Raw genomic sequence first — 54,689 nt, 5'->3', positions numbered from 1 at the left:
GACAAGAGTACCGCCGTCCGTAGGTAACACAACGCAATATGTTAATACCAGGAACCCGGTATGTTATGATTTTGGCGAGTTATCATTTAGTGGAAGTGCGGAAAGTGCACCAACACTACAAAACCAGATGTTTGCAAGGTCAGTAAATATAACGATACCATATACAACATCGGATATAGGGACATTAAGTGAAGATGGGCTTAGAATTTACTACTGGAGTGGAACAGATTGGGATTTAGTTACAGGAGCACAGACAGTAGATAAAGTAAACAACACGGTAACAGCAACCGTAAGACACTTTTCAACATATCGTATATTGGGTAGTTATGTATCTGCAGATTTAAGTAATATAAAAATCTATCCGAATCCATATAATCCGGCTACAGCGGTCCTGGGTAAATTAAAGGTGACAAACCTGCCATTAAATAGTATAATGAAATTGTATAGTGTGACAGGCGAGATAATCCGTGAACTCAAAGAAGTAGATTATGGTAATTTTGGCTGGCTCGAGTGGGATGCTAAGAATGACAAAGGAGACAAAGTAGGCAAAGGAATATATATTTACCAAATAGAAGATGTTACCGGTAGAAAGATAACAGGAAAAATAGGTCTGATAAAATAAGAGAAGCGTTATAGAGTTATAGAGTTCGTAGAGTTTATAGAGTTAAAACCCTAAAACCCTAAAACCCTATAACAGAATTTAATGGGAGGTTGTATTAATGAAGCAGAAAAGTTTTTTAAAGGTAGCAGTCCTAATAACCGTTGTCATCGGTTTTTTTGCAAATGTTTCTTGTGCGGCAGTGATGTATGATGCTTTTGTGGAAAATTCTATGTTAAGTGTATTCCGGGACAAAGAATTTACCGGTAAAACTAAAACCATAGAACTATATACAGCGAAAGACGAGTATGAGCCTGCGCAAATCATCATAATACCAAAAGGCAAAGAAGACCTGAAAGGTATAAAGATTGAATTTTCGGACCTCAATGGTAAATTATCCGATAACACTCCTATTAAAATAAGTAAGACTAATTTCGAGTATCACAATACCGCATATGTAATTTTGGAGAACGAGAATTGGTTTTTTAAAGATCTCAGTGGAGGACAAAGGCAGGAATTTATAAAAGCACGCCACCTTAAATCCATAGATGAACTTCTCGGATTACGTCCTGACCCGTTAAAATTAGACAAAGTATTTGATGCACACACTAACAATAACAATACAGTCTGGCTTACTTTTTATGTACCCAAAGAAGCTGTAGCAGGAACATATACAGGGACAGTTTCTATAATTCCAAAGAATGGCAAACGGACAGATGTAAAGGTTTCCTTAACAGTATGGGATTTTGTTTTACTAAAAGAATGTCCTTTAGGACTGCTTCAATGGGGTGACAATACAGCTGCTGCTAAAACTGTAGGAATACCTGAGTATGAATACATAAAAATGAAAGCAAAACATATGGTTAAACTTCACCGTGGGAATTCATATTTACCATGGAATCCGCCGACTGAAGGTTCTTATGATGATTTTGATAAAAAAACAGAAGAACTTATGCAGCTTGGTATGAACAAATTCTGGATTTTCGTAGATATGAGGTTTTTTTATCCTGCAGGACCTCTTCGTATTAAGAACAACGATGACCGTATGGGACCGGAACGGCAGGCAGTTCTTAAAAAAACATACAATCATTTGAAAGAGAAAGGCTGGTTGGATAATTTCATGTTAGTTACCTGGGACGAGCCCGACTTTCTAAAAGCAGGCGTTCTTGAAAAATGGCAGCAATCACAAAAGGAAATAATAGATGCCGGATTCACAAATTTTGAATCAGAATTTACCGGTCGTGCTTTAGGATGTCTTAACCAAATGATAGGCTATGCCGGCATATGGGTTCCTCATCTTAGCCTGTGGGAAGGTGAGATAACCGACTTTATGTTGGCCAGAAAAAAAGCTGGAGACAGAATTGGCTGGTATTGGGGCGCCACATTAGCTGCCCCCGGTTACATACAGCACCATCTTTTGATAGAACAAAGAAATATCTACTGGCTTGCATATAAATATCAAATTGATTTATTTCCTTTTTTTGATTATGACATGGGTTTTAGAGAACCAATAAACAAAATGTGGAAAAATAATGAAGAAGCATATCCAAGCTCAAGAAATTATCTTTATCCTAATCCTGCCCTTGATAAAAACAATCCGTTTTTTAGTTCAATCCGTGAAGAAGTAATGCGTGAAGGCAGGGAAGATTATTGTTACCTGTATATGCTGGGACAATTAGTTGATAAATATAAAAAAGAAGGAAACACGCAACTGGCAAAAGAAGGAGAAGACGTTATTACTAAAAGCATAAATATGGTTGCCCGGAATATGACAGATTATTCCACGACCCCTTCTGATATATATCAGGCAAAAAAAATGGTAGCCGAAGCTATTTTAAAACTTTCAAACAAAAAGTAATTTTGTTTTCTATAATAAGGTGTTTGTAGTCGCAGAGCTTGCTCTGCTGAATTAGGATTTGTAGCGGTGAGATTCTTGTCCGCCAAAGCATTAGTGGTGGGGCGGGCAATGTCAGAAGTCAGACATAATGTAGTTGCAGACCCTTGGTCTGCCGATTTTGTGTAGTGGTTATCTATTCAAATGTAGCTGCAGAGCTTGCTCTGCTTACGTTAAGAATTATATAGTAAAGAACCCCGCTTTTCAGCAGGGTTCTTTATTTTTTATCCCTTCGTCTATATCATCTTCTCAATGCCGGATTAGTGTAATTTTACCCATTGACATTTTTAACTGTTTGATATATCATATCGGAAAGGACACAGATTATGAATAACAAACATCCTTTAAATATAATAAAAATAGCAAAACAGTTATTAGAACATCCTTCGGTCCCGTTTAAGGAAGACGGAATTCGTAATCATATTCTTGAATTTTGCCAAGAGAGGAACGTTCCTGTTTCTGTTGATAATTTTGGAAACGTTTTAGCCGAGTATGGTAAACAATTTGAAAAAAATCTACCATTATGTTTTAGCGCCCATATGGACCATCCCGGTTTTATTATAGAAAAATACCTAGGTCGGGGCAAAGCGTCAGCTATCACCTTTGGCGATTTTCCCTGTGACCCTCTCAAGCCTGCTAATGTCCGCATATTCGGCAAACGGACACAGACAGTCGGTAAAATTATTAAAGTTATTCGTAATCCTAAACAACATATTACACGTATTGTACTTTCCGTTAAAAGTGAGGTTGCAAATTCCGATTTCGGTTTGTGGGATTTTCCGCCTTGTAGAACCGAAGGTGGGCTGCTTCATTCACGCGGTTGTGATGATTTGGTAGGTTGTGCAGCTATGCTGACAATGATAGACCAGCTTGTCCAAAGAAAAATACGACACCGTGTAATGTGCGTCTTCACCGTCGCTGAAGAAGCGGGTCTTCACGGAGCCAACTATTTGTGCATGAATAGAACTATACCGTCCCAAGCTACGGTGATATCGCTTGAAACCAGTAAAGCATTACCTGTTGCACCAATTCACGGCGGTGTGATTATCCGTGTCGGGGACAAACAAAGCATTTTCCATCCGGGAATAACCGCTTTTCTGGTTTACGTTGCTCAACAGCTTAAGTTGGAAAAGTCATCATTTAAATATAACCGGAAATTAATGGATGGTGGTACATGTGAAGGGACTGCATATCAGGACTTATATAAAACCGGTGCTTTATGTATCCCGCTTGGAAACTATCATAATCGCAACAACGAGAAAAACCGGATTGATGAAGAATATGTCGCTATAGACGACTTGGAAAATATGGTAAGATTATTAGTGGAAGTTGTTATAAACTCAAAAGAAATCAAACATTTCACAAAAAAGAACAAATCTCAATATCAACCCCACAAAGGACTGTTAGGTGAAATACATATTGAAAAAACAGGTTCTGAACGCATACTTGGTTTTTAATTATACATATTTATCTTAAGGGAATATTTTATGAAAACACCTGAGTTACACGGGAATTTTGATAACGGTTGTTGTAAAGTTATTAACTGGGAAAGTGAAAATAAGGTCCGTTGTCAACCGGATACACCTGAAGGAACAAGCGGAAATATCTGGTTTTATTGGCATGCATGTTTGTTAAATGCCAAAGGGAAAAACATACAAATTATTTTAGAGTGGACTAAGAATGAAGATAAAGAAAGCCCTTATGCAAGAAACCATAATTTTACAGAAGTTATTGAAAGAGTTATTTTTAAAAGTAGTGACGGACTGAATTGGGAGAACCTGGATACAGTGCATGTAGTTGGACAGGAAGTTCACATTGATGTACAACCGGAATCCGACAAGCTTTTTTTGGCTACCGATATACCATATACCCCGTCTAATTTGAATGACCTGATAAAAACAGTAGAAAACAGCGGTACAAAAATAGAAGTTGTTGGTACCAGCCGGGATAAAAGAAATATTTATGGTTTTATAATTAAGCCGAAAGAAAAATATATTGGTACTATATATTTACAAGCTCTTCAGCATAATCAGGAGACAAGCGGACCGAGGGTTTTAGATGCATTGACTCGTTATCTCATTGGTACACCTGAAGGTAAATTACTTCAAAAATATTTATGCTGGCGTATTGTTCCGGTAGTGGATATTGACGGATTATTTAACATAAAAAGGACCTCGTCCATCAACCCGAACAGAGATTGGAAAGCGTTTGAATTGCCTGAAACCAGTGCAATAAGAGATTGGTTGCTTTTAGCCAAGAAGAATGGTGAAAGGTTTGAAATGATTTTAGATTTACATATGGGCTGGGCTTCAAAAAAAGGTTCCGCTGCTTCGCTGACAAGATTTTCTAAAACAGCAGTTTCTGATGAGTATTATAAAAAGCAAATCGAATTTGGTGAATATCTTTTCAAGCATACCGATTGGGTTGATAACAGCTGGTGGGAACTAAAGATTCCGGATGGATGGTTTAATACATGGGTAAAAGATATTCTTGGTAGCCTAACACATTGTATTGAAATATCACGTTTTCAAACTTTCATTCGCAGTAAAAACCAATGGGAGAATATTAAACAAAGTCATTCAGAAAAATTTGGGATGCAATTAGCTCAAGCTATTGGTACGTTTTTTAATCCTGGTTTGTAAGCTAACCGAATACGGCATTTTAACTATCAGAAACACAGAGTTGACAACCCCAGACGGATTTAATAAAATGACAACACAAATGGACCTGAAAATATATCTAAAAAAGAAAAAAAAAATAATAGACAACGCTCTTAAAAAATATTTTTCCGAAAGCAAAGAAACACCGCCGATTATAAATACTGCAATGAAATACAGTATTTTTGCCGGTGGGAAACGGCTCAGACCCGTATTATGTCTTGCTGCCGGTGAAATTTGCGGTGGTTCCGTGAAAGATATTTTACCGACTGCCTGTGCAATTGAAATGATTCATACCTATTCGCTTATTCACGATGATTTACCGGCTATGGACGATGACGATTACCGCAGGGGCAAATTAACTTCTCACAAAAAATATGGTGAAGCAATAGCCATACTTGCCGGTGACGGACTTTTAACAAAAGCGTTCGAAATTATTCACCCGTTAGTTGTAAAAGAAGTAGCAGTAGCCGCAGGAACAAAAGGCATGGTAGGCGGACAAGTAGCGGATATAGAAATGGGGATGTCCGATGTCCGAAGTCCGAGGTCTAAAGTAAAAGGGTCTAAATCCGAAATATTAGTTAGATACATTCACGAGCATAAGACGGCGAAGATGATAGAAGTATCGCTTAAAGTCGGGGCGATTTTATCGAATGCCTCACAGGAAAAAGTCAAGGCGCTTTCAGATTACGGCAGAAAAATCGGGCTTGCTTTCCAGGTAGTTGACGATATTTTAGATATTACCGGTAATAAGAAAAAACTGGGCAAGAAAGGTTCAGATATAAAAAACAAGAAATTAACTTACCCGTCAATTTACGGAATAGAGAAATCAAAAGAAAAAGCAATCATGTTAATTGAAAGTGCCAAGAAAGATTTAAATATATTAGGTAAAAAAGCAACCATTCTTAAAGAATTAGCAGACTACATAGTCCAAAGAGAATATTAATTTAACCCCCTCACCTCTTTCCTCTCCCCACAGGGTAGAGGATGAAAAGTGAGATTTCCTCTTCCCACAGGAGAGAAGATGAAAAGTGCTATTTCTTCTCCCCATAGGGGAGAAGATGAAAGATGAGGGGGGACTATAATATTTTAGCAGTCAGGAGTAATATAAACAAATGTCCAAAATCCTTGATAAAATCAATAATCCTGTTGACTTAAGGTCACTAAAAAAAGAACTTTTACCCGACCTTGCCAAAGATATACGTGAACATATTATTTCAACTGTTTCACAAACCGGCGGTCATTTAGCGCCATCGTTAGGTACAGTAGAACTTACAATAGCTCTTCATTATGTTTATAATACACCAAAAGACAAAATTGTCTGGGATGTCGGTCACCAGGCATATGCACATAAAATCATTACCGGACGCCGCGATAACTTTTCAACTCTTCGCCAGCTAAACGGCATATCCGGTTTCCCCAAAATTGCAGAATCTGAATATGACGCATTTGGTACAGGTCATTCTTCCACATCCATATCTGCTGCTTTGGGCTTAGCTGCTGCCCGTGATTTAAAAAATGAAGATTACAAAGTTGTCGCTGTGGTTGGTGATGGAGCTATGACCGGCGGGCTTGCGTACGAAGGGCTTTTAAATACCGGGCATTTGGGAACGGACATGCTGGTAATTCTTAATGATAATGAAATGTTCATTTCTCACCGGGTAGGTGCACTTGCCGCATATTTAACTAAACTATTAACAGGCGGGCTTTACAGCAGGTTCCATAAAAGAGTTTCAAAGTTTTTATCACGAATTCATTTTTGGGGTTCGCAGATAATGCGTGTCGCCAAAAGATTTCGCGTATTGCTTTTCCCCGGAATGTTATTTGAAGAAATGGGTTTTGCATATTTGGGTCCTGTTCAGGGACACGACCTCGATAAAATGATAGAAATACTTTCAAAAGTAAAAAACCTGAAAGGTCCCGTGCTTTTACACGTCATTACGAAAAAAGGAAAAGGATATTCACCTGCTGAAAATAATCCCACAAAATTCCACGGAATAGGAAAATACGATGTAATAACGGGTGACCCGGTATCTGAATCAAAATATCCGAGTTATACAAAGATTTTTTCACAGACACTTATAAAACTTGCAAAAGAAGATGAAAAGATAGTCGCTATTACCGCCGCTATGGTTGACGGGACAGGACTTGTAGATTTCCAGAAAGAATTCCCTAAAAGATTTTTTGATGTAGGGATAGCTGAAGGACACGCGGTGACATTTGCTGCAGGTCTCGCAGCTGCAGGTTACAAACCTGTGGTCGCGATATATTCTACATTTTTTCAAAGGGCTATAGATGAAATAATTCACGATGTTTGCCTGCAGAAATTACCGGTTATTCTTGCAATAGACAGGGCAGGTATTGTAGGCGAAGACGGCGCAACTCACCAGGGTGCTTTTGACTTGACATTTTTAAGGATGATTCCGAACATAGTAATAATGTCGCCCTCCAACGAAAATGAACTTCAAAATATGCTTAAAACAGCGGTAATGTTAAATCAGCCGGTTGCAATCCGGTATCCGCGCGGTGAAGGTGTTGGTGTTAAACTTGACGATGTACCAAAAGTTTTACCTATTGGAAAAGCGGAAGTAATTACTGAAGGAAAAGATATTTTTATATTTGCCGTAGGGAATATGGTTAATGTTGCTGTTGAAGCTGCTCAAAAACTTTCTGCCGGAGGGATTTCCTGCGGCGTAGTAAATTCCCGTTTTATAAAACCCATAGATGCAGAACTTTTTAAAAGTATTTCACAAAGAGTTAAAAAAATAGTAACCATTGAGGAAAATGTTATTTCCGGTGGCTTTGGCAGTGCCGTTTGTGAACTATTAAGTGATGGTAATATAAAGATTCAGACAATAGGTCTTCCTGACAAGTTTGTTGAACACGGTAAACAAAGTGAAATCAGGGAAAAATATGGACTTACTGCAAATACAATCTACGAAAATGTTAAACAATGGTTAAAAAAAACCGCATAGATATTTTAATTTTCCAAAAAGCACTTACCTCATCTCTCAGTAAAGCTACCGCATTAGTGATGGAAGGCAAAGTAAGCATTAAAGATAAAATAATCACAAAACCCGGTTTTTTAGTTTCAGAAGATTCGGAAATACTAATCAAAGAATCTGACAAATATGTTTCCCGCGGTGGATTAAAGCTGGAAGAAGCGTTAGAAAAGTTTGCAATTAACGTTCAAGATAAAATATGTATTGATATCGGTGCGTCTACCGGCGGGTTTACTGATTGCCTGTTACAAAAAGGTGCAAAAAAAGTTTATTGTATCGATGTCGGGTACGGTATTCTGGATTTCAAACTCCGTAATGACCCGCGTGTTATTGTTTTTGAAAAAACCAACATAAGATATTTTGGAAAACGCGAATTATCGCAAAGTATCCTGTCATTGCGAGCCCGCCACGATTCATCGGCGGGCGAAGCAATCTCGTCTTATAGTAATATTGAATCGCATTTACCTGATTTAGCGGTTGTTGATGTTTCCTTCATTTCACTTGAAAAGGTTTTACCTAAAGTAAAAGAACTTGTGAAAACAGGTGGCGAAATAATCGCGCTAGTAAAACCCCAGTTCGAAGCCCCGCGCGGGTCAACAAAAAAAGGCGTTGTAGAAGATGAATCAGTCCGCACTCAAACTATTGAAAAAATAAAAGAATTTGCTAAAACTATCGGTCTAAAATATCTCAACGAGACATCTTCCCCGATAAAAGGACCCAAAGGCAACCTTGAACACCTTTTGTATTTTGAAAACGCTTAAAAAATATTTTCTGATATCACTACAATGGAGTTTTATCAAACATGGATTCTATAAGTATTTTAAATGATGTTCTTGGTCCGATAATGAGAGGTCCGTCCAGTTCTCATACTGCCGGACCTTATCATATTTCGGTTATAGCCCGTAACTTATTGAATGAAGAACCCGTTTCCGTAACATTTAGATTCGACCCTCAGGGCTCCTTTGCAAATGTCTACGAACAGCAAGGCTCTGACCTTGGTTTCATTGCCGGAATCGTGGGTATAGAAATGACTAACACAGATTTTACAAATGTAAAAGAATTAGCCAATAAAAAAGGTATTAAGTATGAATTTATTATTAAAACAATACCGGAAGCAAATCATCCCAATACAGTAGTAATCAATCTTACGGGCAAATCCGGTAAAAAACTTGCAATAACAGCTCAATCCATAGGTGGAGGTTCTGTTATTATTACCCACATTGAACAATGTCCCGTTAAAATTACAGGACAGTTTTATAATCTCGTGCTTGTTATTTCAAATAACCATGCTGAGGAAGCAAAGAAAATAATAGATTCTGATGGTTTATCAATTGATACCGAAGTGTTGCAATATAATAAATGTACCGTATTGCAAAGCAATAGAACTGCACCGGTAAATAATTCATTAAAGGAAAAACTAAAATCAATACCGGGATTTGTCAATTTTTGGGAGACTGCACCAATATTTTTTGTAAAGAAAGGAAAACCGTTATTTTATTCTGCCCAGGAAATAGCGGTATATGCAGAAAAAACAGGATTGTCTTTAGGCAAGATTGGTTTGGAGTACGAAGCGAATTTATTAGGACTTAAACCGGATGAAGTTATAGCCGAAGTGTTAAGGCGATTTTCTGTCATGCGTTCATCAATTGAGCAAGGGCTGCAGGGAAAAGCGAAACCCAGGCTTTTTGAACCTTTTGCAAAAGAAATATTTGATAAAGAATCCGCGGGTCGTTTGCGTTTCGGGGGATATACTACAAGAGCTGCAGCCAGGGCTTTGGCTGTAATGCACGTAAGTGCATCTTCCGGAATTATTTGTGCCGCTCCCACGGCAGGCTCGGCAGGTGTACTCCCTGCTGTTGTTGTAACCTTGGACGAGATTTTAAAACTTAGCCAGGAAAAAATCGCTTTGACATTACTGGCTGCGTCTACAATCGGAGTCATTGTCGCCACGCGCGCGACTTTTGCTGCTGAGCAGGCAGGATGCCAGGTGGAAATCGGGACTGCGGGCGCCATGGCTGCAGCTTCCGCTATTGAAGCAGCGGACGGCAACGTTAATATGGCGTTAGATGCCGCATCAGTATGTTTCCAAAATACAATGGGATTAATTTGCGACCCGGTTAAAGGTTTTGCCGAAATACCGTGTCATAGCAGGAATGCAGTAGCTGCTTCAAATGCATTTGTTGTCGCAGATTTAATTATGGGAGGATATAAAAATCTAATCCCTCTGGATGAAACTATTGATGCTTTATTCCAAGTTGGAAAAATGATGCCAAGAGAGCATAGATGCACAGCCCTTGGCGGACTATCAATTACGCCCTCCGCCCAATGTTTAAAGTTTTCCAAATAATGGGGGACTATGATGTAATTAAAAATCCTCAATAGGTGTTAAATATATGCTGTGTCGCAATGTCATTGCGAGCGATAGCGAAGCAATCTCATAAAATGTAGTCCATCTAAGATGGGATTGCCACAAGCCAATAAATTGGCTCTCGCTCGCCTCGCTGCGAAGCGGGCAATGACAAACCATGGATTGCGACACAGTCTGGGAAACGGGAATCTATGAATATGTAAAGATTTTTTTATTGTATTTTTTTTTAAATTTTGTAAAATTACCTTATGTTCAAAAAATTAAACGAAACAATATCTGTTATTTTTGAGAAAGACCCGGCAGCAAAGAATATTATCGAGGTTTTAATTTGCTATCCGGGGCTGCATGCTGTATTGACGCATAACGTAGCCCATTGGTTTTACAATCATAGTAGATTTACTATTGCAAGAATAATTTCCGAAGTTTCCAGGCACTTTACCGGTATTGAAATCCACCCGGGCGCCAAAATAGGCAAAAGATTTTTTATTGACCACGGTATGGGTGTTGTTATTGGTGAAACTACCGAAATCGGTGATAATGTTCTTATTTATCAGGGTGTTGTTTTGGGTGGTACATCATTACAAAAAGGCAAACGGCATCCTACAATAGGGAACGGTGTTACCATAGGTGCCGGTGCCATAGTTTTAGGTCCTATAAAAATCGGGGATAATTCCCGTATTGGTGCAGGTTCGGTTGTTGTATCAGAAATTCCTCCAAATTCTACGGCAGTCGGTATTCCTGCCCGTGTTGGTGTCGGGTTTTCGGTAAAAGATATTGAGATGTTAGAACACGGCAAACTACCCGACCCGATTGCAGATGCTATAAAATTCATAGTAAAAGAACAGGAAAAAATAGAAGAACGGCTGAAAAAAGTTGAATCATTAGAAGGCATTACTGCCGAGCTCGATAAATATGTTGAAAAGAAAAAGAAAGAATTAGAAGAAGAGTTTTGCGGTCCTGAATCTAATGTATGAACCACGGGTTTATAGAAATTTCACGTCAGCAGATGACCTTGTCGGATTTAAAGTTGTTAACGAAGAATCCGACCTTTATATTTTAGCAGACAGCGATTTAACTTCTCAATCTGAAAATTTACTGGCAAAATACCGCGAACAGCTGATTGATTACATAAAAAAATACCCGGAATTTCAATTTACACTTTCGCCATACATTATCCCTTCACAAATTTCCGAAGTTCCTGAAATAGTGAAGATGATGGTCCTTGAAACAGCGAAAGTAGATGTAGGTCCAATGGCTTCGGTTGCCGGTGCAGTTGCAGAGTTTATCGGCAACGAGTTATTAAAGCTTTCTAAAAATGTAATAATTGAAAATGGCGGCGATATTTTTATAAAAACAACAAAGCCGCGAAAAATAGGCATCCATGCAGGAAAGTCCAAGTTGTCCGATAAATTTGCAATTGAGATTTTACCTGAAATGACACCGCTTGGCATTTGCACTTCGTCAGCTACTGTCGGACCTTCGCTGAGCTTTGGAAAAACAGATGCGACCTGCGTTGTCGCAAAATCAGCAACTTTTGCAGATGCCTGTGCCACAGCAATCGGTAACATAGTCAAAGAAAAATCAGACATACAAAAAGCAATCGACTTTGCAAAATCTCTGAAAGATAAAGAATTGTTAGGTGTAGTTATAATTATAGACGACAATATCGGCATCTGGGGAAATCTAAAAATAATAGAGCAGTAAAAATCCCCCACCTCTTTCCTCTCCCCATAGGATAGAGGATGAACGCGTAGGGGTGAGCCTGACTACCGTTAGGCAGGCTTGCTCACCCAATAATTGTGACGTTAATGTAGTAGATTGCCCTTGGCAATCAGCAGTGAAAGACAAAATCCCCCTTTGTTAGAGAAAACCAGAGTTAAATTTTCTTTTACTCATATGGAAGAAAATGAAAATAGATTTTTCTTCTCCCTACAGGGGAGAAGATAAAAGATGAGGGGGGACTTTAATATTAGTACAAGGATTTTATGTTTAAAATTATAGAAAAATCAACACCATCCATTAAAGTAAACAAATTTGTTATAGAGGCGCCTGAAATTGCCAAAAAAGTTCTACCCGGTCAATTCGTTATTTTACGGCTTGATGAAAAAGGTGAAAGAATCCCTATAACAGTTGCAGATAAAGATATTGAAAAAGGCACAATAACGCTTTTTATCCAGGAAGTCGGGAAAACCACAACTAAAATGGGAACACTCAAAAACGGGGACAGTATTCTTGACATTGTCGGTCCTCTCGGTGTTCCTTCTCATATTGAAAATTTTGGTACAGTTTTATGTATCGCCGGCGGTGTCGGTGTTGCGGTTATATATCCAATCGCGAAAGCTCTCAAAGAAAAAGGCAATAAAATAATCAGTATATTAGGCGCCCGCTCAAAAGATTTCATGATTCTTGAAAATGAAATAAAAAAAATCTCAGACGAGTTTTATATTACCACAGATGATGGTTCTTATGTCCAAAAAGGTTTCGTCTCAGATGTTTTAAAAAAATTAATCGCCCAATCACCCGGGAAACCGGTTGCTGATATAGTTTACGCAATCGGACCCGTCCCGATGATGCGGGTTATCTCGGATATAACTAAACAGCACAACTTAAAAACAATAGTCAGTTTAAATCCTATAATGGTTGACGGTACCGGAATGTGCGGTGCCTGCCGGGTTTCAGTAGGCGGCGTCACAAAATTTGCCTGTGTCGAAGGTCCCGATTTTGACGGTCACCTTGTTAACTGGGCGGAACTCGTAAACCGGCTTTGTGTTTTCAAAACAAAAGAAAAAGAATCCCTAGACCACCATTGTAAATTAGATAAATAGATGAAATATAATAGAAATACAATTGAAATACATAGAAATTAAGAAACCTGCCCGCCATCAGGCATATCTGCGTAATCATTTTTTTAATTCTGTGTAATCTGCGTTAAAAACTATGGAAAAGATACCTCGTCAAAAAATGCCGGTTCAAAATCCACAGGAAAGAGTAAAAAATTTCTCTTCTGTAGCCCTTGGTTATTCCGAGGAGCAGGCTATTCTTGAAGCCAAAAGATGTATTCAATGTAAAAATCCGACCTGTGTAAAAGGCTGCCCTGTTGAAATAAATATTCCCGGTTTTATAAAAGAAATTGCAAATAAAAATTTTACCGCAGCAGCAAAAATACTAAAAGACAAAAACAACCTTCCGGCCGTCTGCGGCCGCGTTTGCCCCCAGGAAACCCAATGCGAAATCAAATGCGTCCTATCCAAAAAAAGCGACCCCGTAGCAATAGGCCGCCTGGAAAGATTCATCGCAGATTGGGAAAGAAAGAATAGTCCAATGTCCTTGCCCGCCAAAGATTCAGTGGAGGGCGATGTCCCAAATCTTAAATCCGAAATCTTGAATCTTAGATCCAAAGTCGCTATTCTCGGTTCCGGTCCTGCTGGGCTTACTTGTGCGGCGGATTTAGCGAAACTTGGTTATGAAGTTACTATATTTGAATCGCTCCATACACCGGGCGGCGTATTAATGTACGGCATCCCCGAATTCCGTTTACCTAAAGATATAGTCCATCACGAAATTGATTATATAAAATCGCTTGGTGTTAAAATAAAAACCAATATGCTTGTCGGTAAAATAAAAACAGTAAAAGAACTTTTTGATGAAGGTTATAAAGCGATTTTTATCGGGACAGGTGCGGGATTACCGCAGTTTTTAGGTATCCCCGGTGAAAATCTTAATAAAATCTATTCTGCGAACGAATTTCTTACAAGAGTAAACCTTATGAAAGCGTACAAATTCCCGGAATATGATACACCTGTAAATATCGGTAAAAGAGTTGCCGTTTTCGGCGCCGGTAATGTAGCTATGGATTCCGCGAGAGTTTCCCTGCGTTTGGGTGCAGAAGAAGTGTTTATTGTATACCGCCGTTCAGAAAAGGAAATGCCAGCCCGACTTGAAGAAATAGAAAATGCAAAAGAAGAAGGCGTAAAATTCCACCTGCTTACTGCTCCAATAAAGTTCATTGGTGACGAAAACAATAATGTTATTAAAGTAGAATGTCTGAAAATGGAACTCGGTGAACCGGACGCGTCCGGCAGAAGAAGACCTGTTCCGATAAAAGGCTCAGAATTCACAATAGATGTTGATACCGTAGTTATAGCAATAGGTCAAACCCCAAACCCGCTCCTTCCAAAAACAATATCCGACCTTAAAATCGGTAAACACGGCAATATTATTGTAGATGAAGTAACCGGTGCCACAAACATCCCCGGAATTTACGCCGGCGGAGACATAGCCACAGGTGCAGCCACAGTAATAGACGCCATGGGCGCCGGCAAAAGAGCCGCTAGAGCAATAGATGAGTATGTAAAAAGTAAAAAATAAGGAAAATCGTCCGATGTCCGAAGTCCAATGTCCAATGTCAATGTAGTTGCCGACCTTGGTCGGCTTATGTTATTAATCGTAGCCGCAGCGTCTTACGCTGCTTTTTTTAATGTAGTAGCACGCCCTCGGCGTGCCTATTTTAAATGAAAACCAAACAAATCGATTTTTATTATTTTTCCGGTACCGGCAACACGCTTTTAATCATAAAAAAAATGCGGGATATGTGTAAAATTATGTCCTTTAAACAATATAAAGCTGAATGAATATCCCGAATGGTCACTTAAATGCGAGTATTGTCTAAGATGCGTCTCTTTTTGTTCTGCAAAAGCCATCCCCTGCAGTTTTAATTATAAAGGTAAAACATATCGCGCTGTACAAAAGAGTGAGTTCTTATAATGAACCTCGAAGAAATCCTAAAAAAATTAAAATCATTATATAATCCTGCAAATATTGAAGGCATGGCGAGGTTTGGCAGTACCCCGAAAAACGCTTACGGCATAGCCATTCCTGTTTTACGCGAACTCGCAAAAGAAATAGGAAAAAACCACGAGTTGGCACTACAACTTTGGGATACAGAAATCCACGAAGCGAGAATACTATCTTCTATGATAGACGACCCGGAACAAGTTACAGAACTACAGATGGACACATGGGTCCAAGATTTTGATTCCTGGGATACTTGTGACCAGGTATGCGATAATTTATTCCAGAAAACAAAATTTGCGCATAAAAAAATAGACCGCTGGAGTAAAAGAGAAGAAGAATTCGTAAAACGCTCGGCATTTACTTTGATTGCCTGCCTGGCTGTACACGATAAACAAGCCAACGACCATACTTTCTTGGATTTCTTGCGCATTATAAAACGTGAATCAACCGACGAAAGAAACTTTGTAAAAAAAGCCGTCAACTGGGCATTAAGAAACATAGGCAAAAGAAACATCAAACTTAACCGATTAGCATTAAAAACCGTCCTGGAAATCCAAAAAATAGATTCCAAATCCGCAAAATGGATCGCCGCCGACGCCTTCCGCGAACTAAAAAGCACCGCAGTCCTAAAACGCTTAAAAAGATAAAAAAGTATTTAAATCACCTCTCCATATTATATCTTGACTATCAATAAAATATTTGTAGAATCAATATTAAACATTATTGCATTGTTGCATTTTGAATTTGTTCTGATTATATAAGATTCAAACAATTATCAAGCATTTTAATTTAGTAAAATTACTGTAACTTTTATACCGTTTATGTGGAAATAATAAGGATTTTTAAAAACAATGAATTATGTGCCTTTAGTTTTAGCAATTTTATTAACAATAGCTGCATTGTTTGTTTTTCTTAAAGAACAATCTGCAGAGAAAGAGAAAAAGTCCAAATTATATTCAATTCCTTCTTTTATAGTTGCAATTATTTTAATTTGGGGTAATTTTGGACTCCAAGTTTATAAAGACACTAAACAGCAATCAGAATTAAGAGATTTAAATAATCTACTAAAAAATAATTCAAAAACGATAAATAGTCTTACTAGAAAATTAGATGAAAGTATAGAAAATAATAACAAACTTAATAAGCAGAAAAAAATTGAGTTATTAAAAAATATGAAAAATGAGATAGATGGAAATGTTTTTTATCTAAAGGATGAGTTAATTAATAAAAAAGAAATACTTTCGAGTGATAACTCAGCAGTTATGACCCAATATCGTTTTTCTGTAATAAGTATTGAAAAAAATATTAGTGAAGGAACAGTTGCTGATGAAAGGCTTATGAAATCTCTTCATTCATTATTAAGCATATTTAATATAAATAATAAAATGCTTGAATACTCATGTAACGCAAGTTCAGTTGCTGATAAAAATAATGCTATGAGAATATTCTTTGATCATTTTAGTGATGAAAGAATATCGTGGATTGAAAATATAAGTAAAGAATTAGAAAAGTATATTAAAACAATTGATAAATAGTGGGAGTTCAGGGACGGAGTTGACTTGGTTGACTTGGGCACGAGAAAAATAGAATTCCAGGGACATAATACTTAATTTTTTCTGCAACTTTGACTAAAAACGACAGAAAGAATCGGAAGTGAAATAGTCACTAATATCTTTAAAAAATAAAAAGGAGGTTCATATGAGTACAGGCAAGTTTAAAAACAGTTGGCTTTTGTTTAAGGCTTCGGTATCCATCTTGTTCAAGAACAAGAAACTATTAATTTTCCCAATAGTTATTATTTTTCTCTTAATATCGATAATCGCACTGTATATTACACCAGTTTTACTTCAATCAACCGGCTATGACTACACAAAAATAGAACATTGGAAAACAGTGGGGCAGCGGCTTATAGTCTTAGAACCAGGAACCTCAAAAATTACTCCTTATAATACTAAAACAATATCTAATAGTAAGCAAAGATTAAATCTGACAACTACTGGAACAATATACTTTATTATTCTTTACCTAATAATAATGTTCCTTTCTGTGTATTCAAATGTTGCATTTTACAGTGAAATTATGCATGCACTAAAAGGTGAGAGCGTGAGCATAAGACGAGGTTTAATATTTGCCAGCTCCAAAGTAAAACAGATATTTTTATGGTCGCTATTCGCCGGTCTTGTTGGCTATCTAATCTCATTGCTTGAGCAAAAAGTAGGCTTTGTAGGTAAGATAATAATAAAGTTTATTGGAATTGCATGGAGTGTATCATCGATATTTGTCGCTCCTGCAATAATAGTCAGTGAAGAACCTAATCCAATAAAATTGCTAAAAAACTCTGCAACAATAATAAAGAAGACCTGGGGTGAATCGTTAATTGGCTATCTTGGAGTCAACTTCGCATCACTTCTTATAATATTTGCTCCGTTAATTGTAATTATAGTGTCGATGTTTCTTTTCGTGAAATTGGCTTTATTTTTTATGGGTATCTATTTACTAATAATAATAATTTACGCGTTTCTCACAAACATTATAAGTCAAATATACAAATGTGCTTTATACCTATTTGCATATGAAAATTATATTCCTGTGCCATACACTCAGGAAATGATGTATATGGGATGGCGTAAGAAAAAAGGTTCAGGAAGTTCGACATCGTCTGAAATTTCTAACACTTCAACAATTATATAAATAGTGGAATAAAATTTAGGATTACTTATAGTATTTCGTAGTGAGACAGACGAAGTTGACTTGGAAAAGGGGGACAACGTTGTTAGATAAATAGATAAAGTGAAGGTCGTGTTCTTGTAATTTGCCAACGAGAAACTGAGCGTAAAAGTATACCTCGGTTTTTTTATTCCACCATAAAAAAATAAAGTACTTGACAAAATATGGTTTTAGTGTTATAATAATACCAGATATAACTGAGTATTATGTAGATAATATAATAAAGATTTTAAGGAGGTGATAAAAATAATTTAGAAAATCACGTAAAAGCACAAAGTGCGAAAAAAACGTTATCGCGCTCTAAATCTTAAATCTTATGAAAAAATGAGATGAAGATTCGAAAAATAAAAAGGGGGATAGGGCGATGTATACAAGAGTAGCGGTTACTATACCGCAGAATCTTTTAAACAGATTAGAAAAGGAAAGAAAGGAAGTTCATTTGAACAGGAGCGAATTCTTTAAAAAGGCAATAGAGTCATTTTTAGGAATTGATACATTAGTTAATGAAAAGCAGATTCGTAAATATGAGCCAATATATAAAGCTTTAGCAGAAGAAGATAAGAAATTATCAAAAGAAATGATGAGAATTGCTAAAAAAACAATTCCCAATGATTGACCACTGTGTCGGGAGGAAATGGTATGCAGGAGATGGGACATATTTTACGAGGAGATATTTATTTAGTTGACTTTGGAGAATCAGAAGGACATACAATCAGAAAAAAAAGACCGGTAGTAGTAATACAATACAATTTGGCGAATAGATTAAGCCAGACTGTGATTATTACAGTAATAAGAAGTAATGAAAAAGTAGGACAGTTACCAGTCGGAGTAAAACTTGAAACTGGATTAACTGGACTTGACCATATATCATATGCTGATTTAGGACACATTTATACGGTTGATAAAGAAGAATTATTATCAAAAATTGGAACTGTTCCAAAAGCTGATCTGCAAAAAATGGATGAAGCGATAAAAATAAGCTTAGGTTTAAAATAGAAACTGATATTTAGAAAGATAAGCGTTATGAATACTCAAATAATCGATGAATAGATAAAGTTAAAGTTATGTTCCTGCAATTTGTCTATGAAAAACCGAGTGTAATATTTTACCTCGGTTTTTTTATTCTCATTAGCCAAACGAGGATTAGTAAAGGAAAGGAGAGTCCCGCACAGTTTTGTCACAGGCAAAATTGTGCGGGGTGCACCTTAAAAAAAATAAAGCACTTGACAAGATTCTTGAAATGATATATAATGATATATATAGATATGTTATGATATGTTGAAAGGGGCGAATGAATATGCTGAAGTTTGACAGACATGCAGTTATCTTAAATGAATTATCTGAAAACGGGTCGGTCTCGCTGTCCGGGCTGATGTCAAAGATTTCAAGACCCAGGCTGACTATTCAGAGAGATTTGGTGGAACTGGAAAAGACAGGTAAGCTGAAGAGGGTTCACGGCGGTGCCGTTCTTCTAAATCAAGATTTTGTTTTGAAGGGTATTCCAAAAATTATAAGGGAAAAAGAGAATATAGATGTTAAACGGAAGCTTGCAAAAAAAGCCGCAGAACTTATTTCGGAAAAAGATGTCGTGTGTATTGACGGGAGCACAACCTGCGGTCAGATGGCGCAGTTTATTCCGGATGTACCTATTAATATTGTTACGCCCTCAATCGAGCTTTTTCTGGCTTTGGGCGGCAAAAAAAATCTCATTCCGGTACTGCCCGGGGGAATGCTGAGTAAAAACACTCAGGATTTGGTCGGGAATTTTACAAGCGATATCATCGCCAGGTTTTCGTACTCGCTATGTTTCATCTCTGCGGACGGTTTTGATTTCCGGCGCGGTTCGCTGGAATTGAATTACGAGCAGAGTGCGGTAAAAAAAACCATGATAGAAAATTCAAAAAAAATAATTCTGTTGATTGATTCCACTAAGCTGGAAAACAATAAAGGCGTTTTAACCTGCAAGAACAAAGATATATATAAAATAATTACGGACAGCAGTCCCAAAAAGTGGGCTGATAATCTAAGAAATAAACTGATGCTTGTTTAGGAGGGGCTATGGCGTATCCGGTAATAATGCCCAAACAGGGGCAGAGCGTTGAAATCTGCATTTTGACAAAATGGTTTAAACAAAAAGGCGAAAAGGTTTTTAAGGGAGAGCTATTGTTTTCGTATGAGACGGATAAGGCGACTTTCGAAGAAGAAGCTAATTATGATGGAATTTTACTGGATGTTTTTTTTAATGAAGGAGATGAAGTCCCTGTACTGGAGAAAATTGCCCTGATAGGAAATGAAGGAGAATCTACCGGAGAGTTCAAAAAATCTCTTATACAAAATATTGAAGAAGTCAAAAAGGAAGAGATTAAGGAAGAGATAAAAAAAACAGAGGTTGTTAAGTCTGTAATTAATAAAAATGTCGGAAATGATGCGGAAATTAAAATTTCTCCAAGGGCGAAGAAGCTGGCTGAGCAGCTGGGAGTGAATTATAAAAACATTGTGGGGACAGGGTCAAATTCGAGAATTACCGAACAAGATATTTTTAACATTGCAGGAAACAGTCAAGGGGTAACTAAGCCTGCAAAAGAAACAATGATAGATAAAAATCCGGATGATTCCGGCGATTTTGTAATCAAGGAAATTTCAAATGTCAGAAAAATCATTTCTGTCAAGATGCATCAGTCCTTGCAGAATACCGCCCAGCTAACGCTCCATTCGACTGCGGATGCAAGCAGTATGCTTGCCATTAGGAGCCAAATAAAGAATAACGCCGGCAAAAGCGGCGGTTCAAACATTACTATAAACGACATGGTTTGTTATGCTAGTATGAAAGCGTTAATGAAATATCCCGATATTAACTCGCATTTTCTGGGTGACAAGATAAAATATTTTAACAAGGTTCATTTAGGTTTTGCGGCGGATACTCCCAAGGGGTTGATGGTTCCGACTGTAAGAAATGCGAGCGATATGTCCGCTGCCGGGCTGTCGGCGGAGATTAAAAGACTTTCGGAGTTATGCAGAAGCGGGAAAATAAATCCGGAATTGCTGTCGGGAGCGTCTTTTACCGTAACAAATCTCGGAAAATTCGGGATAGAGATTTTTACACCTATTATCAATCCGCCCCAGGTAGCAATTCTTGGTGTCAATACGATAATTTACCGTTATACTAAGACAGACGATAATAAATTCGGTTTTGTCCCGTATATCGGGCTTTCTCTTACTTTCGACCACAGGGCGGTTGACGGTGCAGGTGCAGCAGCATTCCTGCAGGAAGTAGCACTGCAGATTAAAAACATTGATAATGAACTACCTCAATCCAAGCATCGAAGTTTCAAAGACAACGACAATGTTGCAGCTTAAGAGTTCAGTGAACAGTGTAGTCATGCTGAACGATAGTGTCGTCAGACTTCGCCGAACTCTGGCGAGAAGCATCTCGTCTTTTAGATTCTTCGCTTTCGTCTCAGAATGACACCGTTGTTGCAACCTCGCATCAAGAGGCGAGGAATTTTTTGATTAAATTATAAAAAGGAGTTATTATGCCGAAATCACAGTTCATTGACCCTAAAGCAGTAAGAAAAAAAAGCGAAATAAGATTCAATCCTATTCCGGTTAATCAGTACAACAAGTCTTTAAAAGAAGAAAGCAAAAACTATTTAAAAGAAGATTTAATCAGGATTTACAGGGATATGGCAGTCGTGCGGGAATTTGAAAGTATGCTTAACCAGATAAAGGTTTCCGGTGCGTACAATGGGGTTAGTTATAATCATCCCGGTCCCGCTCATCTTTCAATCGGTCAGGAGGCGAGCTGTGTTGGTATGGCGTACATGCTGGGCACGAATGATTTTATTTTCGGTTCGCACAGAAGTCACGGCGAAATCATAGCAAAAGGTCTTTCAGCAATAGAAAAAATAAAAGAAAAAGAATTAACCGAAATAATGAAAAGTTATTTCGGAGGCGGCTGTCTTAAGGTAGTTGATGACGGAAAACATGAAAGTGTAAAAGATCTAGCTATGGATTTTCTTTTATACGGGATTCTTGCTGAGATATTCGGTAAAGAAAACGGTTTCAACAAAGGACTCGGCGGTTCCATGCACGCTTTTTTTACACCCTTTGGGATTTATCCCAATAACGCGATTGTCGGCGGTTCTGCCGATATTTCAGTCGGTGCCGCATTGTACAAAAAAGTCAATAAGAAACCGGGAATTGTCGTGGTCAATATAGGTGATGCCTCTATGGGATGCGGGTCCGTGTGGGAAGGGCTTTGTTTCGCGAATATGGACCAGTATAAAAAATTATGGGAAGGCGAATACCGTGGCGGGTTGCCGATAATTTTCAATTTTATCAATAACCAGTACGGTATGGGCGGGCAGACGTCTGGCGAAACGATGGGATACGATATTCTTGCAAGAGTAGGCGCCGCTTTTTCTCCGGATAATATGCATGCGGAAAGAGTTGACGGTTATAATCCGCTTGCCGTTATTGACGCGATGAAAAGGAAAATGGAAATTTTGAAAAAAAATGACGGTCCCGTTCTTCTTGATACTTTAACCTACAGGATAAGCGGTCATTCGCCGTCGGACGCATCAACTTACAGGAGCAAAGAGGAGATTGAAGCGTGGGTCGGAGCCGATTCCATAGTTGATTTCGGGAATAAGCTGAAAGAGCAGAAATTGGCGGATGAAAAACAGCTTGAAAAAATAAAAAGCGACATTGCAGGCAGAATCACGAAAATACTTAAATTCACGGCAGATGACAATATTTCACCGAGAATCAGCATAGTAAAAAATCCCGATGCAATCGGCGAATTAATGTTTTCAAACGAGACAATTGAAAAAATGGACGGAAGAAATCCGGAAGTCCTTATGCCGGCGGAAAATAATCCGAGAGTCCAGCAGATTAAGAAGAAATCAAGGTTTGGAATTGAAAATGGGAAGCCGGTATCAAAAGTCAAAGCGTACCAGTATAGGGACGGAATTTTTGAAGCTGTAATGGACAAGTTTTATAAAGACCCTACATTAATCGCATTCGGCGAGGAGAACAGGGATTGGGGAGGTGCGTTTGCGGTATACAGGGGACTGACTGAATCTCTGCCGTATCACAGGCTTTTTAATTCACCGATTTCAGAGGGTGCAATAATCGGCGCAGCCGTAGGATATGCCATGTGCGGAGGAAGAGTTATTACAGAGCTTATGTATTGTGATTTTCTCGGCAGGTGCGGCGATGAAATGTTCAACCAGCTGGCAAAGTGGCAGGCAATGAGCAGTAGAATATTAAAAATGCCGGTAGTTGTCAGAATTTCGATTGGTTCTAAGTATGGAGCCCAACATTCACAGGACTGGACTTCTTTATGCGCCCATATACCCGGGCTGAAAATGGTGTTTCCGGCAACGCCTTACGATGCAAAAGGATTGATGAATTCCGCTCTTAACGGGACAGACCCCGTAATATTTTTTGAAAGCCAGAGATTATATGATATCGGCGAGTATTTCCATAAGGAAGGTGTTCCGGAAGGATATTATGAAGTACCTGTCGGCGAGCCGGACATAAAAAAAGAAGGTAAAGATATAACTATCCTGACTATCGGTGCGACATTATACAAAGCTATTGAGGCGGCAAAAATTTTAGAGGAAAAATATTCTGTTTCTGCGGAAATTATAGATGCGAGAAGCATAGTCCCGTTTAATTATGAGCCGGTGGTCAATTCGGTTAAAAAAACCGGGAAAATTTTACTTTCCAGTGACGCCTGTTCCAGAAATTCTGTTTTAAAGGATATGGCGCAAAATATTTCAGAACTGGCTTTTGATTATCTTGACGCCCCGCCGGTGGTGGTCGGTTCAAAAAATTGGATAACACCTCCGTATGAACTGGAGGAATCGTTTTTTCCTCAGGCGGACTGGATTCTTGACGCTATACACGAAAAAATAATGCCGTTAAAAGGACATACGGTAAAAAATAATTTTACCGGAATTGAACAGATAAGGTTAAATAAACTGGGAGTGTAGGTATTAATGAAAAAACTTGTTTTGTTCGGTGCAGGAAAAATAGGCAGGTCGTTTATCGGACAGCTTTTCAGTTTGTCCGGATACGAAGTCGTTTTTGTCGATGTCGCAGAAAATGTTATAAATGAACTGAATAAGAAGAAAAACTATAATGTCATAATCAAAAGCGAAAAAGAAGAAACGATTAACGTTAAAAATGTCAGAGGAGTACTTGCAGGAAATGCCGAAAAGGTGGCAGATGAAATTCTGGACGCTTCTATAATTGCCACTTCGGTCGGGAACAACGTTCTGCCAAAAATATTTCCCAATATTGCAAAAGGTCTGCTAAAAAGATATGAAAAAAACAAGGACATTAAACTTGACATTATAATTGCCGAAAATATGAGAGATGCTTCAAAATATTTCAGGACCGAACTGAAAAAGTTGCTTCCGGAAAACTATCCATTCGATGATTTAGTCGGGTTGGTAGAGACAAGTATCGGGAAAATGGTGCCGATAATGACTAAGAATGATATGGAAAAAGATATTCTGCAGGTATTCGCGGAACCTTATAATACTCTCATTCTGGACAAAGAAGGTTTTAAAAATCCGATACCTGAAGTCAAAGGGCTGGCGCCTAAAGAAAATATCAAGGCGTGGGTGGACAGAAAATCTTTTATACATAATTTCGGGCACGCGGCGGTTGTATATTCCGGATACCTGCAAAACAGTAAAAACGTATATCTCTGGGAAGTGCTCGAGAATAAAAAAATGTACGATTTGGTAAGAAAAGCGATGGTTTTATCGGCAGAAATACTTTTAAAAGAATACCCGGATGATTTTACAATGGATGATTTAACGGAACATATAGACGATTTACTGCACAGGTTCAGGAATAAAGCGCTTGGCGATACTGTGTACAGGGTCGGGATGGATTTAATAAGAAAATTAGGCGGTGAGGATAGAATAGCCGGAGTGCTGAAGCTGGGATTGAAGCATAATTGCAATGTGGACAAAATTATCGACATACTTGTTTACGCCATGTTTTTCCGTGCTAAAGACGAAAAGGGAGAAATGTTTGCCCGAGATAAAGAATTTGTAACGGCTTATTTTGATAAAGGCGTGGAATATATTCTGGAAAACTTATGCGGTCTTGACCCTGAGAAGAATGCCGGAGTATTTTCCAAATGCAGAATAAAATTTAACGAGACAGCAGATAAAATAAAAAGTTCTATCCAAAAAAGTATGAAAAAATATGAAAAGTAAAACAGTAAATAATTATGAGAATTTCAAAGTAGCTGCAAAGCGATAGCTTTGCTTAAGTTGTTGTATAGGAATTTCAATGTTTGTAGTTGTCGCTAGACCCTTGGCAAGCCTAACTTGAAAGTAGAAAGCAAGAAAGCACCAAAAAAAAATAAACGGAGGTACCATTTTATGATTAGTTCTAACACAAATATTCCGGAAAAAATGAAAGCTTTGGTTATAAGAGGATGCGGTTTCGAAAAACTTTCTATAGAAGAAGTCCCCGTGCCGGAACCAAAGCCATCACAGTTGTTGGCAAGAGTGGATGCGGCAGGTGTTTGTACGTCAATTTTAAAGATAATTGAACAGGCGGACAAACATAAATACTTCAACGGCTGGGACCCGTCAAAATGGCAGACTATTTTAGGTGACGAGGGTTCTGTTACTCTTGTAAAAGTCGGGGACAAACTGAAAGATAAATATAAAGTCGGCAAACGGTACGGGATTCAGCCGGCGGTAGACTGCGCCCCGATAAATTACAGGGAGAGATACAATAACAACGCGCAGAATATGATTAAGACAGCTGTCGGATATACTTTAGGCGGACTGCTTGCCGAATATATTTTAATACAGGAAGAAGTTTTAACTGCGGGATGTTTTATTCCTTTACCGGATGACAATATGCCGTACTTTGCGGTGTCAATGGCGGAGCCGATATCCTGCGTGGTCTCTGCGCAGACACGGCACGTCCACATTTATAAAGACGGTCCGTCCTCTCCGAGAAAAGCGAAGTTGGGCATAAAAGAAGGCGGAGTCTTAATAGTTGTAGGTGCAGGTGGGATGGGGTTGATACACATAGAGTTGGCGATGAGATTTAACCCGCGTGTCATAATAGTCAATGACGTCCTGCAGGAACGTCTGAACTGGATTAATAAAGTCCTAAAACCGAAAGCAGAGAAAAAAAATATTAAACTTATTACAGTTACGCCTGATAAAATAAATGAAGTGCTGGACAAAGAGTCTGGCGGTAAAAAAGCCGACGATATAATTTTAGCAGTTGGAGTTCGACCGGTACAGCAGGAAGCTTTTAGCTGGCTTGGTTTTGGCGGGGTAGTAAATTTATTCGGCGGGCTGAAGAAAGGCGACTCGTTACTAAACATAGATAATATTAAAGTGCATTACGATGAGATTAAAGTTGCCGGTTCATCCGGCGGAGACCCGTATGACTATATAGAAACACTGGAAGCGATTAAAAACGGCGATATAAATGCCGGCAATTATGTCGCAGGCGTGGGCAGTCTGGATAATGCAGTAGACGTGTTGAAAATGATAAGAGACAACAAAATCCAAGGCAAAGCAATATTATATCCTCACATCAAAAATATGAAATTTGAACAAGTAAATAACTGGTCAAAAGAAAAAGAAGAAACTTTGTTAAAAAAGCCGTAAACCGGGCATTAAGAAACATATGCAAAAGAAATATTAATCTTAACAGATTAGCATTAAAAACCGTACTTGAAATCCAAAAAATGGATTCCAAATTAGCAAGATGGATTACCGCCGACGTCTACTGCAAACTAAAAAGCACCGCAGTCCAAAAACGATTAAAAAAATAGACAATTACCTAACATCCCTATACCTTGACTATCCATAAAATATTTGTAAAATCAATATCAAAGACTTTTGCAATAACTGTTACATTTGTATTTCGCTCTGATTTTTCAAGGTTTCAATAAGATTATAATATTGTGAATTTGGTAGTCGCAGGCTTTATGCCTGCGTTCTATTGACGATAAATCAGCGCAACCGTAAAGGTTGCGACTACAAATAATTACTACAACATTGATATACTTTGAAAGTTATTTTTTTACAGTGATTTTGCCAGCTTATCTTCTCAAGTATTGAATAGGATAATAATCTATGGGATTTTTACATAATGATTATAAAACAAGAGTAATATCTGGATTAAGTTCAGTTATAATTTTGGCAATAGGCATAGTTATTGTTGGTGAAATTTACGGATATAAAATATTTTTTAGAAATAAATTATTAGTTATAATCTTTTTTTTAATTAATGCATGCATAAGTATAATATTTTATTTGTTTTTAAAAAAGATATTTTATAATAGAAAAAACGATGAAAGTAGTGAATGACCCCGCTCAAGAGCGGGGCATCAAAGTCAAAACAGTATAAGTTGTTTGCTCTTTGTTGGTCATTGCGAGCGACCAACGGAAGCGAAGCAATCTCTTTTATCGACAAGATTGCTTCGTCGCTATGCTCCTCGCAATGACACCAGTGGACTTTTTAAATGGTTTTATCTTACGTATTTTCTACTTGCCTTCGGCAAGTCAACTTTTCATCTCCGTTCAAAGAACGGAGTATTCAAGTTGAGATTTTTATAAAATGTAAAAGAATCAGGTCTAAGGAAGTTAGGGGACAACGGAGTTTAAATGGTTGACTTATGAATGAAGTTGTAACCAATAACTCCTTGTTTGAAAAGAAATCAACACTTTAAATATATGAAAAACAACAAAATAAAAACAATATTAATTATTCTGATTGTGTTGTCTTATTTAGGGGGATTTTCCGCTTCGTTTTTATTCTATTCGCGGGATAAAAATTTAATTAAATTATTTATGCCATTTTGTATTATTGCAATAAACTGCATTTGTGGTTACATATTATATAAAAAGGTAAAGAATTCTAAAACTGAATGGATGTTATTTGGATTTCTAGTTAACTGGGTTGCTTTATTTTGTTATTGGGTAATTCTACCAGTTTTTAATAACCCAAGAGACCGACAGGAAGTAAAGGAACGGAGGTTAATTTAAAATGCAGATTAAAAATCCGAAATGCGAAGTATATTTTTACGGGAAGAATAAGCCGTCGACTGTTTTTGATTTAAAGGATGTAATATCAATATTGGTCAAAAGTGCTGAAAAGAAAAAAAATGTTGAATTCGTAAAATTACATTGTTATGACGAGCAAAAGCGAAAGATTTCCTGCAGATTAGATTTTGGCAGTATCACTGTTTCCGGAAAGAGCACAAGAAAACGGGGGCGTCCTTAGTTTTATAATTTAAAAGGGCCTTGAATTCTTCGCTTTATAGAAAGAGTAAGAGGAAAATAATCATTTTGAGGTAAATTTACTGGTTTTTCTTCCCAGAACTTAATTATGAATTACAAGTTGTAGTTTAAGTTATTATGAAGAAAAAAATCTTGTAATTGGAGCGATTATTTGTTATAATCATCTCACAATATGAAGCGATTAGCTAAGGTATTCGCTTCATAAGGTGGGAAAGAATATGAAAAAGTATATTTGGGAATCCAAAAACTGGTATAAGTTTGAATTTGACCATAAAGTTATTATGGAGTTGCTTTCCAAAGCGCGTCTTGCGCAAGGAAATCTTCTTGGGAAAGTATCTTCGCTTGATATTCGTCTTGAAACAGAAGCACAGGCGGAAATTCTTGTAGAAGAAGCGGTGCGTACTTCAGAAATAGAAGGGATGAAATTAAACAGGGACGCTGTGCGTTCCTCAGTGGCAGTAAAGTTGGGGTTGCCTCACGGTGTCGGCATAAAAACCGAAAGAAATGCAGATGGGTTAATAGATGTTTTGCTTGATGCAATACGGTTTCATAATAAGCCTTTAACCCTTAAACGACTAAACGGCTGGCAGGCAGCCTTGTTCCCTACCGGCTATTCAGGATTGCATAAAATTCGTGCCGGCGAATTGAGGGGAAATGTTCCGATGCGCGTAGTGTCAGGACCGATTGGCAAGGAAAAAATACATTTTGAAGCACCTCCGCAGTCGCAAATGAAAAATGAAATAGAACTATTTCTTGATTGGTGGAATAATTCGTTAGAGAAAACCGATGGAATTCTTCGTGCGGCGGCTGCGCATTTGCGTTTTGTTACCATCCATCCATATGAAGACGGCAATGGACGGATAGCTCGGGCGATTACCGATATGGCGCTTGCTCAGGATGAAAAGAGTAACATCAGGTTTTACAGTCTTTCGTCTCAGATTATGAAAAGACGGAATGAATACTATACAATACTTGAAAAAGTTCAAAATTGTCGAACAGATATAACAAACTGGTTTGTCTGGTTTTTAGACACTTTTACCAATGCCGTTGAGGATTCACAAAATATAGTTGCCAATGTTTTCAGGAAAGTCGAATTTTGGAAAAAACATGCACGCACAATCTTAAACGAAAGGCAAAGAAAAGTTATAGAAAAATTATTTGAATCAGGCATTGAAGGATTTAAGGGGGGGCTTACCACCAGGAAGTATGTAAGTATCGCGAAAACCAGCAGAGCGACCGCTTTCAGGGAAATGGATGATTTAAAAGAAAAAGGGATTATACGCTATGTCGGAGGCAAAGGTCGCAGTGTTCGTTATGAGATTAATTGGAAAGTATAGACTGCGTAACGTACAAAATGGGAAGAGGATAATGTAGTTGACTTGAATGAACAAACCGATAGTGCTATTTGTTGGATGTTCTTTACCATTTTTTGTCACAAACCTCAAGTGTTGTAATGAATTTATACACATATTTGACTTCCAATTAACAAAGTGTTATAATAAATAAAAGGCAGTAAATAGGGTATATAATAATGAAAAAAAAGTTAATTTTAGATCCTGACAGATTTTTTGAACCGGAACTTAAAACAAAGAAAATTGCCGGGACGTTATACGAATCAGTCAGTGACCTTCCTATTGTTGCCCCGCACGGGCATGTCAATCCTGCACTTTTTGCTGATTCCAATGGTTCTTTTGGAAATCCGGCAGAATTAATCGTAATCCCGGACCATTATCTTTACAGGATGCTTTACTCCCAGGGTATTTCTTTGGAATCTTTAGGTATTGGCAGTAAAGCGGAGTCAGACCCTAAAAAAATATGGAAGATTTTTGCTGAAAATTACTATTTATATAGAGGAACACCTACAGAGATATGGCTGAATTACGAATTTTCAAATGTGTTCGGAATAAAATACAAATTGACAAAAGAAACAGCAATGGAGATTTATGACATAATTGACAAGAAGTTAAAATCCCCTGAATTCTCGCCGAGAAAGATGTTTGATAAATTTAATATTGAAGTACTTTGCACTACGGATGAGGCTTCGGATACTCTGGAAAATCATAAAAAAATAAAAAGTTCCGGCTGGAAAGGCAGAATATTACCTACATTCAGACCCGATTCTGTTGTAAATATAAATACAAAGAATTGGAAGAAAAATATTGAGAAATTAAGCGCTGTTTCGGGTATAAATATTTGTGATTATAAAACATTTATTGAAGCAATCCGGCAGAGAAGACAGTTTTTCAAATCAATGGGAGCTGTTTCAACCGATAGCGGTGTTTTGACGCCATATACCGGGGAATTAAGTAAAGAAGAAGCGAATAAAATATTTACAAATGCTTTAAAAAACAAAGTTAGTAATGAAGATGCAGCAAGGTTTACGGGACATCTTATAATGGAAATGGCAGGTATGAGTATTGAAGACGGGCTGGTAATGCAGATGCATTGCGGTTGTTACAGGAACCACAACCAAAAAGTTTATGAAGAGTTTGGTCCCGATAAAGGATGTGATATTCCGATTCAGATAGAATTTACCAAAAACCTGAAACCGTTGTTGAATAAATACGGAAATAATTCAAAATTAGTACTTGTTGTTTTCACGCTTGATGAAACTAACTATTCGCGGGAACTTGCTCCTTTAGCAGGGCATTATCCCGCTATGAAGCTCGGCGCGCCGTGGTGGTTCCATGATAGTATTAATGGGATGACGAGATACAGGCAGAGCGTGACAGAAACGGCAGGACTTTATAACACTACAGGTTTTGTTGATGATTCAAGGTCTTTCCTTTCAATTCCGGCAAGACACGATTTATCAAGACGTATTGATGCTAACTGGATAGCAGGGCTTGTTGCAAGAAAAATAATTGATATGTCTGATGCGCTTGAAATGATAAAAGACACTGCTTATGGTTTAGCAAAACAAACCTATAAATTATGACACGCTCATGCGGGTCATCCGCCAACGGTTTCTTGCCCGCCAAAGATTCTGTGGTGGGAGTGAGCGGATTTTTCAACAGTTCATTGATTATTTCATTACATTTATATATAGGAATATCAATGTTTGTAGTAGCACGCCCTTGGCGTGCATGATTTGAAAAACAGTGAAAACCTGTTAAATTAAAGGAGGAGTAGAGTTTATGAAAAAATCTGTTTTAGGGGCACAGTTGTATTCGTTAAGGAATTTTATGAAGACACCTCAGGATATAGCAACCTCGTTGAAAAAAGTAAAAGCTATCGGGTATGATACAGTACAAGTATCCGGATTGGGACCGATTGACCCTAAAGAATTGAAAAAAATTGTGGATAACGAGGGTTTAAAAATCACCTGCACGCATTTAAACTACACTCGTATATGCAATGAAACACAGGCAGTTATTGATGAACATCACCTGTGGGACTGCAAATATATCGGGGTTGGTTCAATGCCGGCAGAGTATAGCAATAAAGAAGGTTTTAAAAAATTTGCAAAAGAAGCTTCTGTAGTAGCAAAAAAATTAACTGATAGCGGGTTGGTTTTTATCTATCACAATCACAGTTTTGAATTTGAAAAATATGACGGGCGTACCGGTATGGATATTTTATTTGAAGAAAGCGACCCGAAAGTATTTAATTTCGAAATAGATACTTATTGGGTACAGCACGGCGGCGGTGACCCTGCTGCGTGGATTAAGAAGTTTAAAGGACGAATGCCGATAGTGCATCTTAAAGATTTGGTAATGCGCGGCAGAGAACAGTTAATGAGTGAAATTGGAGAGGGTAATCTTAACTGGCCGTCAATATTAAAAGCTTGCGAGGATGTGGGCGTTAAATGGTATTTAGTAGAACAGGACATTTGTCAACGTGACCCGTTTGAAAGCTTAAAAATCAGTTATAATAATCTTTTAAAAATGGGATTTAAATAAATCAGGGAATTTGGTGTCTAAAAACAGAAAAATATGATTGATATAAAACTTATCAGGGAAAATCCTGAAATTGTAAAAAAATCTCTGGAAAACAGGAATGCAAAATTCAACCTGGACGAAATAATTTCTATTGACAGTAATTATAGAAAAGTTCTTCAAGAAAATGAGGAATTAAAGTCAAAAAGAAATAAAGTTTCTGATGAGATAGGTAAAAATCCGCCCAACAAGGGCGAATTAATAAAAGAGATGCAGGTATTAAAGCAGGAAATAAAAGAAGGCGAAGAAAATGTTAAAAAAATCGAGGTAGAACTTTTTGATAAATTGCTTTATATACCAAATCTTTTAGACGACTCTGTTCCCATCGGGAAATCTGCCGAAGACAATAAGGTTGTTAGAGAATATAGTCCGAAGTCCGAAGTCCGAAGTCCGGGGTCTGAAAACCGGAGAGCAGAGGGAGAGGTACTCGACCACCAGACGATTGGGGAAGGGCTGAAAATACTGGATTTTGAGGCTGCGTCAAAACTTTCAGGGAGCAGGTTTGTTTTGCTTAAAGGCGATGGGGCAAAATTAGAACGGGCGATAATTAATTTCATGCTAGATATTCATGTGTCACGCGGGTATAAAGAGATTTTTCCGCCTTTTATTGTTGATAAAAAATGTCTTGTTGGAACAGGTCAGCTTCCAAAATTTGAAGAGGAACTTTACAAGTGCGGCGATGGCGTATATTTAATTCCTACAGCGGAAGTCCCGCTTACAAATATTCATCGGGACGAGATTCTTTCCGAAGAACAACTTCCGATAAATTATGTCGCTTATACTGCCTGTTTCCGGCAGGAGGCAGGTTCATACGGGAAAGACACGCGCGGATTAATCAGGAACCACCAATTCAATAAAGTTGAACTTGTAAAATATGTTAAACCTGAGGATTCAACGGCAGAACATGAAAAAATGCTTTCTGATGCGGAAGAGATTCTTAAACAGCTCGAACTAACATACAGGGTAGTAGAATTGTGCACTGCTGATTTGGGTTTCTCGTCTTCAAAGACATATGATTTAGAAGTATGGATGCCGGGTGAGAAAAATTGGCGGGAGATTTCTTCAATTTCTAACTGTAAAGATTTCCAGGCAAGACGGCTTAACTGCAAGTTCCGTCGCGATAAAAAACCTGAATTTGTTCATACATTAAACGGTTCCGGTGTTGCTGTGGGAAGAACTTTTGCAGCGATTTTGGAAAATTTCCAGAATAAAGACGGCTCAGTTTCAATTCCTAAAAATCTCATAAAATATTTCGGCAAAGATAAAATAGGCGGATAAGGGAGGCTGATATGGTTGAATATTCCCGTAAAATGGATTGGCAGATAAATAATAATGTTAAAATTGAGCTTGTAAAGAGATGGGTTGATGTCCAGAAACTAAGAATTTGTACAACAAAGGGGAATGTTGAAATAAAAGGGTCTCTTGAATTTACAGGAAGAGCAGCACAGGATTTAGAAGCGGTTGCTGTTATGAATTTGTTAAAAAATTTAGATTTAGCATTGAAAGGAATATCAAATTTGCGGGATGTTAAATGGGACCTTGACTGCTGGAAAAAAGTGGGTTCCCGCTGGCAACCGGCTAAAGTTTCAAAAGAAAAAGAAAAAGAAGAAGAATTGAAACAACAGGCAGGAGGTCAATAAGAATATTAATGATATAGATTCCCGCCCCACATCAGTGTGCGGGATGGTAATCTAACTTATCTTTTTTTTGAAAGGTATTTTTTTAGTTGAGGGTAACTCAGGCAGTTAAGCACATCATCTTTTTCAAGCCAGCCCCGTCGTGCAACAAATACTCCAAATTTCATAAACTCCAGATGCTCGACAGAATGAGAATCTGTTCCGATAAAAAGCTTAGTCCCTTTTTCTTTTGCTTTTCTGCACCAGATATCCGGTAAGTCAAGCCGTTCAGGATGTCCGCTTATTTCAATAGCGACCCCGTAATCTGCAGCGGCACTTATGACCTCTTCAAGGTTTACTGAGTAAGGGTCTCTTTTATTTAACAGCCTGCCGGTCGGGTGCCCGATAATATTTAAATATTTATTTTGGATAGCTTTTGTTATCCGCCCTGTAATTGTTTTTTCATCTTGTTTGAATCCGGTATGGATTGACGCGATTACCAAATCCAGTTCCTTTAATACTTCATCGGGATAATCAAGTGTACCGTCAGAAAGAATATCGACCTCACTTCCGCATAAAAGCCGCAGGTCTTTGGAAGTTTCATTAAATATTCTGATTTCATCAATTTTCTTTCTAAGCGTTTTTATATCTAACCCGCGTGCAACTTTCAATGATTGCGAATGGTCGCAAATCCCTACCCACTCGTATCCGGTTCCTTTTAATTTTTCGGCAATTTGCTCAATAGTCATCCTGCCGTCCGAATAGAATGTATGAATATGAGTATCACCTTTTATGTCCGAAAGTTCAACTAATTCAGGTAATTTATTTTTTTTAGCTGCTTCTATCTCGCCGGTATTTTCCCTTAATTCCGGCGGTATGTATTTAAGCCCTAATTTTTGATATATTTCATTCTCTGTTTTTCCGCCAAGTATTTTGTTAGTTTTAATATCAAAAATTCCATATTCATTTATTTTGAATCCCATATCTTTTGCTAATCCCCGGACAGCGATGTTGTGCTGCTGGGAGCCGGTAAAATACTGGAGTGCAGAACCGAACTCTTCATCCTTAACAATCCTTAAATCTACCTGAACATTTTCATTTGTAAGAATACTTGATTTTGTTTCGCCTTTTGCAAGGACCTGCTTACCCAGGGAACAGAATTTTTCTATTATTTTTTCCGGATTTTTTGCGGTGCATAAAATATCAATATCCCGTATTGTCTCTTTTCGCCGTCTCAAACTACCCGCTTCGGAAATTTGGATTATACCTTCATCTTTCAATTGTCCGATAATTTCTTCCGCTGTAGTGAGGGCGGTTAAAATCAGCATTCGTTCAGACCCTTTTTTAATTATTTCAATACCTTTTAATATATTCTGTTCAGTTTTTTCGCCAAGAGTTTCAATATCTCTTATTTTGCCTTCCTCAGCTGCTTTTTTAAGCTCATCAATGTTTTTTACGCCGAGTTTCTCATATAAAAGCTTTGCTTTTTTTGGTCCGACGCTTTGTACAGTCATTATTTCCAAAAGCCCTTCAGGAAAACTCTTTTTTAATTCATCAATATATTTTATTTTTCCGGTTTCAAGGTATTCTTTGATTTTTTCGGATATACTTTCGCCGACCCCGTCTATTTTTTCACCGGTTTTTATTTTTTCAGCTATATCTTGGGTAAGAGATTCAATATTTCGTGCAGCCTTTTCATATGCACGAATTTTAAACACACTTTCGCCTTTTAAAGACAACAATTCCGATATTTCATCTAATATTTTCGCAATCTCAACGTTTTTCATGTGTTATTAGGTTATTGGGTTATAGCGTTATAGGGTTTTAGGGTTTAAACTCTAAAACTCTATTAACTCTACGACTTTTTCTTTTTGATTTCGGACCTCGGACTTTGGACCTCGGACGTCCTTATCTAATTATTTTCAAAATATTCTTCCAATATATTTTCTCTTTTTCTTTAGCACTGATTTCCAGGTGTTTTGTCATCATCAAACTGAACTCAGGATACCTGAAAGGCATCTGTGTGGAAAAAACTATCCTTTCTATACCTATTTCTTTGACTGTGTCCTTGGTAAGCGGAAAGTTTATCAAACCGAACAAAACTTTTCCTTTTCTTTTGTCTGCAACCGGCAATAATATTTTATAATCATACCCGCTATGTCCGCCTAAATACCCGTTATGCATAAGTATGACATTTGTCTCGGGACTTTTTCTTAACAATTCAATAATATGCGTGTGTATTGCCTCCTTGTCGTAAATATAAGGCAGTTTTACCAGCCAGTGCCGTTGTCTTTGGTCTTCTAACGATATTGTTACAGAGACAGGCAACCCGTAATCCGCCGCTTTCCTGAATAACTTTACACAGTTGCTGTCGTTCGGAATATAATTATGATAATAAGGGTGGATTCTAATCCCTTTTACTTTAAGTTTTTTATAACAATATTCTAAATCCTCTTCCCAGCCGGGATATGCAGGATTTATACATGCAAATGGTATCAGTTTGTTTTTATATTTTGCTATTTCTTCCAGAAGTTCTATATTCCCCGTGTGGCTGTTCCTGTAAAAAACAGAATGTAAAGACGAAACAATCGCTTTATCAATGTTTTTCTTTTCCATCAACCCGACCATTTTTTTTGCCGTATTATATTTCAATTTACGAAAAGGCCAGTGCCCTAAATATACTTCGGTATCTATTATCATTTTTTAACTCACCGATTATGCAGAAATATTGCCTGCACCCAATCTGCGTAATCTCAGTTTTAATCTGTGTAATCAAAGTTTTTGTTTTTCAACAAAAACTTTATATTCTTTCCAAAAATTAATTTTCTGGTTTTGTCTGAAATTTCTGCTCCTAAAATTTTAGCTAATCCCTGAAAAAATAAGTTATCACTGCCAAATATTAACCTGTCTTCTCCTAAATATTCTTTTGCCATTTCTATCATACCTGAATCTATCACACTTCCGCTTGTATCTAAGTAGACATTAGGACAATTTTTTATTGATTTTACAACCCATTCCCAGTCGCCGCCACCGCCTATATGCGCCTGGAGTATTTTTAGTTTAGGATATTTTACCGATATTTCAGCTATATCCAGAGGGTCAGTCAGCATAATCCCCGGTTTATTGAAATCAGGACAAGGGTGACCGCAATGCTGTAATATCGGGACATCCATTTCTATCGCTTTCTGAATTAACGGGATTACCCTTGGGTCGTTAAATTTACATTGACTTAGTAATTTTAATCCTATCATTCCGTAATTCTTCACGCAGCGTTCAAATTCTTTAACAGATTCTTTCACATGTATGGGGTTAACAAAACACCATCCCAATACTGTGTCACTGTATTTCTCCATATTTTTTAAAAGATAATCATTGTATTGAATGAACTCTTTCGGTGAAACAGCAAGGCTTTTTATTACCGATACGCAAAGTTTGTCTATCCCTAATCTTTTAGATAGTTCTATCATCTCTTTAGTATCTTTATCATCGTCTAATTTAAAATGAACGTGACAATCAATTATCATTTATAAATGTCCTCAATTGTTTTATCATATATTCTGCATATTCTTTATAACTTTTTTCTTTAGGTCTTGCATCATTAATTGTAATATAACCGTCAAACCCAATTTCTTTTAGGCCTTTAAATACTGACTTGTAATCTATTCCTCTGTCTTTACCTAACGGCATTCTCTTGTAATAATAACCTTTATATTCCATTTCGGAATCTTCTTTATTAACTCTTGCTAAACTTTGTATTGAAACCTGGAATATTTTTTTATTGAGTTTCTTTATAGTTTCAATCCCGTAATCGTCCTGGGTAAGAAATAAATGTGAAGCGTCATAATATAACCCGAAGTTATCTTTGTGTATCTTTCCTAAAGTCACCAGTATCCCATTAACCGTCTCAAAAGGTCCGCGCGTATGCGTTTGTATTATCATGTTCATACCAAACCTTCCAAGATACTCGCTCGCATCTCTTAACCATTCTATATTTTCGCTCCAGGTTTTAACAAAATTACAATTGAACAGTTTATTGATTTCTACATACCTGGCTAACGCTGAAAATTTTTTATCTTTTTCATCTGCACCAAAAGCTGTTATACAAGAAATATCCAGGCCTAAATCATCCTTAACTTTTCTATACTCTGCCAGCTCGGCATCCGGTGTTTTATAATTTACCTGCGTAGGACGCAGTTCTACCGCTTCATACCCTAACTTCTTTGCTAACTTAAAAAAATCAGTTACTCCTATCTCGCAATACTTGTATTCAACCTCGATTACCCTTCCCGATATCCCTATTTTCATAATTTTATTGTCTATTTTACTTTTTTATTTGATTTTTTCAAGTCACTAAAGCGTGTTAATATCAATATTAATCCTTTTACGGGACATTATCTTAAAATATAAAAAAACATAAATTTAAAATATTTTACTTGACAAATCATGTAAAATACTTTATACTTATTTCAGTAAATGGACATAAAGGAGTATTAACTGAAATGAACTTTAAAGACTTTTATAAAGTCATAGAAAAAAATAGTTACTATGTATTTTCCAAAAACGACATTGAATCTTTTTATCCGGATGAGAACGCGAAAAACACAACAAAACTCATTTATAGGTGGAAAAAGAAGGGATGGATTTATACTTTAAAAAAAGGGTTGTATGAGATGACTTACCCGAAGGATTTTTCAATTCCAGACCTTTATATTGCAAATAAAATCTATTCCCCGTCATATATTTCACTGGAAACAGCCTTGTCAAACTATAGCATAATTCCCGAGGTTTCAATGGCTGTAACTTCCATTACGACCAAATCAACAAGGACATTCAGGAACAAACACGGGCTTTTCCTTTATAGAACTGTAAAACCGCAATCATTTACAGGTTATTATATTGAAAAGCAGGGTAATTTTGAAATATATATTGCAGAACCGGAGAAAGCGATTGTGGATTACCTATACTTCAAGATGCTGCGCGGGAAAAAAGTTGATTTTGAAGCAGAAAGAATTAATTTTAGCATTGTAGCAGGACTGCGGAAGAGCAGAATTGAAAAATATGCTAAATTATATGGTATTAGTCTAAAGGAGTTATATGTTAACATATGAAGCATTGATTGAAAGTGCAAAACAAATGGGAATGCCGTACACGAAAGTACGGGGGATTTTGCGGGAGTACTTGCAGGTACTTATTCTGAAAGAAATATACCAAAATGAAAACGGGAAGAACCTGTTTTTTACCGGCGGGACTTATTTAAGAATTGTCCATAAATTAAAAAGGTTCTCGGAGGACATAGATTTTAATACAAAAATACTTAGAAAAAAACAGTTTGAAGATTTACTGATGAAAATTAAAAATGGTCTGGCGAAAAATGGCATTATTTCAAACCTTGAATTTAATCACTGGAACAAAATTTTATCGGCAGATATAATATTTCCGGAAATTGAAAAGAACTATAATGTCGTTTCAAAATATTCAAAGAAAAAAGGAATAACAATAAAAGTTGAGACAAACGTTCCTGTATGGAAAATAGAAAAGGAAACACAGGTTGTATCCGGTTTTGGCGAATTTTTTCCGTGCGTATGTACAGAACGGGCTGCTTTATTCGCCGATAAAATTGATGCAGTTTCAAAAAAGAAAAGAGGGCGACATATCTACGATTTAATGTTTATGCTTTCCAATAAATTTCCGATTAATAAAAATGTACTGAAGACCTATAATATTAAGGATAATCCGCTGGATTATATTGTTAAAAGTATTAATAATTTTTCGCAGTTGGAGCTAAAAAATATGGCGGAATCCCTAAGACCGTTTCTTTTTGAAGAAAAAGAAGCAGATATGGTTGCCAATGCCCGTGAAATTGTCCCGTTATTGGCAGAGCAATACAAATCAACAAAAATCACTCTATAAAAGGATTGGAATAATTGTAGGGGTGGGCTTGCCCACCCATTTCTTTTCCTCGCCCTATCAGATTCTTTGAACATTTTTAACATTAAAAGCATATATATAGTATCAGAGGAATAAAATGAATCAGTCAGATGAAGAACTGATGATGGAAATTGCAAAAGGCGACAAAAAATCTTTTAACGAATTATTCTTGAAGTATAAAGAACAGTTATTCAATTTTATTTATAGACAAGTAGGTAATTCTCAATTGGCGGAGGATTTAACTCAAAATGTTTTTATTTCAGTTTTCAAGAAAGCCGGGACTTTTAATACAGATAAACCATTTAAACCCTGGCTTTATAAAATTGCCGTAAATGCCTGTTATTATGAATATCGGCAGCAAAAAAGAAATATTGTTTTAAGTTTAGATAATGAAATTGAGAATAGTAATGGTGAAACAGTAGAATTGAAAGAAATGCAAAGTGATGATGATAGAGGACCGCAGGAAGAAGTTGAAAAGAAGGATGAACAGGACAAAATAAGAAAAATACTCAATTCTTTGAATGAAAATCACAGGTTGATTATAAATATGTTTGTATATGAAGGGATTTCATATAAAGAAATGGCATCACTTATGGATTGTCCGATAGGTACCATTAAATCAAGAATATATTATGCTCTTAGGGAAATAAAAGAACAAATTGAAAAGCAGGGGGGCGGCATAAATGGAATGCAATAAAATTAAAACCAATTTTATAATGTTGTTGAGGAATGAACTTTTGGAAGAAGAAAAACAAATTATTCAGAGACATATTGAAGAATGTGAGAATTGTAAACAAGAGTATTTGTTAATGGTGAAAAATTATAATTATTTAAAAGGGTTGAAAAACGTTGAACCTTCAAATAATTTTGACAAAGTTTTAATGTCACGATTAGATGAAACATTATCAGTAAAAAAGAAAGATATTTTTGAGTCCCTAAGAGAATTTCTACAAAATACAGTAAGTGATTTCTATTTTAATCTTAGAAAGGCTCATGCAATAGAAGTTGCAGGACTTGTTTTATTGGTATTTCTTGGTATTTTGACGCCGAAAGTTTCACTTGAAAGTAGCGTTTCTAAAAATACAATTTTAAAATCTGATACTCTTATAAAATTACCTGATGGTTCAATAGGATTGGTAAGATGCAGTTTTATTAAAGTTGTTCTTGAGAAATTAAATGACAAAATAAATGTTGTGTCAGAGATTCCTTAAAATAGGAGGTGAAATATGAACCCATTTTTTGCAATTGTTGGAGGAGTATGTTTAATGATAGTTATTTTTTTTATGTTGGTTTGGTTGCTGGAATACCTTTGGAATATAACTATGTCAGATATTTTTAATGTTAAGCAAATTACTTATTGGCAGGCTTTTCGATTGATGTTGATAATACAGATTTTATGGTTTTTTTAGGGAGGTAAAAATGGATATTATTAGGGAAATAAAAATGGAAGCTTTAATTGTAGGAGGCATAATATTAGGTGTATTGTGTTTAATTTTTGGAATTGCATGGTTATTGAAATATATTTGGAATGTCACTTTACCGGAGATTTTTAACACTAAACGAATTTCTTTTTGGCAAGCCTTTCGGTTGATGTTGATAATTGCAATATTAGCACATCCATATTTTATAAAAGAAGTTCATAATAATCCACAAAAAACATTGGAAATCTTTGGTTATAAATATAATTTTGCTCCCAGCATAAACAAACTTGCAAACAAAATTACAAATAAAATCATAAAAAAACCTTAATTAGTATTTCAGCAGATTCTTGGGAGCTGGTCAGATTCAAGCATTTGCAGGATTCGACTACCACCTATTTTTGTTTTAAGAAGGACGTCTTTTGGCTTTGATATTACCTTTCCGATAATTTCTGCATTTTTCCCCAGCGGGTGTTTCTTCATAGCCGATAATATTTTTTGTGCGTCCTTTTCCTGAACAATCGCGATAACCTTTCCTTCATTTGCAACATAAAGCGGGTCTAATCCGAGGATATCACAGGCGGATTTTACCGGTTTTTTAATTGGGATTTTATTTTCATAAATTTCAATCCCGGTATTAGATTGTTCAGTGATTTCGTTCAAAGTTGTAGCCAACCCGCCGCGGGTAGGGTCACGCATTACGTGAATTTCACCTGCTTTCAACATTTTTTCAATAAGATTATTCAACGGCGCTACATCACTTTCAAGTTTTCCTTTAAAACCTAACTCCTGGCGGGCGTTAAGGACAGCAATACCGTGGTCTGCAATCGTTCCGGAGATAATTATTATGTCTCCGGTGACAGCATTATGCCCGGATATACTTAATTTTTTGTCTATTACACCGATTCCTGATGTAGTTATGAAAATTTCGTCCGCTGCACCTTTTTCAACAACCTTTGTGTCACCGCAAACTATCTGGACACCTGCTTTTTTTGATGTTTCAGCTATTGATGAAACAATTTTTTCAAGTTTTTCAATTTCAAGACCATCTTCTATTATTGCCGAGAGTGATATATAAAGCGGTTTGGCACCCATTACAGATAAATCGTTGACCGTACCACAGATACATAGCTTGCCGATATCTCCTCCGGGGAAGAAGATGGGTTTTATTACGTAAGAATCGGTGGTGAAAACAAGTTTAGAGATTAGTGGATTAGAGATTAGTGAATTAGGATTAAGGACGGCAGAATCATCCATACGGTTCAATATGGGATTGCCGAGTTTTTTCAGGATGAAATTTTTTATCAGATTATGAGTTGATTTACCGCCGGAACCGTCAGATAGGGTTATTTTTTTATTGTCCATATTTATAATATGCTGCACAGGTGCCTTCCGATGAAACCATACAGGGACCGATAGGGTTTGTCGGCGTACATTTTTTGCCGAAATACCCGCACTGGTGTGGCTTGGCAATTCCTGTCAGTATTTTACCGCATAAACATTTTGTTGATTCTTTTGCGGGTTTAATTTTTAGTTTAAATTTTCTTAACGCATCAAACTGTTCGTATTCTTTCCTGAATTTTAACCCGGAATCCTTTATAACACCAATCCCGCGCCATTGCGAATCTGTTTCTTCAAAAACTGAGTATAAAAGTTTTACCGCAAAAGGATTCCCGGTCTCTTTGACTACTCTTTTGTATTGTATTTCTATTCGCGGATTTTTAGATATAATTTGTTTAAGTATAAGCGAGATTCCTTCTAAAACGTCAGACGGCTCAAAACCGGTTATTACTGACGGGATTCTATATTTTTCAGTGATAAATTTATACGGTTTAGACCCGATGATAGTTGATACGTGTCCCGGCAGTAAAAAACCGTCAATTCTCACTTTTTTTTGTTCAAGAATTACTTTCATTGCAGGAGGTATTACCTTAAAAGCCGGTATTACAGAAAAATTTTTTATATTTTCATTTTTAGCGATTTTTACAGTTGCGGCTATTGTCGGCGAAGTGGTTTCAAAGCCGACACCTACAAAAATTACTTCTTTTTTCGGGTTTTTTTTGGCAATTTCAATAGTATCAAGACAAGAATAAACAATTTTTATATCACAGCCGTTTGATTTTTCTTTTTCAAGCGATGAACTACTGCCTGGAACACGTAACATATCGCCAAAAGTGACAATTATATGTCCTTTTTTGGCAAGTTCAATCGCAGAATCAATAATTGGTGTCGGGGTAACGCAAACAGGACAGCCGGGACCTGAAAGTAAGCTTATATTTTTGGGAAGAATAGTTTTTATTCCTGACGAAGCGATCGCCATTGTATGTGTCCCGCAAACTTCCATGATGTTAATGCACTTGTTAGGGAGTTTTTGAGTAAGTGATTTAATTTTGGCAGCGAAGTTAGTCATTGTAAATCTTCTTAAATATTTCTATCCGTTCTTTAGCGTCTTTTGCGCCGATAATTTGTATAGCAAAACCCGCGTGTACTATAATATAGTCACCGCATTTTACATTAGGCAGAAGGTCTAACCCGACTTTTCTTGTTAATCCGCTAAAGTCTACATTAGCGATTTTACCATCTATAGAAATTACCTTTCCCGGAATAGCTAAACACATATTCTCAGTATATAAAATTCTTGACAAAAAGTCAAAAATATGTTTAAATCCTTAACGGTATGAGAATTTTAGTTTCAAATGATGACGGATATTACGGTTTTGGACTTAAACCATTAATAACAGCTATGAAAAAGCTGGGTGAGGTTTTTGTTATAGTGCCTGATACCCAAATGAGCGCTTCGAGTCATTCAATTACCATAAACAAACCGCTTCGTCTTATTCCAAAGGGAAAAGATATCTATACTCTTACCGGTACGCCGGCTGACTGTGTCAGGTTCGGGATAATAGGTATACTAAAACATCAGATTGATATGGTAGTTTCGGGCATTAACGACGGTCCCAATCTTGGCGATGATTGTATATATTCCGGTACTGTTGCTGCTGCCAGGGAAGGTGCGATGCTGGGTTTGCCGTCTTTTGCTGTTTCACTTGTCCCTGATGGCAAAAATAATTTTAAAATTGCTGCTGGTTTCGCCGAAAAAATCATAAAAAAAGCGTTAAAATATAAAATACCTAAAGATACCTTCCTTAATATAAATGTTCCCGACAGTAAAGATATAAAAGGAATAAAACTGACAAAAATGGGGAAAAGAATTTATAATGAAGAAGTTGAAAAAAAAACCAATTCTAAAGGACATAATTATTACTGGTTAACAGGCAAATGTGTTACGGGTTATTCTGTAGAAGGCACCGATATTTTTGCCATAGACAGAAATTATGTCTCAGTTACACCGCTTAAAGTTAACCAAACTGATTTATCCTGTCTTGCCAACCTTAAAAAACTGAAATTTTAAATTATTAGCCTGCACTTATTTAGCTGCGAGTTACATGAAATGACCACAAATTCAAACGGTGGGGTTTCACTTTTTACCAATCAAATCTGCTGACCTGTCAGAAATAATTTTGTATTTTTTAAGTATATTTTGTTTATTTTTATCAACTTCGTCTTTATCTAAAACTATCTTAAAACCCCTTTCATCTATTATAGTAACATATTTCCCGTTAAAGTTTTCAAAAGCATTTATTAAGTCGTTCATTGTTGAAATTTTTATTCCGTTTACAGATGAAATTACTTCGAACAGAGGTAAAGGATTATATCCTGTTGCATACCCGGTATTAACTTCATCAGAAAGAATTTTAGTCAGAACTATTATCTGTTTTCTCCCTTCCGTTAATAACTCACCGGAAAAGAAATAATTTGCTAAAGGTATAATTGATATTGATATTGAACCCAAATCCCGGAACAGATTTGAAGTCAAGGGTTCAAATACCAGACCGCCATAGATATAATATGTCGGTGCCACATCATATTGGGGAGGCGGAACTAAACGAAGAGCGTTCATAGACGCCCATAATTTCATTTCAACATCCATAACTTTGCTGTCCCTTAATAGTTCAATTTTAACCTTATCATTAATAAATTTGTTTTGATATATATAATCATATGCTGTTTTTTCACCTTTTCTAAATTCTACTTTTCCGTCATTGCTGATTTTATTATTATCGTATGAAAGTATTACATCTTCGGTTTTTAATATATCACTTGCCGGACTATTGGGCGTAACCTTCATTACTAATACGCCGCTTTGGTCTTTGCTCATTTTATATTTTTCTCGCATTGCAGGATTTTCCATTGTCTGAACAATTATATAATCTCCGGGTATCCCGTCATATTTCCCGTCTTCAATATCTTTAAGGAAGTGGTTAATTACAGGCATTGAGACCATATAACTGATGTTTTCACCGCCGCCTGCCTGGAATGCAACCCCTATCATTTTTCCATCCTTGTTAACCACCGGACCGCCGCTATTTCCCGGGTTAATTGCAGCATCAAATTGACAGCCCAATAACCAGGATTGGTTAAAGGTATAAAAGATATGTTCTATTCTTGAAACAACTCCTTCGGTAGTACATATTTCGTCCCCTCCCGTAGGAAAACCATATGCTTTTACCCTGTCTCCGCTTATAGGCAGAGTACCGAATTCAAGCGGTTTTTTATCAGAAAAAAACTGGTTGTCATCAACCCGTAAAATAGCAAGGTCGCAATCATTGGCAATTATTTCTACTTTTGCAGGATATTTTTTAGTTTCTTCTGCCCGTTTTACTTCAATATATGTATAATCACTCACGACATGTGCACATGTTAAAATTCTTTTTCCGCTAATAATACATCCGGAACCTACACCCTGTTCTTGTCCTTTCATTTGCCATGGTTCCTGGTAATTATACCTGTTAAATGTAGTATATATTTTTACCACAGCTTCCCTGACATTTTGTTCCGCCTGGAGCGGTAAATTAACAAAACAAATTAAAAACCCAATCCAAATAAACCGTTTAAACAAAGCACAATCAAGCCTGCCATTACTGACCATTTTATACCTCCGTATTTTTTGAGATTCTAACACAAAATGTAAACATTGTCAAATAAAAAATTGAGCCGTAAATATCAGCATACAGCTTGATTTGACTTTTAAATGAAAAAAATATAAAATCTTACAATAAAACAATACTTTTGAATTTCACCTTATTACTCAAGATTCTAATAGGAATCAGTACTTTAAATATATGAAAAGAATATGGGTGCTTATTATTACATTATTAATTTGTACTGGATTATTATGGACACAGCCTTCAAATGGACTTTCAAAAGAGTCAATATTAGGTGGTCATGTTATTGATGACATGCTATTTGGAGATATTGATAAAGATGGTATTGTTGAACAAGTAACATTTAGTCATTTAAGAACAATAAATACTGAAGATGGATTTAATTATACTGTATCAGTTTTTAAAGAGTATAAATCTAGCATAACGTTTGTCTGGACAGACAAAGAAAAATTGGGTTTTTGGGATAATGGTATGCAATCTCCACCCGTTTTGGTAGGGATAGGAGATATTTTAAATAATGGTGTTAATTATGTTATTATTGAAGAAATACAGTCAGATGTACGCCCAAGTATATTTAATTTACTAATTTGGGAAAAGGAAGGATTAAAGCGTGATAGAGATATTGTTTTCTTAAACAATAAAATATTAAATCCGAACGACGATAGTTATTGGAAAATTACTGGCGAAAATAAAAGAAATTATGTATGGAGTGAATTTAAAATATTGAATACTAGTGATGGAACAAAAATTTTAGCACCGATATTTTATAATGATGAAAAAACACAAGAAAATTCTATATCATCTCTCGACTCTCCGATGTCAGCGTATCCTAAAAACAATGAAAAAAAACAAGGAATTCATGGTTATTTTAAAGCTTTAATAAAGGTTAAGGGTCAGTCATACGAAATAGAAAAATTGACAAAAGATTAGTGTTAGTAAAAGGGCAAGGTCTTATATTTTAACATTTTTCGATTTCTCCGGTTTTGAACGAATTTAATATTAATCATTTTAAAGTGATTTTACCAGATTATCTTTTAGAAACTAGAGTAACCGGATATAAATATTACCGGTTATGTTAAGGGAGACAAATGAAAATTATTTTTACCATTTTGATTATAGCTTTACTTGTGGTTCTTGTTTTTGCGGCAATAAAAATAATCGGAATCCTGCTAAAATCGGCAATATGGGTTGCAATCGTTGTAATCATCGTTATTCTGATAAATTATATTTTATTGCCCCGCATAGGCAGAATACCGTTTAAGCTCGGATTAGAAAAGATATACAAAACAGAAAGCATCAAAACTAAAGAACAAATAAAAAAAGTTGAAAAACAAAAAGACAAAATATTAAAAACAATTGTTACTAAATCCCGGAAATAATTTTTAGCTACAATTGACAATAAAATGAGCAAACCAATTACTGAAGAAAAGATTTTTGAAAAAATTGATTTTTCGAAAAAACAGCCGGATAAGGGCGATTACGAAAACTGTAAATTCGTAAATTGTTCTTTTTCAAATGCCGATTTATCTGATATTAATTTTTCGGAATGTGAATTCAATAGTTGTGATTTGAGCATGGCAAAAATGACTAAAATGTCTCTCAAAGACGTTAAATTCAAGGAATGTAAACTATTAGGATTACATTTCGAAAATTGCAATGATTTCCTGTTTGCCGTCAGTTTCGAAAATTGTATTTTAAACCTTTCCTCATTTCACAAGCTGGAACTAAAAAAAACAACATTCAAAAACTGCAGTCTTAGAACGGTGGATTTTGCTGAATGCAATTTAAGCGGTTCAGTTTTTGACAATTGTGACTTGATCGGTGCGATATTTGAAAGAACAGTATTAGAAAAAGCAGATTTTCTGACATCATTTAATTATTCAATCAACCCAGAAATAAATTGGATAAAAAAAGCAAAATTCTCGCTGGCAGGAATTGCCGGACTTTTGGATAAATACGATATTGAAATAGAATAGCCGATTTGATATTATTTATTCTATTTCACCTTACTATGGGAATAAAAAATAAGGAGAAAATAAATGGAAACGAAAAAAGGTTTTACCCTTATTGAGCTTATGATAGTAGTTGCAATTATCGGTATATTAGCGGCTATCGCAATTCCTAAATTTGCCGACCTGATTAGAAAGTCAAAAGAGGGGTCAACAAAAGGTTCGCTTGGTGCACTTCGTTCGGCACTCACAATTTATTACGGGGAGATGGAAGGGGCTTATCCTATTGCAAGTGTAGATGGTTTAGCAAACAGCGAAGGGGTTTCGGGAGCACCGGTTGCTACTTTCAGTAACATTGGTGGTCCATTTCTGACAAAGTACCTGGATAGTATGCCTTCAGTGAAGCTTGGTATTAGCAATATCGGTGATACCGCAGATATAGTTTATTTTAACGGTTTAACTGCTGGAGCATTCGCATCGTTTAGCTCAGGTGGCGGGCACAGGGGAAAGTGGTGGTATTGTGGTTCGGGAACCGGTGAAATGCATATAGGTGTTACAGATACAGATACCAAAGGCAGTTGTATAACATCCTGGTGAAGTGTTTTTTTGAAATTCTGTAAAATAAAATCACAGAAAGACAAACAATTCAGTTGCAAACTAATAGCTTCATTTTTTATTATTCTTTTTAGGTTCTAACAATTATTCACATGGGAGTGAATTTATGGTAAGGGTGACAAAAAAAGTTATTTTTAATGAAAGATATTTTAAATTAATGAGATATTTAGCTATTTTTTATTGTATATTTTCCTTTATATATTCAGTTTATTCAGAACCACTGAAATTATGGATACCGTTTAAATCTGACGAAAATATTTCTTTTGTCAAGTCGTGGGGTAAAAAAGGAGCGGGTGATAATGATTTTATGTTTCCCCGGGGGATAACTACTGATTTAACCGGGAATGTGTATGTTGTCGATACGGGTAATCACTGTATAAAAAAATTTTCATCCGAAGGAATATTTATTGCAAAATATTCGGGTATAATAGGACCGGGAAAAATATATAAATTTGTTGACCCAATAGATATTGCAATAGATACTTTGAATAACATATACATTACGGATGTTGGTGCATCAGCAGTATACAAACTTGATTACGATTTTAATTTTATTAAAAAGTGGGGAAATAGAGGTTCATTATCTAATGAGAAGTGGGCACCGATGAGCATATCTATTGACGGGATGAATAATATTTATATTGCAGATTTCTATAATAATTATGTACAAAAATTTTCAAATGACGGCAAATTAACTGGCGGTTGGGGAAAATGGGAAGAGAAAGGTTCTGATGAAGGTGAATTTGAACATCCTCAGGGTATTACGGTCGGAAAACGGACAAGAGTATATGTAGCAGATACGTTTAATCATCGTATACAAAGATTCACAACAAAAGGTAATTTTTTATGTGAATGGGGTTCTATGGGAAGAGGTAGAGAACAGTTTATAACTCCGAAGGGATTAGTCGTTGACGGTGATGGCAGAGTTTATGTGGTTGATGCGGGGAACCATAGGATATCTGTTTTTACAGCTGACGGAGATTATTTATTAAGTTGGGGCAAGAAAGGTTCGGAGAATAGTGAATTTCAATATCCGCAGGATATAGCAATAGATATTAACGGCAATATTTACGTTAGTGATACAGAAAATCACCGGATTCAGAAGTTCAAAGGCATTGCTCCAAAAGTTGAAGTAGCACGCATGAGAAATATTGTGAAAATAACAAACTTGGCAATAGCAGATTTTTCCGGGAAAAATATATCAATTGTTGATGCATCAATTATTTCAGATTTTTTGAGAACAGAACTTGTTAATATCGGAGATTTCAATGTAATTGAAAAAAATAATATGGATAAACTTCTTGCAGAAGCAGCATTCCAAAAAACAGGTTGTACTACAACAGCATGTGCTGTACAAATGGGGAAAATTCTTAATGTAAATCAAATTGTTGTCGGTTCATTTTCAAGGTTTGATAATAAATATTATATCAATGTGAGTTTAGTAGATGTAGAAACAGGAAAGATTTTAAAATCAGTTGATGAAAAATTAATGTCAGTGGCAGAAGTACGTGATATATGCAAAATAATAGCTTATAAAATAATTGATTAAGTCATATCTTCCTAAACTAGTCTAACCTATTTAGCTAACCTTAAAAAACCTGTTTTTACTGTCAAAAATACCTTGACTTTTAACACATTTTTTGTTAATATCATAAATTAGGATTTTTATGAAAAAAAGAGGGTTTTTTATAACATTTGAAGGTTCTGATGGGTGTGGTAAATCAACGCAATCAGTTTTGGTTACTAAAAAACTAAAAGAACTCGGATTTGATGTTCTTCATACAAGGGAACCAGGCGGGACAACTATAGCAGAGGCGTTAAGAAAAATTTTACTTGACCCAAAAAACAAGATTTTTCCGCTTACAGAACTTTTGCTCTATGAAGCGTGTCGCGCTCAACATACTGAAGAGCTGATTATTCCTGCACTTAATTCCGGTAAAATTGTAATTTGTGAAAGATACACTGACGCGACTGTTGCATACCAGGGTTTTGGAAGGAATATTGATAAAAAAATTATTTTTCAGCTTAATAAAATAGCAACTTTGGACTTGAAGCCGGATTTAACAATTTTTTTTGATGTAGATGTTAAAAAAGGGCTTTCTCGCGCTGCATCCCGCGGTAAAGACCGTCTTGAAAATGAAGATTTGGTGTTCCATAAAAAAGTCAGGGACGGGTACATGTGGCTCGTTAAAAAGTTCCCGAAGAGAATCAAGGTTGTAAAAGCCAACGATACCATTGAAAATATATCAGAAAAAGTCATGGATATCGTGATGACAAAGGTGAAATGAAAAAATCATAGTTTTTCACTAGACGAGACATTTTTAACGGCTCATAAACCTAAAATTTCAAAACTCACTCACTTCGTTCGCTCAGACATTGAAATTTTTTAACGGTTTATTCACCTAAATGTCTCTAAATCGTTCAAAACTAGATTTCTCCATTTGTTTAGGGAATAGAAGCGGAAAATATATTTTTTTAATATTGGATTATTATGATGAGAGTTGTTGGTCATGAAAAGCAGTTGGATATGTTCCGGACAGCAATTAAAAATGGGCGTGTTCATTCGTCATATATGTTTGTCGGGCAATCGGGTATAGGTAAAAAGTTGTTTGCGTTGCAATTAGCCCGGATGTTAAATTGTCAGAGTTCGGATATACTCAAAAGACCGTGCGGCGAGTGCCTGTCGTGCCAGAAAATAGAATCAGGTACTCACCCGGATGTTATGACTATATCTGTTTTAGAAGAAAAATCGTGGATTTCAATTGACCAGGTAAAAGAAATAATTAAAGGTTTGCAATTTAGTGCAGTCCAGGGTGGGTATAATGTCAGGATAATTGACGATGCGCACCTGATACAAGAACAGGCAGCAAACTCGCTCTTAAAAATACTTGAAGAGCCACCGCAAAATACTGTGATAATTCTCATTACTCCGGTGCCGCGGTCACTTCCGCGGACAATAAGTTCAAGATGTGTGACTGTCCATTTTGGTATATTTAGTGATGCAGAAATCAAAAGCGAGTTACAAAAGTTTAATCTTGATAAAAGCGAACTGGATTTTGTTATATCAATAGCCATGGGTTCTTTAGGGAAGGCGATTAAATTAGCAAGTGATAAGGAATCAATTGCCGAGTATAAAGATTTAATAGATAATTTTAAGATTGGCAAATTTATAAATAAGAGATATGAAAGAAATGAAGTAGTTGAACTTTTAAATATGCTTGCAAGTCAGACGAGGTTTAGTCAACCTGAAAAACTGGAAATTATATTAAAAATGAGGAATTATATCAGGAGAAATACAAATATAAATTTAACGTTGGAAGTATTGAGACAAAATTTGTTATAGGGTGCGAATACTCGCGTTCGTTAAGGAGAAAATATATGCCATTAGCTGTAGGTGTTCAAGTGAGAAAGACAAAAGATATAATTTACTGTGATGCAGGTTCTATAGATGTGTCTATGAATGACCGGCTTTTAGTTGAAACGGAAAACGGTTTAGAAGCCGGGGTCGTTGTTATTGCGGAGCAGATGATTAATACAAAAGAACCGTTAAAAAAGCTTGTCCGACTTTTTACGGAAGAGGATGCTAAACAGGTAGAAGAGAACAAAATACATACGAAAAAGGTTTTACCCGTAATACTTGACAAAATGCAGGCATTAAAATTAAAGATGAGCCTCTCAATGATAGAATATACTTTTGAGAGGATTAAACTCTTTATTTATTACACTGCGGAGGAACGGGTTGATTTCCGTGAGTTGATAAAAGAGTTAGGGGCAGTTCTTAAAACAAGAATCCAGATGGTGCAGATAGGTGTTCGTGATGAAGTTAAAATTTTAGGTTCTTTGGGTCATTGTGGGGAGATATGTTGTTGTCAGAGATTTCTTAAAGATTTTACATCAGTGACCACTGATATGGCGAAGGAACAAAATTTAACTATTAATCCTGCAAAAATTTCAGGCGTTTGCGGACGGTTAATTTGTTGCATTGCATATGAACATGGTTTTTACGTTTCAGAATGTAAAAAGTTTCCTAAAGTTGATAGCAGTGTTAAAATTGCTGAAGGTAAAGGTAGGGTTATTGGTGTAGATATTTTTAAGTCACAGGTTACGGTAAAATTAGAAGACGACCGTATAAAAAAAATTGGTATAAAGGATATTATTAAATAAAACGATAAGACAAAGGTGTCCGAAATCAAGAAGAAAGAGATATAAAGTTCATAGAGTTTGTAGAGTCGGAGACCCTATAACTCTATAACATGAATTACAAACTACACAATTTTAAAAGGGAAACGATTACGTGAAAAAGTTTTATATTACAACGCCGATATATTATATAAATGACAGCCCGCATCTTGGACATTCGTATACTACAATAGCTGCGGATATTCTTAGCCGGTATTACCGCTCAAAAGGTATTGATGTGTTTTTCCTGACCGGGACTGATGAACATGGTTCTAAAATCGAAGAAGCTGCAGCTAAAAAAGGTTTTACCCCGCAGGCATGGGCTGATAATATTATTAAAGAATTTAAAGCGTTGTGGGAGCGCCTGAATATTTCCTATGATGATTTTATAAGGACCACTGAAGAAAGACATGTAAAAAAAGTTCAGGATGTGTTTTCGAAATTGCTGAAAGACGGGGATATTTACAAAGGGAAATATAGCGGGTTGTATTGTGTTGCCTGCGAATCGTATTATACTGATACCCAGCTTGTTGATAACAGGTGTCCTGATTGTTCAAAAGAAGTACAGCGGTTGGAAGAAGAGTCATATTTTTTTAAGTTATCAAAATACCAGGAGATACTTCTCAAATATTATGAAGAGCATCCTGAATTTATACAACCTGCGTGGCGTTCTTCAGAGATGATAAATTTTGTTAAATCAGGACTGAGAGACCTTTCTGTCTCAAGAACACAGGTTAAATGGGGTGTTTCTGTTCCGGGGGACAGTGCGCATACAATTTATGTATGGTTTGATGCTTTGATAAATTATATTTCTGCTGCTGAAGGAAAAGATATCTGGCCTTGCGATGTCCATTTTGTCGGCAAAGAGATTTTCAAGTTTCACACTGTTATCTGGCCTGCAATGCTTATGGCTTACGGGGTAGCACTACCGAAAACAGTTTTTGCGCATGGTTGGTGGACGGTTAATGGTGATAAAATGTCAAAATCCAAAGGTAATTTTGTAAACCCGCATACTTTTATCGACAAGTATGGTTGTGACGCATACAGGTATTTTGTAATGAGACAAATACCGTTTGGGCAGGATGGCGATTTCTCCGAACAAAGTTTTTTGGAAAGATATAACAATGACTTAGCGAACAATCTCGGTAATCTTGTTTCCCGTACATTTTCTATGGTTGAAAAATATTCACTTGGAGAAATTAAACCTAAAATAAACAGTGAAACCTCGCTCGGGAAGTTGCAGGTTGATTTCGACAAGAATTATTCACAAGCGATGGAAAAAATTGAATTTAATAGTGCGCTTTCTCTAACCTGGGGACTTATTGATGCGGCAAATAAAACGATTGATTTTGAAAAACCATGGGTTCTTTATAAAACAGACAAGGAAAAACTCAAAATTGTTTTTGAAAATTTGTTATCAGCAGTCGGGAAGATATCAAATGCAATAGAATGCTTTATGCCGGATACTTCGGGAAAAATAAAACAAATAATGCTGGAAAAAAAGGTCAAAGACCCGCTTTTCCCCCGGAAAGAATAGTTGTATCGGAAACCGATACACGCGAATATTCGCAAATAAAATAAAGAAACGCGAATATACGCTAATATACGAATAATTCGCGATGATTTGCGTGTGATTTGCGACGATTCGCGTGCCCTATCTATGATTGATACCCATTGTCATCTTTTAGACAGTTCT

The 54,689-nt window shown here is 36.5% G+C and carries 53 protein-coding genes (1 of these 53 cut by a window edge); 45 read left to right on the top strand and 8 right to left on the bottom strand.

From position 1 onward, the window contains the following. The 29 genes from PHE88_08455 to PHE88_08315 form a co-directional block, all read left to right on the top strand. Window positions 1–622, top strand: a 622-nt coding sequence (locus tag PHE88_08455; GenBank protein ID MDD5687846.1) for a hypothetical protein, incomplete at its 5' end; no start/stop codon positions are given. A 97-nt stretch (window positions 623–719) separates the two neighbouring features. Further along, on the top strand, window positions 720–2,456 hold the full coding sequence (locus tag PHE88_08450) for a DUF6067 family protein (protein MDD5687845.1): 1,737 nt from the start codon (window positions 720–722) through the stop codon (window positions 2,454–2,456). A 362-nt stretch (window positions 2,457–2,818) separates the two neighbouring features. Beyond that, window positions 2,819–3,949 carry a M20/M25/M40 family metallo-hydrolase gene (locus PHE88_08445; protein ID MDD5687844.1) on the top strand — a complete coding sequence of 377 codons (1,131 nt, stop codon included), beginning with the start codon at window positions 2,819–2,821 and terminating at the stop codon, window positions 3,947–3,949. 30 nt (window positions 3,950–3,979) lie between these two features. After that, on the top strand, window positions 3,980–5,134 hold the full coding sequence (locus PHE88_08440) for a M14 family zinc carboxypeptidase (protein ID MDD5687843.1): 1,155 nt from the start codon (window positions 3,980–3,982) through the stop codon (window positions 5,132–5,134). A gap of 67 nt (window positions 5,135–5,201) precedes the next feature. Continuing rightward, window positions 5,202–6,095, top strand: coding sequence for a polyprenyl synthetase family protein (locus PHE88_08435; protein ID MDD5687842.1), 894 nt, complete (start codon window positions 5,202–5,204; stop codon window positions 6,093–6,095). Window positions 6,096–6,264: 169 nt separating this feature from the next. Beyond that, entirely contained in the window at window positions 6,265–8,124 is a 1,860-nt protein-coding gene (dxs, locus tag PHE88_08430; protein ID MDD5687841.1) for a 1-deoxy-D-xylulose-5-phosphate synthase, read from the top strand. Further along, window positions 8,103–8,912 (top strand): TlyA family RNA methyltransferase, encoded by an 810-nt coding sequence (locus PHE88_08425; GenBank protein MDD5687840.1) that lies wholly within the window; start codon window positions 8,103–8,105, stop codon window positions 8,910–8,912. The genes dxs and PHE88_08425 overlap by 22 nt, the downstream gene beginning before the upstream one ends. 41 nt (window positions 8,913–8,953) lie before the next feature. Next, the gene (locus PHE88_08420) at window positions 8,954–10,498 is read left to right on the top strand and encodes an L-serine ammonia-lyase, iron-sulfur-dependent, subunit alpha (GenBank protein MDD5687839.1); all 1,545 of its coding nucleotides are present in this window, start codon (window positions 8,954–8,956) and stop codon (window positions 10,496–10,498) included. Window positions 10,499–10,767: 269 nt separating this feature from the next. Then, window positions 10,768–11,493 (top strand): serine O-acetyltransferase, encoded by a 726-nt coding sequence (cysE, locus tag PHE88_08415; GenBank protein ID MDD5687838.1) that lies wholly within the window; start codon window positions 10,768–10,770, stop codon window positions 11,491–11,493. Beyond that, entirely contained in the window at window positions 11,486–12,223 is a 738-nt protein-coding gene (locus PHE88_08410) for a UPF0280 family protein (protein ID MDD5687837.1), read from the top strand. Before cysE ends, PHE88_08410 begins: the two co-directional genes overlap by 8 nt. A 281-nt stretch (window positions 12,224–12,504) precedes the next feature. After that, a complete protein-coding gene (locus PHE88_08405; GenBank protein ID MDD5687836.1) occupies window positions 12,505–13,344 on the top strand; it encodes a sulfide/dihydroorotate dehydrogenase-like FAD/NAD-binding protein in 840 nt (279 codons plus the stop codon). Window positions 13,345–13,456: 112 nt separating this feature from the next. Beyond that, a complete protein-coding gene (gltA, locus tag PHE88_08400; GenBank protein MDD5687835.1) occupies window positions 13,457–14,887 on the top strand; it encodes an NADPH-dependent glutamate synthase in 1,431 nt (476 codons plus the stop codon). Window positions 14,888–15,282: 395 nt separating this feature from the next. Next, window positions 15,283–15,960 carry a DNA alkylation repair protein gene (locus PHE88_08395; GenBank protein ID MDD5687834.1) on the top strand — a complete coding sequence of 226 codons (678 nt, stop codon included), beginning with the start codon at window positions 15,283–15,285 and terminating at the stop codon, window positions 15,958–15,960. A 204-nt stretch (window positions 15,961–16,164) separates the two neighbouring features. Beyond that, on the top strand, window positions 16,165–16,848 hold the full coding sequence (locus PHE88_08390) for a hypothetical protein (GenBank protein ID MDD5687833.1): 684 nt from the start codon (window positions 16,165–16,167) through the stop codon (window positions 16,846–16,848). A 163-nt stretch (window positions 16,849–17,011) separates the two neighbouring features. Further along, the gene (locus PHE88_08385; protein ID MDD5687832.1) at window positions 17,012–18,004 is read left to right on the top strand and encodes a DUF6159 family protein; all 993 of its coding nucleotides are present in this window, start codon (window positions 17,012–17,014) and stop codon (window positions 18,002–18,004) included. Window positions 18,005–18,404: 400 nt separating this feature from the next. After that, window positions 18,405–18,656 (top strand): ribbon-helix-helix protein, CopG family, encoded by a 252-nt coding sequence (locus PHE88_08380; GenBank protein ID MDD5687831.1) that lies wholly within the window; start codon window positions 18,405–18,407, stop codon window positions 18,654–18,656. 23 nt (window positions 18,657–18,679) lie between these two features. Further along, entirely contained in the window at window positions 18,680–19,036 is a 357-nt protein-coding gene (locus tag PHE88_08375) for a type II toxin-antitoxin system PemK/MazF family toxin (protein ID MDD5687830.1), read from the top strand. A gap of 301 nt (window positions 19,037–19,337) precedes the next feature. Further along, window positions 19,338–20,090: a DeoR/GlpR family DNA-binding transcription regulator gene (locus PHE88_08370; protein ID MDD5687829.1), complete on the top strand. Its 753-nt coding sequence runs from the start codon at window positions 19,338–19,340 to the stop codon at window positions 20,088–20,090. Window positions 20,091–20,098: 8 nt separating this feature from the next. Continuing rightward, on the top strand, window positions 20,099–21,397 hold the full coding sequence (locus PHE88_08365; GenBank protein MDD5687828.1) for a dihydrolipoamide acetyltransferase family protein: 1,299 nt from the start codon (window positions 20,099–20,101) through the stop codon (window positions 21,395–21,397). Window positions 21,398–21,573: 176 nt separating this feature from the next. After that, window positions 21,574–24,039, top strand: a complete 2,466-nt coding sequence (locus PHE88_08360) for a thiamine pyrophosphate-dependent enzyme (protein MDD5687827.1) — start codon at window positions 21,574–21,576, stop codon at window positions 24,037–24,039. A gap of 6 nt (window positions 24,040–24,045) precedes the next feature. Then, on the top strand, window positions 24,046–25,281 hold the full coding sequence (locus tag PHE88_08355; protein ID MDD5687826.1) for a mannitol-1-phosphate 5-dehydrogenase: 1,236 nt from the start codon (window positions 24,046–24,048) through the stop codon (window positions 25,279–25,281). Between the two features lie 168 nt (window positions 25,282–25,449). Next, window positions 25,450–26,706, top strand: a complete 1,257-nt coding sequence (locus PHE88_08350; GenBank protein MDD5687825.1) for an alcohol dehydrogenase catalytic domain-containing protein — start codon at window positions 25,450–25,452, stop codon at window positions 26,704–26,706. Between the two features lie 471 nt (window positions 26,707–27,177). Continuing rightward, the gene (locus PHE88_08345) at window positions 27,178–27,411 is read left to right on the top strand and encodes a hypothetical protein (protein MDD5687824.1); all 234 of its coding nucleotides are present in this window, start codon (window positions 27,178–27,180) and stop codon (window positions 27,409–27,411) included. Window positions 27,412–28,090: 679 nt separating this feature from the next. Beyond that, complete coding sequence (locus PHE88_08340; protein ID MDD5687823.1) at window positions 28,091–28,327, top strand: hypothetical protein; 237 nt, start codon at window positions 28,091–28,093, stop codon at window positions 28,325–28,327. 235 nt (window positions 28,328–28,562) lie between these two features. Then, a complete protein-coding gene (locus PHE88_08335) occupies window positions 28,563–29,681 on the top strand; it encodes a Fic family protein (protein ID MDD5687822.1) in 1,119 nt (372 codons plus the stop codon). 194 nt (window positions 29,682–29,875) lie between these two features. Next, the gene (gene uxaC / locus PHE88_08330; protein ID MDD5687821.1) at window positions 29,876–31,282 is read left to right on the top strand and encodes a glucuronate isomerase; all 1,407 of its coding nucleotides are present in this window, start codon (window positions 29,876–29,878) and stop codon (window positions 31,280–31,282) included. Window positions 31,283–31,481: 199 nt separating this feature from the next. Next, on the top strand, window positions 31,482–32,246 hold the full coding sequence (locus tag PHE88_08325) for a sugar phosphate isomerase/epimerase (protein MDD5687820.1): 765 nt from the start codon (window positions 31,482–31,484) through the stop codon (window positions 32,244–32,246). A 33-nt stretch (window positions 32,247–32,279) separates the two neighbouring features. Then, window positions 32,280–33,560, top strand: coding sequence for a serine--tRNA ligase (serS, locus tag PHE88_08320; protein MDD5687819.1), 1,281 nt, complete (start codon window positions 32,280–32,282; stop codon window positions 33,558–33,560). Between the two features lie 11 nt (window positions 33,561–33,571). Continuing rightward, complete coding sequence (locus tag PHE88_08315; protein ID MDD5687818.1) at window positions 33,572–33,922, top strand: hypothetical protein; 351 nt, start codon at window positions 33,572–33,574, stop codon at window positions 33,920–33,922. A gap of 56 nt (window positions 33,923–33,978) precedes the next feature. Here PHE88_08315 and polX read toward each other — a convergent pair whose 3' ends face one another. From polX to PHE88_08295, 4 genes are all read right to left on the bottom strand, one after another. Further along, window positions 33,979–35,685, bottom strand: a complete 1,707-nt coding sequence (gene polX, locus PHE88_08310; protein ID MDD5687817.1) for a DNA polymerase/3'-5' exonuclease PolX — start codon at window positions 35,683–35,685, stop codon at window positions 33,979–33,981. A gap of 121 nt (window positions 35,686–35,806) precedes the next feature. Then, on the bottom strand, window positions 35,807–36,598 hold the full coding sequence (locus PHE88_08305; protein ID MDD5687816.1) for an amidohydrolase family protein: 792 nt from the start codon (window positions 36,596–36,598) through the stop codon (window positions 35,807–35,809). Window positions 36,599–36,657: 59 nt separating this feature from the next. Then, complete coding sequence (locus tag PHE88_08300) at window positions 36,658–37,422, bottom strand: amidohydrolase family protein (GenBank protein MDD5687815.1); 765 nt, start codon at window positions 37,420–37,422, stop codon at window positions 36,658–36,660. After that, a complete protein-coding gene (locus PHE88_08295) occupies window positions 37,412–38,203 on the bottom strand; it encodes a sugar phosphate isomerase/epimerase (GenBank protein MDD5687814.1) in 792 nt (263 codons plus the stop codon). Before PHE88_08295 ends, PHE88_08300 begins: the two co-directional genes overlap by 11 nt. 194 nt (window positions 38,204–38,397) lie before the next feature. On the opposite strand from PHE88_08295, the gene PHE88_08290 reads away from it, so the two are divergent. The 5 genes from PHE88_08290 (at window position 38,398) to PHE88_08270 (ending at window position 41,575) form a co-directional block, all read left to right on the top strand. Further along, on the top strand, window positions 38,398–39,006 hold the full coding sequence (locus PHE88_08290; protein ID MDD5687813.1) for a hypothetical protein: 609 nt from the start codon (window positions 38,398–38,400) through the stop codon (window positions 39,004–39,006). After that, window positions 38,993–39,808 carry a nucleotidyl transferase AbiEii/AbiGii toxin family protein gene (locus tag PHE88_08285; protein MDD5687812.1) on the top strand — a complete coding sequence of 272 codons (816 nt, stop codon included), beginning with the start codon at window positions 38,993–38,995 and terminating at the stop codon, window positions 39,806–39,808. The genes PHE88_08290 and PHE88_08285 overlap by 14 nt, the downstream gene beginning before the upstream one ends. Window positions 39,809–39,923: 115 nt before the next feature. Then, window positions 39,924–40,523, top strand: coding sequence for an RNA polymerase sigma factor (locus PHE88_08280; protein MDD5687811.1), 600 nt, complete (start codon window positions 39,924–39,926; stop codon window positions 40,521–40,523). After that, complete coding sequence (locus PHE88_08275) at window positions 40,510–41,037, top strand: hypothetical protein (protein MDD5687810.1); 528 nt, start codon at window positions 40,510–40,512, stop codon at window positions 41,035–41,037. Before PHE88_08280 ends, PHE88_08275 begins: the two co-directional genes overlap by 14 nt. 208 nt (window positions 41,038–41,245) lie before the next feature. After that, complete coding sequence (locus PHE88_08270) at window positions 41,246–41,575, top strand: hypothetical protein (protein MDD5687809.1); 330 nt, start codon at window positions 41,246–41,248, stop codon at window positions 41,573–41,575. An 8-nt stretch (window positions 41,576–41,583) separates the two neighbouring features. Here the strand turns inward: PHE88_08270 and hypE are convergent, their stop codons facing one another. From hypE to PHE88_08255, 3 genes are read right to left on the bottom strand one after another with little or no spacing between them, the layout of a single operon-like run. Continuing rightward, on the bottom strand, window positions 41,584–42,609 hold the full coding sequence (gene hypE, locus PHE88_08265; protein ID MDD5687808.1) for a hydrogenase expression/formation protein HypE: 1,026 nt from the start codon (window positions 42,607–42,609) through the stop codon (window positions 41,584–41,586). After that, window positions 42,599–43,654: a hydrogenase formation protein HypD gene (hypD, locus tag PHE88_08260; GenBank protein MDD5687807.1), complete on the bottom strand. Its 1,056-nt coding sequence runs from the start codon at window positions 43,652–43,654 to the stop codon at window positions 42,599–42,601. Before hypD ends, hypE begins: the two co-directional genes overlap by 11 nt. Then, window positions 43,647–43,862 (bottom strand): HypC/HybG/HupF family hydrogenase formation chaperone, encoded by a 216-nt coding sequence (locus PHE88_08255; GenBank protein ID MDD5687806.1) that lies wholly within the window; start codon window positions 43,860–43,862, stop codon window positions 43,647–43,649. Before PHE88_08255 ends, hypD begins: the two co-directional genes overlap by 8 nt. A gap of 59 nt (window positions 43,863–43,921) precedes the next feature. Here PHE88_08255 and surE point away from each other — a divergent pair, with 59 nt between their 5' ends. Then, window positions 43,922–44,656, top strand: a complete 735-nt coding sequence (gene surE, locus PHE88_08250) for a 5'/3'-nucleotidase SurE (protein MDD5687805.1) — start codon at window positions 43,922–43,924, stop codon at window positions 44,654–44,656. Window positions 44,657–44,722: 66 nt separating this feature from the next. On the opposite strand, the gene PHE88_08245 is transcribed toward surE, so the two are convergent. Further along, entirely contained in the window at window positions 44,723–46,234 is a 1,512-nt protein-coding gene (locus PHE88_08245; protein ID MDD5687804.1) for a serine protease, read from the bottom strand. A 193-nt stretch (window positions 46,235–46,427) separates the two neighbouring features. Here PHE88_08245 and PHE88_08240 point away from each other — a divergent pair, with 193 nt between their 5' ends. The 10 genes from PHE88_08240 to PHE88_08195 form a co-directional block, all read left to right on the top strand. Beyond that, window positions 46,428–47,180 carry a hypothetical protein gene (locus tag PHE88_08240; GenBank protein ID MDD5687803.1) on the top strand — a complete coding sequence of 251 codons (753 nt, stop codon included), beginning with the start codon at window positions 46,428–46,430 and terminating at the stop codon, window positions 47,178–47,180. 158 nt (window positions 47,181–47,338) lie between these two features. Then, complete coding sequence (locus PHE88_08235) at window positions 47,339–47,629, top strand: hypothetical protein (protein MDD5687802.1); 291 nt, start codon at window positions 47,339–47,341, stop codon at window positions 47,627–47,629. Between the two features lie 24 nt (window positions 47,630–47,653). Next, window positions 47,654–48,226 (top strand): pentapeptide repeat-containing protein, encoded by a 573-nt coding sequence (locus PHE88_08230; GenBank protein ID MDD5687801.1) that lies wholly within the window; start codon window positions 47,654–47,656, stop codon window positions 48,224–48,226. Window positions 48,227–48,289: 63 nt separating this feature from the next. Continuing rightward, the gene (locus PHE88_08225) at window positions 48,290–48,796 is read left to right on the top strand and encodes a type II secretion system protein (GenBank protein MDD5687800.1); all 507 of its coding nucleotides are present in this window, start codon (window positions 48,290–48,292) and stop codon (window positions 48,794–48,796) included. 124 nt (window positions 48,797–48,920) lie between these two features. Then, the gene (locus tag PHE88_08220) at window positions 48,921–50,363 is read left to right on the top strand and encodes a 6-bladed beta-propeller (GenBank protein MDD5687799.1); all 1,443 of its coding nucleotides are present in this window, start codon (window positions 48,921–48,923) and stop codon (window positions 50,361–50,363) included. Window positions 50,364–50,481: 118 nt separating this feature from the next. Beyond that, window positions 50,482–51,102, top strand: a complete 621-nt coding sequence (gene tmk / locus PHE88_08215) for a dTMP kinase (protein MDD5687798.1) — start codon at window positions 50,482–50,484, stop codon at window positions 51,100–51,102. Window positions 51,103–51,305: 203 nt separating this feature from the next. Further along, a complete protein-coding gene (locus PHE88_08210) occupies window positions 51,306–52,157 on the top strand; it encodes a DNA polymerase III subunit (GenBank protein MDD5687797.1) in 852 nt (283 codons plus the stop codon). A gap of 35 nt (window positions 52,158–52,192) precedes the next feature. Beyond that, complete coding sequence (ricT, locus tag PHE88_08205) at window positions 52,193–52,978, top strand: regulatory iron-sulfur-containing complex subunit RicT (protein MDD5687796.1); 786 nt, start codon at window positions 52,193–52,195, stop codon at window positions 52,976–52,978. A 130-nt stretch (window positions 52,979–53,108) separates the two neighbouring features. After that, the gene (gene metG / locus PHE88_08200; protein MDD5687795.1) at window positions 53,109–54,530 is read left to right on the top strand and encodes a methionine--tRNA ligase; all 1,422 of its coding nucleotides are present in this window, start codon (window positions 53,109–53,111) and stop codon (window positions 54,528–54,530) included. A gap of 123 nt (window positions 54,531–54,653) precedes the next feature. Then, window positions 54,654–54,689, top strand: the start of a protein-coding gene (locus tag PHE88_08195; protein ID MDD5687794.1) for a TatD family hydrolase. Its footprint extends 717 nt past the window's final position; only the first 36 of its 753 coding nucleotides appear in the window; its start codon is at window positions 54,654–54,656; its stop codon lies beyond the right edge, outside the window.

The organism is Elusimicrobiota bacterium, from assembly GCA_028718185.1.
In the GTDB taxonomy this organism is placed as follows: Bacteria; Elusimicrobiota; UBA8919; order UBA8919; family UBA8919; genus JAQUMH01.
The sequence above is the reverse complement of the archived record's forward strand: the minus strand, read 5'-3'. Positions and strand labels throughout refer to the sequence as shown.

Excerpts from the sequence above, each read along its gene's own strand:
- PHE88_08450 (MDD5687845.1), top strand. The coding sequence starts at position 720 with ATGAAGCAGAAAAGTTTTTTAAAGGTAGCAGTCCTAATAACCGTTGTC.
- PHE88_08445 (MDD5687844.1), top strand. The coding sequence starts at position 2,819 with ATGAATAACAAACATCCTTTAAATATAATAAAAATAGCAAAACAGTTA.
- PHE88_08440 (MDD5687843.1), top strand. The coding sequence starts at position 3,980 with ATGAAAACACCTGAGTTACACGGGAATTTTGATAACGGTTGTTGTAAA.
- PHE88_08435 (MDD5687842.1), top strand. The coding sequence starts at position 5,202 with ATGACAACACAAATGGACCTGAAAATATATCTAAAAAAGAAAAAAAAA.
- dxs (MDD5687841.1), top strand. The coding sequence starts at position 6,265 with ATGTCCAAAATCCTTGATAAAATCAATAATCCTGTTGACTTAAGGTCA.
- PHE88_08425 (MDD5687840.1), top strand. The coding sequence starts at position 8,103 with ATGGTTAAAAAAAACCGCATAGATATTTTAATTTTCCAAAAAGCACTT.
- PHE88_08420 (MDD5687839.1), top strand. The coding sequence starts at position 8,954 with ATGGATTCTATAAGTATTTTAAATGATGTTCTTGGTCCGATAATGAGA.
- cysE (MDD5687838.1), top strand. The coding sequence starts at position 10,768 with ATGTTCAAAAAATTAAACGAAACAATATCTGTTATTTTTGAGAAAGAC.
- PHE88_08410 (MDD5687837.1), top strand. The coding sequence starts at position 11,486 with ATGTATGAACCACGGGTTTATAGAAATTTCACGTCAGCAGATGACCTT.
- PHE88_08405 (MDD5687836.1), top strand. The coding sequence starts at position 12,505 with ATGTTTAAAATTATAGAAAAATCAACACCATCCATTAAAGTAAACAAA.
- gltA (MDD5687835.1), top strand. The coding sequence starts at position 13,457 with ATGGAAAAGATACCTCGTCAAAAAATGCCGGTTCAAAATCCACAGGAA.
- PHE88_08395 (MDD5687834.1), top strand. The coding sequence starts at position 15,283 with ATGAACCTCGAAGAAATCCTAAAAAAATTAAAATCATTATATAATCCT.
- PHE88_08390 (MDD5687833.1), top strand. The coding sequence starts at position 16,165 with ATGAATTATGTGCCTTTAGTTTTAGCAATTTTATTAACAATAGCTGCA.
- PHE88_08385 (MDD5687832.1), top strand. The coding sequence starts at position 17,012 with ATGAGTACAGGCAAGTTTAAAAACAGTTGGCTTTTGTTTAAGGCTTCG.
- PHE88_08380 (MDD5687831.1), top strand. The coding sequence starts at position 18,405 with ATGTATACAAGAGTAGCGGTTACTATACCGCAGAATCTTTTAAACAGA.
- PHE88_08375 (MDD5687830.1), top strand. The coding sequence starts at position 18,680 with ATGCAGGAGATGGGACATATTTTACGAGGAGATATTTATTTAGTTGAC.
- PHE88_08370 (MDD5687829.1), top strand. The coding sequence starts at position 19,338 with ATGCTGAAGTTTGACAGACATGCAGTTATCTTAAATGAATTATCTGAA.
- PHE88_08365 (MDD5687828.1), top strand. The coding sequence starts at position 20,099 with ATGGCGTATCCGGTAATAATGCCCAAACAGGGGCAGAGCGTTGAAATC.
- PHE88_08360 (MDD5687827.1), top strand. The coding sequence starts at position 21,574 with ATGCCGAAATCACAGTTCATTGACCCTAAAGCAGTAAGAAAAAAAAGC.
- PHE88_08355 (MDD5687826.1), top strand. The coding sequence starts at position 24,046 with ATGAAAAAACTTGTTTTGTTCGGTGCAGGAAAAATAGGCAGGTCGTTT.
- PHE88_08350 (MDD5687825.1), top strand. The coding sequence starts at position 25,450 with ATGATTAGTTCTAACACAAATATTCCGGAAAAAATGAAAGCTTTGGTT.
- PHE88_08345 (MDD5687824.1), top strand. The coding sequence starts at position 27,178 with ATGGGATTTTTACATAATGATTATAAAACAAGAGTAATATCTGGATTA.
- PHE88_08340 (MDD5687823.1), top strand. The coding sequence starts at position 28,091 with ATGCAGATTAAAAATCCGAAATGCGAAGTATATTTTTACGGGAAGAAT.
- PHE88_08335 (MDD5687822.1), top strand. The coding sequence starts at position 28,563 with ATGAAAAAGTATATTTGGGAATCCAAAAACTGGTATAAGTTTGAATTT.
- uxaC (MDD5687821.1), top strand. The coding sequence starts at position 29,876 with ATGAAAAAAAAGTTAATTTTAGATCCTGACAGATTTTTTGAACCGGAA.
- PHE88_08325 (MDD5687820.1), top strand. The coding sequence starts at position 31,482 with ATGAAAAAATCTGTTTTAGGGGCACAGTTGTATTCGTTAAGGAATTTT.
- serS (MDD5687819.1), top strand. The coding sequence starts at position 32,280 with ATGATTGATATAAAACTTATCAGGGAAAATCCTGAAATTGTAAAAAAA.
- PHE88_08315 (MDD5687818.1), top strand. The coding sequence starts at position 33,572 with ATGGTTGAATATTCCCGTAAAATGGATTGGCAGATAAATAATAATGTT.
- polX (MDD5687817.1), bottom strand. The coding sequence starts at position 35,685 with ATGAAAAACGTTGAGATTGCGAAAATATTAGATGAAATATCGGAATTG.
- PHE88_08305 (MDD5687816.1), bottom strand. The coding sequence starts at position 36,598 with ATGATAATAGATACCGAAGTATATTTAGGGCACTGGCCTTTTCGTAAA.
- PHE88_08300 (MDD5687815.1), bottom strand. The coding sequence starts at position 37,422 with ATGATAATTGATTGTCACGTTCATTTTAAATTAGACGATGATAAAGAT.
- PHE88_08295 (MDD5687814.1), bottom strand. The coding sequence starts at position 38,203 with ATGAAAATAGGGATATCGGGAAGGGTAATCGAGGTTGAATACAAGTAT.
- PHE88_08290 (MDD5687813.1), top strand. The coding sequence starts at position 38,398 with ATGAACTTTAAAGACTTTTATAAAGTCATAGAAAAAAATAGTTACTAT.
- PHE88_08285 (MDD5687812.1), top strand. The coding sequence starts at position 38,993 with ATGTTAACATATGAAGCATTGATTGAAAGTGCAAAACAAATGGGAATG.
- PHE88_08280 (MDD5687811.1), top strand. The coding sequence starts at position 39,924 with ATGAATCAGTCAGATGAAGAACTGATGATGGAAATTGCAAAAGGCGAC.
- PHE88_08275 (MDD5687810.1), top strand. The coding sequence starts at position 40,510 with ATGGAATGCAATAAAATTAAAACCAATTTTATAATGTTGTTGAGGAAT.
- PHE88_08270 (MDD5687809.1), top strand. The coding sequence starts at position 41,246 with ATGGATATTATTAGGGAAATAAAAATGGAAGCTTTAATTGTAGGAGGC.
- hypE (MDD5687808.1), bottom strand. The coding sequence starts at position 42,609 with ATGGACAATAAAAAAATAACCCTATCTGACGGTTCCGGCGGTAAATCA.
- hypD (MDD5687807.1), bottom strand. The coding sequence starts at position 43,654 with ATGACTAACTTCGCTGCCAAAATTAAATCACTTACTCAAAAACTCCCT.
- PHE88_08255 (MDD5687806.1), bottom strand. The coding sequence starts at position 43,862 with ATGTGTTTAGCTATTCCGGGAAAGGTAATTTCTATAGATGGTAAAATC.
- surE (MDD5687805.1), top strand. The coding sequence starts at position 43,922 with ATGAGAATTTTAGTTTCAAATGATGACGGATATTACGGTTTTGGACTT.
- PHE88_08245 (MDD5687804.1), bottom strand. The coding sequence starts at position 46,234 with ATGGTCAGTAATGGCAGGCTTGATTGTGCTTTGTTTAAACGGTTTATT.
- PHE88_08240 (MDD5687803.1), top strand. The coding sequence starts at position 46,428 with ATGAAAAGAATATGGGTGCTTATTATTACATTATTAATTTGTACTGGA.
- PHE88_08235 (MDD5687802.1), top strand. The coding sequence starts at position 47,339 with ATGAAAATTATTTTTACCATTTTGATTATAGCTTTACTTGTGGTTCTT.
- PHE88_08230 (MDD5687801.1), top strand. The coding sequence starts at position 47,654 with ATGAGCAAACCAATTACTGAAGAAAAGATTTTTGAAAAAATTGATTTT.
- PHE88_08225 (MDD5687800.1), top strand. The coding sequence starts at position 48,290 with ATGGAAACGAAAAAAGGTTTTACCCTTATTGAGCTTATGATAGTAGTT.
- PHE88_08220 (MDD5687799.1), top strand. The coding sequence starts at position 48,921 with ATGGTAAGGGTGACAAAAAAAGTTATTTTTAATGAAAGATATTTTAAA.
- tmk (MDD5687798.1), top strand. The coding sequence starts at position 50,482 with ATGAAAAAAAGAGGGTTTTTTATAACATTTGAAGGTTCTGATGGGTGT.
- PHE88_08210 (MDD5687797.1), top strand. The coding sequence starts at position 51,306 with ATGATGAGAGTTGTTGGTCATGAAAAGCAGTTGGATATGTTCCGGACA.
- ricT (MDD5687796.1), top strand. The coding sequence starts at position 52,193 with ATGCCATTAGCTGTAGGTGTTCAAGTGAGAAAGACAAAAGATATAATT.